General features: G+C 66.7%; 49 protein-coding genes, 2 tRNA genes and 1 pseudogene (2 of these 52 cut by a window edge). 19 read left to right on the plus strand and 33 right to left on the minus strand.

What is annotated here, in order from left to right:
* Window positions 1-620 carry the beginning of a helicase HerA-like domain-containing protein gene (locus V5F84_RS17035; RefSeq protein WP_394041309.1) on the minus strand. 952 nt of this gene lie to the left of the window's left edge, so the window shows 620 of its 1572 coding nt (coding positions 1-620); its start codon is at window positions 618-620; the stop codon falls past the left edge of the window.
* 152 nt (window positions 621-772) lie between these two features.
* Between V5F84_RS17035 and V5F84_RS17040 the strand changes: the two genes are divergently transcribed.
* The 3 genes from V5F84_RS17040 to folK are packed head-to-tail and all read left to right on the plus strand — an operon-like array spanning window position 773 to window position 2513.
* The gene (locus V5F84_RS17040; protein ID WP_394041310.1) at window positions 773-1153 is read left to right on the plus strand and encodes a DUF2267 domain-containing protein; all 381 of its coding nucleotides are present in this window, start codon (window positions 773-775) and stop codon (window positions 1151-1153) included.
* A 38-nt stretch (window positions 1154-1191) separates the two neighbouring features.
* A complete protein-coding gene (gene folP, locus V5F84_RS17045; protein WP_394041311.1) occupies window positions 1192-2031 on the plus strand; it encodes a dihydropteroate synthase in 840 nt (279 codons plus the stop codon).
* Window positions 2028-2513, plus strand: a complete 486-nt coding sequence (gene folK / locus V5F84_RS17050) for a 2-amino-4-hydroxy-6-hydroxymethyldihydropteridine diphosphokinase (RefSeq protein ID WP_394041312.1) — start codon at window positions 2028-2030, stop codon at window positions 2511-2513. The genes folP and folK overlap by 4 nt, the downstream gene beginning before the upstream one ends.
* Window positions 2514-2600: 87 nt before the next feature.
* Here folK and V5F84_RS17055 read toward each other — a convergent pair whose 3' ends face one another.
* Window positions 2601-2807 carry a CsbD family protein gene (locus V5F84_RS17055; protein WP_394041313.1) on the minus strand — a complete coding sequence of 69 codons (207 nt, stop codon included), beginning with the start codon at window positions 2805-2807 and terminating at the stop codon, window positions 2601-2603.
* 133 nt (window positions 2808-2940) lie between these two features.
* Between V5F84_RS17055 and meaB the strand changes: the two genes are divergently transcribed.
* Complete coding sequence (gene meaB / locus V5F84_RS17060; protein ID WP_394041314.1) at window positions 2941-3954, plus strand: methylmalonyl Co-A mutase-associated GTPase MeaB; 1014 nt, start codon at window positions 2941-2943, stop codon at window positions 3952-3954.
* A gap of 3 nt (window positions 3955-3957) precedes the next feature.
* Window positions 3958-4590 (plus strand): pyroglutamyl-peptidase I, encoded by a 633-nt coding sequence (locus V5F84_RS17065; RefSeq protein WP_394041315.1) that lies wholly within the window; start codon window positions 3958-3960, stop codon window positions 4588-4590.
* Here V5F84_RS17065 and V5F84_RS17070 read toward each other — a convergent pair.
* On the minus strand, window positions 4556-4813 hold the full coding sequence (locus V5F84_RS17070; RefSeq protein WP_394041316.1) for a hypothetical protein: 258 nt from the start codon (window positions 4811-4813) through the stop codon (window positions 4556-4558). The genes V5F84_RS17065 and V5F84_RS17070 overlap by 35 nt on opposite strands.
* Before the next feature lie 177 nt (window positions 4814-4990).
* Here V5F84_RS17070 and V5F84_RS17075 point away from each other — a divergent pair, with 177 nt between their 5' ends.
* Window positions 4991-5146, plus strand: coding sequence for a hypothetical protein (locus tag V5F84_RS17075; RefSeq protein ID WP_394041317.1), 156 nt, complete (start codon window positions 4991-4993; stop codon window positions 5144-5146).
* Between the two features lie 138 nt (window positions 5147-5284).
* Here the strand turns inward: V5F84_RS17075 and V5F84_RS17080 are convergent, their stop codons facing one another.
* The 5 genes from V5F84_RS17080 to V5F84_RS17100 all read right to left on the minus strand — a co-directional run bounded on the left by V5F84_RS17080 (window position 5285) and on the right by V5F84_RS17100 (window position 10196).
* Window positions 5285-7144: an ATP-binding protein gene (locus V5F84_RS17080; RefSeq protein WP_394041318.1), complete on the minus strand. Its 1860-nt coding sequence runs from the start codon at window positions 7142-7144 to the stop codon at window positions 5285-5287.
* Window positions 7145-7446: 302 nt separating this feature from the next.
* Window positions 7447-7521 (minus strand) — tRNA-Gln (locus tag V5F84_RS17085).
* Between the two features lie 92 nt (window positions 7522-7613).
* The gene (locus V5F84_RS17090; RefSeq protein ID WP_394041319.1) at window positions 7614-8399 is read right to left on the minus strand and encodes an enoyl-CoA hydratase-related protein; all 786 of its coding nucleotides are present in this window, start codon (window positions 8397-8399) and stop codon (window positions 7614-7616) included.
* Window positions 8400-8505: 106 nt separating this feature from the next.
* Complete coding sequence (locus V5F84_RS17095; RefSeq protein ID WP_394041320.1) at window positions 8506-9273, minus strand: TIGR02186 family protein; 768 nt, start codon at window positions 9271-9273, stop codon at window positions 8506-8508.
* Window positions 9270-10196 carry a sulfite exporter TauE/SafE family protein gene (locus tag V5F84_RS17100; protein WP_394041321.1) on the minus strand — a complete coding sequence of 309 codons (927 nt, stop codon included), beginning with the start codon at window positions 10194-10196 and terminating at the stop codon, window positions 9270-9272. Before V5F84_RS17100 ends, V5F84_RS17095 begins: the two co-directional genes overlap by 4 nt.
* 532 nt (window positions 10197-10728) lie before the next feature.
* Here V5F84_RS17100 and V5F84_RS17105 point away from each other — a divergent pair.
* Window positions 10729-11496: an SDR family NAD(P)-dependent oxidoreductase gene (locus tag V5F84_RS17105; RefSeq protein ID WP_394041322.1), complete on the plus strand. Its 768-nt coding sequence runs from the start codon at window positions 10729-10731 to the stop codon at window positions 11494-11496.
* A 26-nt stretch (window positions 11497-11522) separates the two neighbouring features.
* Complete coding sequence (locus V5F84_RS17110) at window positions 11523-12767, plus strand: D-arabinono-1,4-lactone oxidase (protein ID WP_394041323.1); 1245 nt, start codon at window positions 11523-11525, stop codon at window positions 12765-12767.
* A gap of 3 nt (window positions 12768-12770) precedes the next feature.
* On the opposite strand, the gene V5F84_RS17115 is transcribed toward V5F84_RS17110, so the two are convergent.
* Entirely contained in the window at window positions 12771-13730 is a 960-nt protein-coding gene (locus V5F84_RS17115; RefSeq protein WP_394041324.1) for a helix-turn-helix transcriptional regulator, read from the minus strand.
* Between the two features lie 167 nt (window positions 13731-13897).
* Here V5F84_RS17115 and V5F84_RS17120 point away from each other — a divergent pair, with 167 nt between their 5' ends.
* The 4 genes from V5F84_RS17120 to V5F84_RS17135 all read left to right on the plus strand — a co-directional run bounded on the left by V5F84_RS17120 (window position 13898) and on the right by V5F84_RS17135 (window position 20180).
* Window positions 13898-14836: an ABC transporter substrate-binding protein gene (locus V5F84_RS17120; protein WP_394041325.1), complete on the plus strand. Its 939-nt coding sequence runs from the start codon at window positions 13898-13900 to the stop codon at window positions 14834-14836.
* Between the two features lie 80 nt (window positions 14837-14916).
* A complete protein-coding gene (locus V5F84_RS17125; protein WP_394041326.1) occupies window positions 14917-16005 on the plus strand; it encodes a quaternary amine ABC transporter ATP-binding protein in 1089 nt (362 codons plus the stop codon).
* Window positions 16002-17987, plus strand: a complete 1986-nt coding sequence (locus V5F84_RS17130; RefSeq protein WP_394041327.1) for an ABC transporter permease — start codon at window positions 16002-16004, stop codon at window positions 17985-17987. Before V5F84_RS17125 ends, V5F84_RS17130 begins: the two co-directional genes overlap by 4 nt.
* A gap of 168 nt (window positions 17988-18155) precedes the next feature.
* A complete protein-coding gene (locus V5F84_RS17135) occupies window positions 18156-20180 on the plus strand; it encodes an acyltransferase family protein (RefSeq protein ID WP_394041328.1) in 2025 nt (674 codons plus the stop codon).
* A 138-nt stretch (window positions 20181-20318) separates the two neighbouring features.
* On the opposite strand, the pseudogene V5F84_RS17140 reads toward V5F84_RS17135, so the two are convergent.
* Window positions 20319-20961 (minus strand): annotated as a pseudogene (locus tag V5F84_RS17140) (integrase core domain-containing protein); the annotation flags it as partial.
* A gap of 391 nt (window positions 20962-21352) precedes the next feature.
* On the opposite strand from V5F84_RS17140, the gene V5F84_RS17145 reads away from it, so the two are divergent.
* A complete protein-coding gene (locus V5F84_RS17145; protein ID WP_394041329.1) occupies window positions 21353-22501 on the plus strand; it encodes a polysaccharide pyruvyl transferase family protein in 1149 nt (382 codons plus the stop codon).
* Between the two features lie 51 nt (window positions 22502-22552).
* On the plus strand, window positions 22553-23896 hold the full coding sequence (locus tag V5F84_RS17150) for a glycosyltransferase family 2 protein (RefSeq protein WP_394041330.1): 1344 nt from the start codon (window positions 22553-22555) through the stop codon (window positions 23894-23896).
* Between the two features lie 8 nt (window positions 23897-23904).
* On the opposite strand, the gene V5F84_RS17155 is transcribed toward V5F84_RS17150, so the two are convergent.
* Complete coding sequence (locus V5F84_RS17155) at window positions 23905-25005, minus strand: hypothetical protein (RefSeq protein ID WP_509277121.1); 1101 nt, start codon at window positions 25003-25005, stop codon at window positions 23905-23907.
* Window positions 25006-25369: 364 nt separating this feature from the next.
* Between V5F84_RS17155 and V5F84_RS17160 the strand changes: the two genes are divergently transcribed.
* Complete coding sequence (locus V5F84_RS17160; protein WP_394041332.1) at window positions 25370-25519, plus strand: hypothetical protein; 150 nt, start codon at window positions 25370-25372, stop codon at window positions 25517-25519.
* 399 nt (window positions 25520-25918) lie between these two features.
* Here V5F84_RS17160 and V5F84_RS17165 read toward each other — a convergent pair whose 3' ends face one another.
* From V5F84_RS17165 to V5F84_RS17185, 5 genes are all read right to left on the minus strand, one after another.
* Entirely contained in the window at window positions 25919-26101 is a 183-nt protein-coding gene (locus V5F84_RS17165; RefSeq protein ID WP_394041752.1) for a hypothetical protein, read from the minus strand.
* A gap of 82 nt (window positions 26102-26183) precedes the next feature.
* Window positions 26184-26270, minus strand: a tRNA-Leu gene (locus V5F84_RS17170).
* Window positions 26271-26532: 262 nt separating this feature from the next.
* On the minus strand, window positions 26533-27306 hold the full coding sequence (locus V5F84_RS17175) for an enoyl-CoA hydratase (protein ID WP_394041333.1): 774 nt from the start codon (window positions 27304-27306) through the stop codon (window positions 26533-26535).
* A 132-nt stretch (window positions 27307-27438) separates the two neighbouring features.
* On the minus strand, window positions 27439-28320 hold the full coding sequence (gene mutM, locus V5F84_RS17180; protein WP_394041334.1) for a bifunctional DNA-formamidopyrimidine glycosylase/DNA-(apurinic or apyrimidinic site) lyase: 882 nt from the start codon (window positions 28318-28320) through the stop codon (window positions 27439-27441).
* A gap of 130 nt (window positions 28321-28450) precedes the next feature.
* Window positions 28451-29710 (minus strand): DNA recombination protein RmuC, encoded by a 1260-nt coding sequence (locus V5F84_RS17185; protein ID WP_394041335.1) that lies wholly within the window; start codon window positions 29708-29710, stop codon window positions 28451-28453.
* Window positions 29711-29790: 80 nt separating this feature from the next.
* Here V5F84_RS17185 and def point away from each other — a divergent pair, with 80 nt between their 5' ends.
* From def to V5F84_RS17205, 4 genes are all read left to right on the plus strand, one after another.
* Window positions 29791-30309: a peptide deformylase gene (gene def, locus V5F84_RS17190; protein WP_394041336.1), complete on the plus strand. Its 519-nt coding sequence runs from the start codon at window positions 29791-29793 to the stop codon at window positions 30307-30309.
* Between the two features lie 148 nt (window positions 30310-30457).
* Window positions 30458-31381 carry a methionyl-tRNA formyltransferase gene (gene fmt / locus V5F84_RS17195; protein ID WP_394041337.1) on the plus strand — a complete coding sequence of 308 codons (924 nt, stop codon included), beginning with the start codon at window positions 30458-30460 and terminating at the stop codon, window positions 31379-31381.
* A 5-nt stretch (window positions 31382-31386) separates the two neighbouring features.
* A complete protein-coding gene (truA, locus tag V5F84_RS17200) occupies window positions 31387-32124 on the plus strand; it encodes a tRNA pseudouridine(38-40) synthase TruA (RefSeq protein WP_394041338.1) in 738 nt (245 codons plus the stop codon).
* Window positions 32125-32271: 147 nt separating this feature from the next.
* On the plus strand, window positions 32272-32601 hold the full coding sequence (locus V5F84_RS17205) for a hypothetical protein (RefSeq protein WP_394041339.1): 330 nt from the start codon (window positions 32272-32274) through the stop codon (window positions 32599-32601).
* Window positions 32602-32694: 93 nt separating this feature from the next.
* Here V5F84_RS17205 and V5F84_RS17210 read toward each other — a convergent pair whose 3' ends face one another.
* The 17 genes from V5F84_RS17210 to V5F84_RS17290 form a co-directional block, all read right to left on the minus strand.
* Window positions 32695-33621: a DMT family transporter gene (locus V5F84_RS17210; protein ID WP_394041340.1), complete on the minus strand. Its 927-nt coding sequence runs from the start codon at window positions 33619-33621 to the stop codon at window positions 32695-32697.
* Complete coding sequence (locus V5F84_RS17215) at window positions 33618-34169, minus strand: MarR family winged helix-turn-helix transcriptional regulator (protein ID WP_394041341.1); 552 nt, start codon at window positions 34167-34169, stop codon at window positions 33618-33620. Before V5F84_RS17215 ends, V5F84_RS17210 begins: the two co-directional genes overlap by 4 nt.
* A gap of 103 nt (window positions 34170-34272) precedes the next feature.
* Complete coding sequence (gene trxA, locus V5F84_RS17220; protein ID WP_394041342.1) at window positions 34273-34593, minus strand: thioredoxin; 321 nt, start codon at window positions 34591-34593, stop codon at window positions 34273-34275.
* Window positions 34594-34701: 108 nt separating this feature from the next.
* A complete protein-coding gene (addA, locus tag V5F84_RS17225; RefSeq protein WP_394041343.1) occupies window positions 34702-38259 on the minus strand; it encodes a double-strand break repair helicase AddA in 3558 nt (1185 codons plus the stop codon).
* Window positions 38256-41300: a double-strand break repair protein AddB gene (gene addB, locus V5F84_RS17230; RefSeq protein ID WP_394041344.1), complete on the minus strand. Its 3045-nt coding sequence runs from the start codon at window positions 41298-41300 to the stop codon at window positions 38256-38258. The genes addA and addB overlap by 4 nt, the downstream gene beginning before the upstream one ends.
* 124 nt (window positions 41301-41424) lie before the next feature.
* On the minus strand, window positions 41425-42642 hold the full coding sequence (locus tag V5F84_RS17235) for a lytic murein transglycosylase (RefSeq protein WP_394041736.1): 1218 nt from the start codon (window positions 42640-42642) through the stop codon (window positions 41425-41427).
* 68 nt (window positions 42643-42710) lie between these two features.
* Window positions 42711-43412: a nucleotidyltransferase family protein gene (locus V5F84_RS17240; protein ID WP_394041737.1), complete on the minus strand. Its 702-nt coding sequence runs from the start codon at window positions 43410-43412 to the stop codon at window positions 42711-42713.
* 17 nt (window positions 43413-43429) lie between these two features.
* Window positions 43430-44983, minus strand: coding sequence for a tRNA (adenosine(37)-N6)-threonylcarbamoyltransferase complex ATPase subunit type 1 TsaE (gene tsaE / locus V5F84_RS17245; RefSeq protein ID WP_394041345.1), 1554 nt, complete (start codon window positions 44981-44983; stop codon window positions 43430-43432).
* Entirely contained in the window at window positions 44980-47499 is a 2520-nt protein-coding gene (locus V5F84_RS17250) for a PAS-domain containing protein (protein ID WP_509277122.1), read from the minus strand. Before V5F84_RS17250 ends, tsaE begins: the two co-directional genes overlap by 4 nt.
* Window positions 47500-47898: 399 nt before the next feature.
* A complete protein-coding gene (gene cysK, locus V5F84_RS17255) occupies window positions 47899-48879 on the minus strand; it encodes a cysteine synthase A (RefSeq protein ID WP_394041347.1) in 981 nt (326 codons plus the stop codon).
* A gap of 55 nt (window positions 48880-48934) precedes the next feature.
* Window positions 48935-49375, minus strand: a complete 441-nt coding sequence (locus V5F84_RS17260) for an RrF2 family transcriptional regulator (RefSeq protein WP_394041348.1) — start codon at window positions 49373-49375, stop codon at window positions 48935-48937.
* A 10-nt stretch (window positions 49376-49385) separates the two neighbouring features.
* Window positions 49386-49859 (minus strand): dUTP diphosphatase, encoded by a 474-nt coding sequence (dut, locus tag V5F84_RS17265; protein WP_394041349.1) that lies wholly within the window; start codon window positions 49857-49859, stop codon window positions 49386-49388.
* Between the two features lie 2 nt (window positions 49860-49861).
* On the minus strand, window positions 49862-51076 hold the full coding sequence (gene coaBC / locus V5F84_RS17270; RefSeq protein ID WP_394041350.1) for a bifunctional phosphopantothenoylcysteine decarboxylase/phosphopantothenate--cysteine ligase CoaBC: 1215 nt from the start codon (window positions 51074-51076) through the stop codon (window positions 49862-49864).
* Window positions 51077-51435: 359 nt separating this feature from the next.
* Window positions 51436-53004, minus strand: coding sequence for a 2-polyprenylphenol 6-hydroxylase (ubiB, locus tag V5F84_RS17275; protein ID WP_394041351.1), 1569 nt, complete (start codon window positions 53002-53004; stop codon window positions 51436-51438).
* A 55-nt stretch (window positions 53005-53059) separates the two neighbouring features.
* The gene (ubiE, locus tag V5F84_RS17280; protein ID WP_394041352.1) at window positions 53060-53830 is read right to left on the minus strand and encodes a bifunctional demethylmenaquinone methyltransferase/2-methoxy-6-polyprenyl-1,4-benzoquinol methylase UbiE; all 771 of its coding nucleotides are present in this window, start codon (window positions 53828-53830) and stop codon (window positions 53060-53062) included.
* A 146-nt stretch (window positions 53831-53976) separates the two neighbouring features.
* Window positions 53977-54183 carry a hypothetical protein gene (locus V5F84_RS17285; RefSeq protein ID WP_394041353.1) on the minus strand — a complete coding sequence of 69 codons (207 nt, stop codon included), beginning with the start codon at window positions 54181-54183 and terminating at the stop codon, window positions 53977-53979.
* Window positions 54184-54401: 218 nt separating this feature from the next.
* Window positions 54402-57038, minus strand: the 3' portion of a protein-coding gene (locus V5F84_RS17290) for a hybrid sensor histidine kinase/response regulator (RefSeq protein ID WP_394041354.1). It continues 951 nt past the right edge of the window; 2637 of the gene's 3588 nt are visible here — the last part of the coding sequence; the start codon falls outside the window, past its right edge; its stop codon occupies window positions 54402-54404.

Below are 57038 nucleotides of genomic sequence, written 5' to 3' on the forward strand. Positions count from 1 at the left end.
AAAAAATGGTCCCCGCCCTGGTTCTCAAGCACCAGAAGCTGGCGCTGAATGGCACCGATGCTGGCGGCGGAGACATTGCCATATTGCGCGGAAAGGCTTTTCGCATTCTCCGACACCCACACCAGCATGGCCCGAAGGTCCTTCAGGTCCAGCAGCAACAGGCCCTGCTCGTCGGCGACGCGGAAGGCGATGTTCAGCACCCCTTCCTGGGTCTCGTTCAAGCCCATCAGGCGGGCCAGCAGCAGCGGCCCCATTTCCGAGACCGTGGCGCGGATCGGGTGGCCCTGTTCACCGAACATGTCCCAGAAGATCACCGGGAAGGTATCGGCCTCATAGGCGATGCCCACGTCCTTCGCGCGCTGGAGCAGGAAATCCTTGCCGTCCCCCTTCGCCGCGACGCCGGAGAGGTCGCCCTTGATGTCGGCGGCGAACACCGGCACCCCGGCGCGGGAGAAGCCCTCCGCCATCGCCTGGAGCGTCACCGTCTTGCCGGTGCCCGTGGCGCCGGTGACGAGGCCGTGGCGATTGGCCAGCCGCAAGGAGAGATACTGGGGATGCACGCTCTTTCCGGCCACGCTCGCGCCGAGAAAGATCCTGCCGTCCGAATCGGGGCTCGCCATGCCATCCTCCCAAACTTGCCTGTCCGCTTTGTCGCGCGGGCAACACCGTGCGGGCAAGTGGCGCCGAGCGCTTTTGCGCGCTTGCGCCCATGGTGCGGCGCGGTCAATATCCCGCCGCGCCGTCCCGACGAAACCGCGAGAAGGAGTTGCCCATGGATGAGTTGACCGCTCGGCTCATGGACAAGGTCGGGGTGAGCGAGCAGACCGCGCGCGCCGCCGTCGAACTGGTGCTGGCGTTTCTCTCGCGCGAGGCGCCGCCCGCCGCCATCGCCGAACTCGTCGCCGCCATTCCGGACCTGAAGGGCGAATTGCAGATGCCGCCCGACGAAGCCGCCTTTCCCGCCGCCACCGGCCATTTCGGCGGCATGGCGCGGTTGATGCGGATCGCCGACCAGATGATGGAAAACGGCATGACCATGACCCAGGTGCAGGATGCCACGCGCGAAGTGGTCGCCTTCGCGCGCGAAAAGGCGGGGTCGGACCTGGTGGATCGGATCGTCGCCGCCATTCCGGGCTTGCGACAGGTGGCGTGAGCCGGCCAAGCCGGGCCGGCATCGGAGTTGACGCGCAGATGACCTCACCCCTTGCTCCCCGCTTGCTGCAGGCACGCGGCCGCGCCCTGCCCCTCGGCCCGCGCACTCTCGTCATGGGCATATTGAACGTGACGCCGGACTCCTTCTCCGACGGCGGCCGCAGCCTCGCGGTGGAAGATGCGCTCGCGACCGCCCGGCGCCTCACCAGCGAAGGGGCGGACATTCTCGACATCGGCGGGGAATCCACCCGGCCGGGCCACGTGCCGGTGGCCGCCGATGAGGAATGGGCGCGCGTCGCGCCGGTGCTGGACGCCTTGCAGGCCGAAACCGGCGTGCCGATTTCCATCGATACGTCCAAGGCCGACGTGGCCCGCCGCGCCATCGCCGCCGGAGCGGTGATCGTGAACGACGTCTGGGGCTTCACCCGCGATCCCGAGATGGCGCGCGTGGTGGCGGACAGCGAGGCCGCCGCCGTGCTCATGCACAATCGCGCCGAGGTGGACGCCAGCCTCGATATCATCGACGAGCTGCTGGCCTTCTTCGATGGCGCCCTGGAGCGTGCGCTCCGCGCCGGCGTGCGCAAGGACCGCATCGTGCTCGATCCCGGCATCGGCTTCGGCAAGACCTTCCCGCAGAATCTCGCCGCCATCGCCCGCCTGCCGGAATTGCGCGTGCTCGGCTATCCGCTGCTGCTCGGCACCTCGCGCAAATCGCTCATCGGCAAGGTCATCGACAGCCTGCCGGCGGAACGGGTTCCCGGCACGATCGCCTCCAACGTCATCGGCATCATGGCGGGGGTCGAGATCATCCGCGTGCACGACGTGGCGGCCCATGTGCAGGCCGCACGCGTGACGGAGGCGATCCGCGACGCGAAATGAGCCTCACCCGTGCCTATCTCTGCCTCGGCGCCAATGTCGGAGCGCCGCGCGAAACACTGGCCCTCGCGATTGCCACGCTCGCGCGGGCGGGGCTGACCATCGCCGCGCGCTCGGCGCTTTATCGCACGCCGCCCTGGGGGCCGGTGCCCCAGCCGCCCTATCTCAATCAGGTCGTGGCGGTGGATTGCCCGCTCGATGCGCACGGCCTGCTTTATCTCGCGCTTCTGGTGGAACGCATGCTGGGCCGCGACCGCGCGCGGGAGGTGCGGTTCGGCCCGCGCGCCATCGATATCGATATCCTCGCGTTCGGGGATGCGCGGATCGAGGAGAGCGACCTCCAGCTCCCTCACCCGCGCCTGATGGAACGGGCTTTTGCTCTGGTGCCGCTGGCGGAAATCGCGCCGGATCTGCGGATCGCCGGCGAGCGCGTCACCGACGCCCTGGCGCGGCTCGATGCGAGCGCGATCGTCAAGCTCGCCTGAAACGCAAGCAGGCGCCGCATCCTTGCGACGCGGCGCCTTGCGATGGGACCGGGACGGACGCGGGATCGGACCCGCCGTCCGCGCGGGTCAATTCATGCGGCTGTTGTCGGCCCAGGAATCCACCTGGCGCTTCACCTCGTCCTTGGCGAGCCCATAGCGCTCCTGCAGCTTGCCTTCGAGCACTTCGCGATTGCCCTTGATCTCGGCGATATCGTCGTCCGTGAGCTTGCCCCATTGGGCCTTCACATTGCCGGTGAATTGCTTCCAATTGCCTTCGATGCGGTCCCAGTTCATGAGGGAACTCCTGTGTGGGGGAAGATGCCTTTACAACGCGGACGTGGCCGCGATGTTCCCCAGGGGCCCATTGAGGGCGGGGCGCGAAGCCGGCATGCTCGGCGCCGCAGCATCGCCTATGCGAGGAGTGCAAATGGTCGCGACCGCCGAAGGGGATGTGATGACGCAGGCGAGGGACGACGACGCCAGGCTTGCCGAGGGCGTGGTTCGCGGCGAGCGCGCCGCCTTGGCGCGGGCCATCACCTTGATCGAATCGCGCCGCCCGGATCATCGCCGCCGCGCTGAAATCCTGCTCCAGGGCCTGCTGCCGCGCACCGGAAACGCGTATCGCGTGGGCATCACCGGCGTGCCCGGCGTCGGCAAATCCACCACCATCGATGCGTTGGGCACCTATCTCACACAGCAGGGCCACAAGGTGGCGGTGCTGGCGGTGGACCCCTCCTCCACGCGCACCGGAGGGTCCATCCTCGGCGACAAGACGCGCATGGCCCGCCTCTCCGTTGACCCCAACGCCTTCGTGCGCCCCTCGCCCTCCAGCGGGACGCTCGGCGGCATCGCCGCGAAGACGCGCGAAACCATGCTCCTGTGCGAGGCCGCCGGCTTCGACGTGGTGCTGGTGGAAACGGTGGGCGTCGGCCAATCGGAAACCGCGGTGGCGGATCTCACCGACACCTTCCTGGTGCTGATGCTGCCGGGGGCGGGCGATGAACTCCAGGGCATCAAGAAAGGCGTGCTGGAACTCGCCGACATCGTCGCCGTGAACAAGGCCGACGGCGACAACCTTATCCGCGCGCGCGCAGCGGCCGGCGAATATCGCGCCGCGCTGCATCTGCTGGGCGCGCGCTCGGCCCATTGGTCGCCGCCCGTTCTGACCTATTCCGGGCTCACCGGGGAAGGCATCGAGGCGCTATGGTCGGAAGTGCTCAACCATCGCGTCCGCTCGGAAGCCGCCGGCGCCTTTGCCGCGACACGCCGCGCCCAGCAGGTGCGCTGGATGTGGACCCTGCTGCATGAGAAGGTGGCGGAGTGCGTCGCCAGCGATCCCGCCATCAAGGCCCGCGTGCCGGCGCTGGAAAAGGATGTCGCCGAAGGCACCCTTTCCCCCACCCTCGCCGCGAACGAGATCGCGGCTTTGCTGGGGCTTTAGCGGGTGGACCGGACAAAGCGGCGGATCTTGATCTGCGGCTTCGGGCCGTTTCCCGGCGTGCCGAAAAACCCCTCGGCGCAGGTGGCGCGCCGGCTCGGCCGGCTCGGCCGTCCCGCCCTCGCGGAGACGGAACGGCTGGTGGAAATCCTGCCCACGCGCTGGGCCGCCTTGGACCAGGCGGAGCTGCGCATTCACGCGCTCAAGCCCGATATCATCCTGCTGCTTGGCGTCGCATCCCGGCGGCGCGTGGTGTGCGTGGAAAGCCGCGCCGTCAACGCCGCCGGCTCCTTTCCGGACGCGAGCGGCGTGGCGATGACGGGGCGCAAGCTGGGCGAAGGGCCGGCGGAAATCCGCAGCAGCGCGGATCTGCCCCGCCTGCTCGCGGCCATGCGCGCCGCGGGCCTGCCGGCGGCGCTCTCCCGCGATGCCGGGCGCTACCTCTGCAATGGCCTTTATTATCGCGTGCTCACGTGCGCGGCGGCGCGCGGCGTTCCGGTGGTGTTCGTGCATCTGCCGGGCGGCCCCGGAACCCAAGGTCGCGCCTGGGAAGACCGGCTCGTGGACGGGCTCGGCCAGGGTCTCGCGACCTTGACGGGACGCCTCAGCGGTCCCGGCGGGGCGGTTTGGGCGGGGTGACGTCGATCATCTCGAACTCGCCCGCCCGATAGGTCTGCGTGCGGACCTCGACCACGCCCTTGCCGGTCAGCAGGTAGCGGATGCCGCCGATCACCACCAAGGCCGTGACGAACAAACCGACCGCGATCAACAGGCTTCCGAGCAAGGTGAACAGCAGCACCGCGCCGAGGGCGACGGCCAGGAGAATGCCAACGCTGCGGAAGGTCGAGAGGAAGCGGGTCATGGATCCAATCCTAATAGGCCTTGGATCCTAGTCCAGGGTTTTGGCCGCGGTATGGCGAAGGGGCGACGGAGCGCGCGCCTGCATGAAAGATGGCGCGGCAGACGACTTAAGCCGAGCCGGAGGGAACTCAGGCGTGGCTTTGGCGTTGACCTTGAGCAAGCTCAAGGAGTTCAAAGAATGCCCCGCAGTGCCCTGTACGCCGTGATCATCGCTCTCGTGTTCGTCGTCGGCGCCGGCAGCTTTTACGCTTATCAGGAATATCAGCGGAAACAGCATTCCACCGAAATCACCATCGGTCCCGGCGGCATCAAGATCGATCCGCCGGCCCGGTGAGGGCGGCGGAGCGAGGGGCGAGGAAGCGGCGGCCGGCTCTTCACCTGCACCGCCTCACCTGCACCGCTCGGCGACGAGCTGCATGGCAACGGACCGCTGCGCTCCCTCCCTGGCGAAGCGCAACGGATCCATTGATCTTCAGAGTGCACCCATTTTCTCGAACGCCTCTCGGCTTTCGGCGGCTTCCCGAGTGATCTGCACAATCCGCTGGTTGAAAAACTCCTTGGCCGCTGGCAGGGCGAGATGCAGATCGTCGGCAATGAGGGTCAATACCTCGCTGGAGAGTACCTGCTTCTTCTCGGCATCGCTCCACCCCTCGGACACGTTGCGCTTGGCGAGCCCATAGACCAGAGCCCGGCCCAGACGCAGGACCAAGGCATTCTCCGCCGCTTCCGTCGCCGCTTGCCGCGCAAGTTTCGGCGCGACCTCGGGCGGGTGGGACGCAAACAAAATATCGGCCATTTGTTCTACGCTCGGATAGCGGAGATTTACGTAGAGCTGATGGGATTCCGAATAGTAGCGCGCGGCACGATGCTGGAGGGTGCGTTCCTCCACGTCCTGCGCGCTGCGCAACAGCAGCAGCTCCGGCATCTCCTCGAAATCCTCCACCTTCTCGGGGGAGTCCTTCTTTTCCTGAAGATCCTTGGCTTTGTCTTCCGTCGGCTTCGACGGCGTGGGCTTGTCCTCGCTCTTCGGCTTTGGCGCCGCCTCTGGCTGAGCGGGGGGCGGCACCGGCGGCTTTTCACTTACCGGCACCGGCGGCTTGGGCACCGGCGGGGGACTGCGGAACTTCGGCCGCATCCGCTTTAGCCCAAGCGCCGCGATCAGCTTCTCCAGCTGTTGCTTCACATTGCCGATGAGGGCCTGATCGGGCGATGCGCTGCGCATCAGCTCGCGGAGCCAATCGGGATGATTGGCCCGGACCATGGCGGCGAAATCTATCATCCGCACCTGATCCTGCGCGCCGTTCTTGTAGCGCAGGAATTGCCGATAGCCCTCGGGCTGCACCGGATAATCGTCGGCAAGCTCGACGAGAAGCGACACGTGCCGGGCATGAGAGCTGATGCCGTAATTGGGTGCCTCCCCGGTCCAGCCTCCCCACGCGCGCACTTCGTAGAGTTCGTCGGCATAGAGCAATCCCGCCAAACTGAAGCCGCTGCTGAAACTGTCCTTGAAGGAGGCGTTCACATCAGAACGCTTGGGGTGGATTGGATCATGGCCGAAATGCACTTTCACGCCGTCCGCGACCTGTACCGTGTCCCAGCGCGCGAAGCCCTCGCGGAAGATTTGGGCCATCGGAATGAATGAACGCACACCGGGAAGGTCATGCAGATCCGGCCCGATCAGAACGTCCACATCGCCATGGATCTGGAAGAAACGCAGCTGCAAACCCTGCCGAAGCCACCATTTTGGCACCTTCGGATTCCCATCATAGGGATCGGCAATGGTATCCTGGCTCTCGCGGTTGCCGAGAAGCACCACCTCGGTCCAATCGCTTGCGGTTTCTCCCCCCTCGATCTTCACCTGGTCGGTCACGTCAACCACGGCCGCCGGTTCCCCGGTGACCGGATCGCGGCGCAGGACACGCCCGTAGACGCCATTGCGCTTACCCAGCATCACTTCGCTGACGCGCCCGTCGCGGCAGGAGCGATAGCGCACCCCATGGTGATTGGAGGGCAGCGAGGCCACCTTCGCCCCCATGCCGAAATTTCCGTCCAGCCCCTGCATTTTGCCAATGGAGGAGGCAATGTCGCACATGCGGAACAGCTCTTCCGCATTCATCCCGAGGCCGGTATTCCAGATGCGCAGCTTGCGCACGCCGTTCACGAGGCAAGCATTGATCTCCACCCGCCGCGCGCCGGGGGGCGCAGATGTCGCGGCCTCCAATGCATTCTTGACCAGTTCCCGAAGCATCATGCTCTTCGGGCAGCGCTCTATCGTGCTCGCCACGAAAAAATCTTCGTTGTGAACGCGAATTTTCGTCACCAATTCATTCATGCCCGCCCCTCGGAAAGAAACTCGCTGACCAGGGAAAATACTTAGACTGGCTTATTTATATTATATTGGCAGAACTTATCCTGTCGCATCGGGCGCGCCTGCCGGAGATACTGGCGATATAATTACACCCACCCCCGCCAAACAGGTCCGCGCGACCCGAGTAGACCATGCATAAACCAAGCCAGACGGGCTCCTTGCCGCTTGGTCCCCGACGATCGGCTTCCAGGCTCGCGGCGCATGCCATCTTCGACGCAAAAGGGAGTTCAGGCACGGGAGACAGGGTTGCGCGAGGCACCGGATGCTGGCTGGGGCGCCAGGATTCGAACCTGGGAATGGGGGAATCAAAATCCCCTGCCTTACCACTTGGCGACGCCCCATCGCGATGGGCGCGGACCATATCCGCTAAAGCGGGGCGAATGCAACGCCCCGCGGCGGCTTTTCCAAGTGCGAAAACGTGCGCCCGCGCGGCTCAAGCGCCGCTGAAACGGGGCATGCGCTTTTCGGCGAATGCAAGACGGCCTTCGCGATAATCGGCGCTGGCATTGGCGAGCGTGGTCAGCCGGCGCGCCTCGGCCGCCACGCCGTGGCCCGCCCCTTCAGCCGCTCGAATGGAGGCTTTCGCGGCGCGCAGCGTCAGCGGCGCGTTCTCGCCGATGCGCAGCGCCACTTTCTCGGCGAGCGCGTCCACCTCGGCGGCCGGGGCGATCTGGTCCACCGCGCCGGTCTCATAGGCGCGGGTGGCCTTCAGCCGCTCGGCACCGAAAAACAGCTGGCGCGCCCCCTGGCTGCCGAACACCCGCACGAAGCGCGCAACGCCGCGCGGGTCATATCCAAGCCCGAGCCGGGCGGCGGGGATGGCGAAGAAGGCGTCTTCCGCGACCACCCGCAGATCGCAGCTCGCCGCCAGCGCCGCGCCCGCTCCCACGCAGGCGCCATGGACCAGGGCGATGGTGGGAAAGGCCACCGCCTCGATGGCCGCGCAGGCGCCTTCCACCAGTTCGTCATAGGTCTGCGCGCCCGAGCTGTCCGAACGCGCGGCGTCGAAATCGGAAATATCCGCCCCACCCGAGAAGGCCAGCGTCCCCTCGCCCCGGATGATCGCGACGCGGAGATCGGTCCGCTTGGCGGTGTCCGATGCAAAGGCCGCGAGCGCCCGCCACATGCCGCTGGAAATGGCATTGCGCCGTTCCGGGTTCGACAAGGTCAGCCGCGCGACGCCACCCTCGATGGAAACAGAAACATCACCCGAGGCCATGTATCCCCCCACGCGCGCGAACCGCCGCCGCCCTGCATTGAAACGCAATGATTGCCTAGCGCATCTCACCGGCGCGCGCCAACCTTCTTGCGAGCGGCCCGCGTGTTCAATCGCGCTTGAACAGCAGGTTCGCGACAAGGCCCACCAGCAGGGAGCCGATCGCCACCGCAAGGCCGTAGAACAAGGCGTGCCGTTCGGCGAACCGGGCGAGCTGCTGCTCGAAGCCGCCCTTCTCGACCACCACCGAGGTCGCCGCGGCCTGGATCAGCTGCCCGTCGGCAAACAGCTTCACGCTCACCTCATAGGTGCCCACGGGGGCACGCGCGGGAATGCGGAAGCGGGTGCGAAACGCCGTGGGCGACAGCAGATTGACCCCGTTCGGGGCCTCGCCATAAAGCCCTTCGTCGGTCTTGATGCGCAGAAAGGCGAGGCGGAACGGATCGTCCGGCACGACATCGGCGAAATCCGGCCCCACCCGCTGGAGGAAGATGTTGCGTTTCAGCCCGATCTGCTCGCGGCGCAGCACCTCCGGCGCCGCGATCTCCTCGGCCGGGCGATTGGTCGCCACCGCCAGCACCGCCGGGCAATCCACGAACGTGCGGCTGTCGGTGTTCACATAAAGGCCGAGCACGCGCGACTTGCGCCAGGTGACGAAGGTTTCCTGCGGCCCGCGCACGGTCACCGCGAAATCATAGCGCGGCGGGGCATCCGCCCGCGGCACGCCCTCGACCACGCCGAACAGCACCAGGTCGGCGCCGGTGAAATTGGAATTGATCAGCACATGCGGCTCGGACACCGACAGGATCAGGCGCTCCGCCCGCGCGCCCACGCAGGCCAGCAGGAGCAGACCCCAAGCGAGCAGGAGGCGGATCAATTCCCCCTCCCCTTGGCGGTGACGGCGAACGGGTCCGCCGGCGGGCGGGCGAGATCCACGCCCATGCGCAGCCCCACGGCGAGCACCAGCAGGCCCAGCAGCAGCCGCAGATGCTCCGCCTTGAGGGACTGGCCCGCGCGGGCGCCGAACTGGGCGCCCATGGTGCCGCCCACCATCAGGATCAGGGCCAGCACCGCGTCCACGGTGCCATTGGCCACCGCCTGGAGAACAGTCGCCGCCGTCATGGTGACCAGGGTCAGCACCAGGGACGTGCCGACCGCCGTCTGGGTCGGCACGCGCAGCAGATAGATCAGCGCCGGCACCAGCAGGAACCCGCCGCCCACGCCCAGCAGCGCCCCGAGGAAGCCGATGCCGAAACCGATCACCACCACCGGGATCGCCGACACATAGATGCGCGACCGGCGGAAGCGCATCTTCAGCGGCAGGCGCAGGAGCCAGCCATGGGTGCCGGGCCGGCGGATGCTCACCGCCTCGCCGCGGCGCGAGCGCAGGATCGCCCGCACGCTCTCCACCAGCATCAGACCGCCGACGCTGCCGAGCAGGGTCATGTAGGACAGGCCGATCACCAGATCGACCTGTCCGTACGCGCGCAGCAGCGTGAAGGTCGCGACACCCGCGCCGGTGCCCACCAGGCCGCCCAGCAGCAGCACGCCGGACAGGGGCAGGTCGATCAGCCCCTTGCGCAGATAGGACAGCGCGCCGGAAAAGGAGGAAGCCGCCATATGGGCGGAGACGCTCGCCACGGCCACCGCCGCCGGCACGCCGGTGAAGATCAGCAGCGGCGTCATGAGGAAGCCGCCGCCGACCCCGAACATCCCGGATATGAAGCCGACCGCCAGCCCCATCGCGAAGATCGCGAAAATGGCCACGGGCAGTTCGGCGATGGGGAGATAGATGGTCAAGGCGGGGTCCGCTTCGCAACGCCGCGCGCCGGAGTTGCCCCCGCCCGCGATCCAGGCCGGCCCGCGCGGGTTCGCTCCCATGGGAAGCGTTCCGGCCTCGTTCCGGTTTTTGCGTATAGCAGATTCCCGGCGCGGGGCGGATCGACATTCGGGGGAGGCCTGCGAATGCACGCTTTCTGATAAAATGTTTCACGTGAAACAATGGTTTAGAGAAGACGAACCGTGGTTAGGAGCCCTTCTCCGCGCCTCTTCGGCCGATGACATCGCCGTTTCGGGCGACGTTCGGCAGATGAATTTCGGCCGCGCCCGAATTGTTCGCAAAACCGGCCCGAAAGGCGAGGCCCGTGGCCGGCCCTCGCCGGTCGATGGGCTCCGGCGGCGGGTTCGAGGGCCCCTATCCCTTTGGGGATATGGGCACATGTACCCCATAATCGAACAATGCCCGCCGATACACGCAGATCGGCGGCAGACCGCAAAGCGAGGCACCTATGGGCGAGATCTTCACGGCGACGGACAGGGCGAAAGCGCGGCCATGAGCGGGCGGCTTGAGGGGCGCGTCGCCCTGGTGAGCGGCGGCGCCGGGGGATGCGGGCGCGCGGCCTCTGAACTGTTCGCGCGGGAAGGCGCGAAGGTCGCCATCGTCGATCTGCCGGGCAGCGCGGGCGCGGCGCTGGCGGAGGAGATCAAGGCCGCCGGCGGAGAGGCCATGTTCGCCGCCGCCGACGTCTCCGACAGCGCGGCGGTCAGCGCGGCCGTGGCGGAGGTGGAAGGCGCCTTCGGCCCGGTCACGGCGCTGTTCAACCATGCCGGCACGCTGGTGGTGAAGCCCTTCCTCGACACGACGGAAGAGGAATGGGACCGCCTGATGGGCATCAATGTGCGCAGCATGTTCCTGATGACCAAGGCGGTTCTGCCCGGCATGATCGCCGCCGGCGGCGGCGCGATCGTTTGCACCTCCTCCATTTCCGCGGTGGCGGGCACGCCCATGGAAGTGCTCTACGACACCACCAAGGGCGCCTGCCACATGTTCGCCCGCGCAATCGCGGTGGAATTCCGCGAGCGCAACATCCGCTGCAACGCCGTATGCCCCGGCTTCATCCGCACGCCCCACGGCATCCGGGAAGTGGAAGAGCTGACGCGCTACGGCGTCGACGTCTCGGACGCCGCCCTCGCCGCCCAGCAGGGCCGGCTATGCCGTCCGGACGAGGTGGCGAAAGCCGCCTTGTTCCTCTTGAGCGAGGATGCGAGCTTCGTCAGCGGGACGCATCTTTTTGTCGATAATTGCTTCACCGCCATGTGACGGGGCGAAGCCTAAGGGACGACATCATGGAACTTGGAGCAGGCGGCCACTGGAACAATTGGGTCGGCAACCAGTCCTTCATTTCCCAGCACGCGGCGGTGCCGGAGAGCGAAGAGGAATTGTGCGCGCTGGTGGCCGAAGCGGGCCGGCGCGGGCTGAAGGTGCGCGTGGCGGGCTCGGGCCATTCCTTCACCCCGGTGGTGGCGACGCCCGGTTTGCGCCTGTCGCTGGAAAAGCTGACCGGCATCCGCAAGGTGGACATGGCGCGCAAGCGCGTGTCGCTCGCGGCGGGCACCCGCATCGGCGACGCGGGCCGGGCGTTGAAGGCTCTGGGTCTCTCGCTGACCAACCAGGGCGACATCGACACCCAGGCCTTTGCCGGCGCGCTCTCCACCGGCACCCACGGCACCGGGATCAAGCTCGGCAATCTCGCCTCCCAGGTGGTGGGCATGCGGCTGGTGCAGCCGTCGGGCGAGATCCTGGAAGTGACCGACGCGGATCCCGACCTGCTGAATGCGATGCGGGTCTCCATCGGCCTGTTCGGCGTGATCAGCGAAGTCACCCTGCAAGTCATGGACGCCTATAATCTGCGCGAGCGGCTGTGGCGCGACGATTTCGAGACCTGCCTTGCGAACCACGACGCCTTGGCGGCGGAGCATCGCCATTTCGGCTTCTTCTGGTGCCCCACCCCCGAGAGCCGGCACCTCTATTGCCTGCCCGATACGGCGCCGGTCTCCACCACGTCGAAGCTCTCCGACGTGTGCGAGATGAAGGTGATGGACATCACCGACGAGCCGCCCGAGGCGGCGCAAGGCGAGTTCGAGCGCATCGCCTATTCCTCGGAAATCTACCCCATCGAATATGTGCCGAACTTCCACGAGCTGGAATATGCGGTGCCGCTGGAAAAGGGAAAGGATGCCCTGTGCGAGGTGCGCGCGCTGATGCAGGCCAAGCACCTCGATTGCATTTATCCTCTGGAATACCGTTTTACTGCCAGTGATAAAGGCTGGATCAGCCCATTTTATGAGCAGGACAGCGTGACCGTATCCGTTTCGGGCGGCCCGGGCATCGCCTATTGGCCCTATCTGCGGGAGGTCGACGCCATTTTGCGCCAATATGCCTCGCGCCCCCACTGGGGCAAGCTGCACTTCATGAACCGGGACGACGTGGACGCGCTTTATCCCAAGGCGCACGCCTTCCGCGACCTGCGCCGCAAGCTCGACCCGGACGGCATGTTCCTCAATGATCACTTGGGCTTGCTGTTCGCCTGAACCTCAGAGCCGCGCGGACGCCGCCCGCTGGACCACCATCGGGCGGCGGTTCATGTCCTGGATGAACAGGTTGAACAATTCGGTCTGGCTGGAAATGTTCAGCCGCCGATAGATGTTCTTGCGGTGGATCTTCACCGTGCCCTCCGACAATTCCAGAATCTCTGCGATCGAGGTGCTGGAATGCCCGCGCAGGATGAGCTGCACGATGCGCCGCTGCTGATGCGTCAGGCTGCTCTCGCAAAAACGCTCGAATGCCGCTTCCATAAGGGTTTGCCGCGGCACCGGGAAATCTTCCAGCGAGCGGAAATGGCTCCGCAGGGTCTGCCGCACCACGGGCTCGGTGGCGCGCAGCATTTCCATCTCGGCATCGGAGAAGGCCGCGTGCCCGCGCATGCGCATCAGCGAATAGACCGCCGAGCTGCCGCCCCGCAGCGGTACAATGAAGCCGATTTCCTCCACCAGCGCGCCCGGTTCCATGGACACGCAGGGATGAACCTCGGCCGAATTGAAGAAATCGGATGAAAAGAAATCGTCCGGCGCCAGTTCCGCCATGCGCCAAAGGCCGGAGGTGTGGCCTTGCGCGCACGCGGTATAGAAGGGATCAAGCAGATAAGTGCCACCGAGATAGGCATCGAGCGCCTGTGCGGAGGCATAATGCTGGTATCCGTCGTGCAGAAAGAGCGGACGACGGCCGAACGGATAGGCAAATATTGTCGAAAAATCAAAGCTCACGACTTCGCAAAGCATTTCATCCAGCACCTGGATGAGGCTCTCCTCGCCGATATGCTCGATCAAACGCGCCGTCTTCTCGGGAGTGAACACGTCCTGCCCTCCGTTCACCTGGCCCTTCCGACCTTGCAAGAATGGGGCCTTTTTTGCGTGAGAAGAAAAAAATCTTCGCCATAAAGAGCGGGCGACATACCCCTTTAGGGATATGGCTCGCCTCCGATCGAGCGCGAACAATCCCCTTCAGAAGGCTCGAACCGGGGATCGGCAGGCCGCCTGAGCAGGCCGCCTGCCTCCCCCACACAACGGCCCAGGCATTGCATGGGCCATGTCGGCGAGCCTCGACGACCGTGAGCCGCGATAGCTCGCGTGGCATCCGACGATCTGAACCAAGGGGAAAGCAGATGCTGGGTAAATATATGAAAGCTGCGGTCGTCGCCGGCGGGCTGGTGTCCGCTCTGGCGGGCGCGCCTGCGGCCTATGCGGCCGATTCCAAGGATCCGATCATCATCGCCCTGCATGACTGGACCGGCCAGGCGATCACCTCCCACATCGCGGGCGAGATCGTGAAGTCCAAGGGCGACAAGGTCGAATACGTCACCATCGACTATCTCACCGGCCTCACCGCCATGGAGAATGGCGACATCACCTTCATGTCGGAGCTGTGGGCCACCACCGCGGGCGACGCCATGAAGGCGTCCGACGCCACCGGCAAGACCGAGAATCTCGGCCCCCTCGGCCCCAAGGCCAAGGAGGAGTGGTGGTACCCCATGTACATGAAGGAGAAGTGCCCCGGCCTGCCGGATTGGCACGCGCTGCTGAAGTGCGGCGAAGCCTTCGCCGTGCCCGAGACCGCCCCCAAGGGCCGCTATCTCGGCATGGACGCCACCTGGGGCGGCCACGATCCCGACCGCGTCAAGGCGCTCAACCTGCCGTTCGTGGTGGTGGATGCGGGCACCGAAGCCGCCATGTTCGCCGAGCTGAAGTCCGCGTATGAGCGCAAGGCGCCGATCATGCTGTGGGTGTATTCGCCCCATTGGGTGCCCTCGGTGTTCGAAGGCGAATGGGTGCAGTTCCCCGAATATACCGACGCCTGCTACACCGACCCGAAATGGGGCGTGAACCCGGACCTGCCCTTCGACTGCGGCAAGCCGCATGGCGAGATCTACAAATACATCTCTGCCAAGGCCAAGACCAAGTGGCCCGACGCCTACAAGGCCCTCAAGGACTTCAAGGTCGACGGCCCCGAGCTGAACCTGATGGTGAAGGCCGTGGACGTGGACGGCAAGTCGATCGACGACGTGGTCGCCAAATGGATGACCGACCACAAGGGCCAGTACTGACCGCCGGCTCTCCGGCGCGGTGAACCGCCGGCCCCACGGGGCCGGCGTCTTTTCCCCTATTGATTTTGGAATGAGAGCTTATGGCTGCAGCCTCCCAGGCCGCCACCGTCGCGCCGCCCGTCGCAGCAAAGACCCTGGCCCCCGCCGAGCGCCCGGTGGCGCTCACCTGCCGCAACCTGTGGAAAGTCTATGGCGACGGCGCCGCGGCCTTCATGCAGGCGAACGAGGCCCCGAGCCCCGAGGAAATCCGCCAGGCGAAGCTGTTCGCCGCGGTGCGCGATGTGACGCTGGAAGTCGGCCGCGGCGAGATCTTCATCATCATGGGCCTGTCCGGCTCGGGCAAATCCACCCTCGTGCGGTGCATGTCGCGCCTCGTGGAGCCGACGGCCGGCGGCGTCTTCTTCGAGCATAAGAGCCTGCTGCGCATGACCGCCGAGGAGCTGATCCAGCTGCGCCGGCACAAGATGGGCATGGTGTTCCAGAATTTCGCCTTGCTGCCGCACCGCACCGTGCTGGGCAATGTGGCCTTCCCGCTGGAAGTGCAGGGCATGGGCAAGGCGGAGCGCGAGGCGCGCGCGCTCAAGGTGATCGAGCTGGTGGGCCTCGGCGAGAAATCCGGCCATTATCCGCGCGAGCTCTCCGGCGGCCAGCAGCAGCGGGTGGGCATCGCGCGCAGCCTCGCCGTGGAGCCCGACTTGTGGTTCCTCGACGAACCCTTCTCCGCGCTCGATCCGTTGATCCGGCATGAGATGCAGAATGAATTCCTGCGCCTGCAACGCCTGCTGTCGAAGACCATCGTCTTCATCACCCACGATTTCGACGAGGCGATCCGCCTCGGCGACCGGGTCGCCATCATGAAGGACGGGGCGGTGATCCAGGTGGGCACGCCCGAGCAGCTCGTGGTCTCGCCCGCGTCCGATTACGTGTCCGCGTTCACCAAGCATGTCTCGCGCGCCAAGGTCCTGCGCGTGGGCAGCGTCGCCGTGCCCGCGTTCGAGGGCGAATATCTCGGCGCCGGCGTGAGCGCCAGCGCGCGGATCGCGGAGATCGCGGCCCTGTCCGTCGACAGCGAGGCGCCGCTCGCGGTTCTTGACGAGGCCGGCGCGCTCGTCGGCAAGCTTCAGCGCAGCGACGTGATCGAGGTTCTGGTCAGCGGGGCGCGCGCATGAGCGATGTTGCCGTCGCCCCCGTCCGGCGGGGCCTGCGCGTTTCTGCCGGCTGGCTGATCGCCGTCGCGGTCGCTGTGTTGCTGGTCGCGCCCCTGGCCGCCCCGAATCTGTTCCAATGGGCGCTGGTCTATCCCACCGCCTGGGTGGTGCCGATCTCCGACTGGCTGCGCGCCTTCCTGTTCTGGCTGGTGCGGGATCTCAGCTTCGGCCTGTTCACCTTCAAGGACATGACGCGCTTCGTCTCGTCCCTGTTCGCGGGCGCGCTGGAGATTCCGAAGGCGATCTTCTCCACCGGCTTCACCTTCGGCGAGGACGGCTTCCACATTCCCCGCCTCTCCTGGGCCGGCATCGTCTGTGCCATGGGCATCTGGGGCTACATGCTGGGCGGGGTGCGCCTGGCGGCGCTGGGCGCGCTCGGTTTCGGCTATATCGCCCTGTTCGGGCAATGGGACAGCGCCATGGTCACGCTCTCCCAGGTGGTGCTGGCGGTGGCGTTCGGCGTCGCATCCGGCCTGATGCTGGGCATCTGGGCGTTCCGAACCCCGCGCGCGCAATCCGCCGTCGTGGCGACGCTGGACTTCATGCAGACCGTGCCCACCTTCGCCTATCTGGTGCCGCTGATCTTCCTGGTGGGTGTCGGCCCGGTGTCCGGCCTCATGGCGACCATCCTCTATGCCATGCCGCCCATGGTCCGCGTGACCATGATGGCGCTGAAGGCGGTGCCGCCCGAGCTGGACGAACTCGGCCGCATGACCGGCTGCACCACGCGCCAGGCGCTGTGGAAGGTGCTCGTGCCCTCGGCGCGCGACGACCTGCTGATCGGCGTCAACCAGGTGATCATGCTGACGCTGAACATGATCATCATCGCCGCGATGGTCGGCGCCGGCGGCCTCGGCTTCGACGTGCTCAACGCCCTGCGCCAGCCCAACGGCCTCGGCAAGGGCCTGGAAGCGGGCATGGCCGTGGTGGCGCTCGCGATCGTGCTGGACCGCATGAGCCGCGCGGTCGTGGAATTGCGGCCGGTGCACGGAGAGGCCGCCGTGATCCGCCGGCGCTTCGCGTGGGCCGGCTTGATCGCGCTGCTCGGCTTCACCCTGCTGTCGTTCGCGATCCCCGAACTGGAGGCCCTGCCGCGCGATTGGCGCGTCTCCACCGGCAGCATGTGGTCGCAGCTGGTGAGCTGGGTGAATGCCAACCTCTTCGCCACCGCCGAGGCGTTCCGCACCTTCATCCTGCTGAACCTGCTGCTGCCGGTGAAGAAGGCGCTCATCGGCATGCCCTGGCCGGCGCTGATCGCTCTGGTGGGCGCCGGCGCCTGGCGCCTCGCCGGCTGGCGCTTCGCCCTGGGCATGATGGCGCTGATCGCCTTCATCCCGGTCGCCGGGCTGTGGGAGCGCGGCATGACCACGATCTATCTGTCCGGCATCTCGGCGATCCTCGCCATTCTCATCGGCGTGCCGCTCGGGGTGCTGGGCAGCCGCTCGGACCGGCTGCACAAATTCCTCGGCACCCTGTGCGACACGCTCCAGACCATGCCGGCGTTCGTCTATCTGCTGCCGGTGGTGATGCTGTTCCGCATCGGCGACGTCTCGGCCATGGTGGCGATCGTGCTCTATTCTCTGGTGCCGGCGATCCGCTTCACCGACCACGGCCTGCGCCGCGTGCCGCCCAGCCTTACCGAGGCCGGGACCATGGCCGGTTGCACGCCCATGCAGCGCCTGCTGAAGGTGGAGCTGCCCTACGCCATGCCGGAAATCATGCTGGGGGTGAACCAGGTGATCATGATGGCCCTGAGCATGCTGGTGGTCTCCTCCTTCGTCGGCACCAATGATCTCGGCAAGCAGATCCAGGTGGCGATCTCGCAGGCGGACCCGGGCAAGGGCCTCGCGGCGGGCCTCGCCATCGCCTTTCTCGGGATCCTGGCGGACCGGATGATCGGGCGCTGGGTCGCGGCCCGCAAGGCCCAGATGGGGCTGGTGTGAACCCGGCGGACCTCCCCCCTGGCGCCGGCGTCTCTCGCCGGTGCCGGGCGGCCGAGCCCCCGACGAGAGGTCAAACCACCTCGCCTTTCGGCACGGATGGCGTTGCGGATCAAGGCAGGTTGTGGTTTCTCCTGCCGGGATAAATGTGACAGGATTGTACAGTTCCAGATGGCTTTTTCGGAACCCCGCATAAATTTCATCGACGGCCTGCGGGCCGTCGCCGTGTTCAGCGTGGTCGCCTATCACGTGGGCATCCCCGGCTTTTCCGGGGGCTTTATTGGCGTTGATATATTCTTTGTTATTTCCGGATACTTGATCATAAATCACATTGTCGGCGATATTAAGAACAAGAACTTTTCCCTATACAATTTCTATATGAAGCGTTTTCTGCGCATATTTCCGCCGTTCCTTCTGGTTATTGCGGCTACGATTATTGGCGCGCAGAATATTTTGATCTTTCCAAATCAATGGAATTCATTTCAGAGTGAAATCATTGCATCGGTCGGAATGTGGATTAATTTCCTGTTTCTCAACAAACAGGGCTATTTCGACGCATCCGCCGACAATAAACTGCTCCTGCATATGTGGTCCCTGGCCGTAGAGGAGCAATTCTACCTCTTTGCGCCAATTCTGTTACTCGCTTTTTCAAGCCTTTACGCGCGCTTCCGATCGCGGCGGCTGATGGAAGGGCTGGGTGCGCTGCTATTCCTCGCCTCTTTGGCGGGATGCATCGCCTTCACCGCGCAGGATCGAAACCCGGCCTTCTTCATGATGCCGCTGCGGGCATGGGAATTCATCGCCGGCGGCGCGATCCCATTGTTTCTGGAGACGATCAAGCGTCATCGCGCCGGCGCCCTGCTGGCGTGGCTCGGCCTGCTCGTGACGCTGGGCGGCATCGCGGGGCTGGCGACGCTCGGCCTGTATCCCTCCTATCTCGCGCTGTTGCCGGTGGTCGGCGCAACCTGTCTGATGGCGGGCGGATTGAGCGATGCGCAGTCCTGGCCGGTTCGCCTGCTTGCCACGCGACCGTTCCGGATGGTCGGCCTCGTTTCCTATTCCTGGTACCTGTGGCACTGGCCCGTGCTCACGCTCGAGCGGCTCGGCAATTTCGGCAACCACACGCTCCTGCTCGATCTGCGCTCCGCGGCCATAAGCTTCGGGCTGGCGGTTCTCACCTATCTGCTGCTTGAACGTCCGATCCAGAGACACCGCGATCTGGTCCTGAGGTCGTCGCCGGCGATCGCATTGGCCGGCTCGATCTCCTTGTGCGTTTTGGTGGCTTTCCTGGGCGCTCGGAATGCCGCCACGCATGCGCTCGCCGCTCCAAGCACCTTTGCCGGCACATTCGAAACCGGCGAACAATCTTGGAGCCTGTATGATAAAGAGAATTGTACCGCCAAGCTTACAAAAGGACTTTCACCGGATTGCCTTTCGAGCGCCGATGATTCTTTCGGATTTTTAATAGGCGACTCGCATGCCGAAAATTTATACCGACCTCTTATTGGGCAAATAGGCAAAAACCGGCTGATCGGACTTGCTGAGCGCACCTGCCCCCCAATAGATGATGTAGAGATATTTTGGTTCGATCACGGCGCTTTAGGTGGTGCTTGCCATCTGATGCGCGAATTGTCGCTGAAGCAATTATCCCAGATTCGCTCCAAACCAACGTTCGCAATACTTTCCGCGCGCTGGAATATTTACGTTCCGAATCGCCATCCGCTGAAATTGGATGAATTTCATACGGCCTTGACGGAAGGCCATGATCGGATAACGCCAGCGGAGAACCAGGAACACGTCTTCAAGACGCACTTCCAGGCCATGCTGGCGAAGCTCGAAAACCTGGGCATAAGGCGGATACTCGTTCTCCTGCCAGGGCCGGAATTCTCCGTTGAAATTCCAATCTGCGCCGCAGCGGCGATTCAGAGGGATGCGAGCCCTCTCTTATGTTCGGAACCACGAAAGGCCGTGGAGGCGCGACGCGCCGTTGCGGTGTCTTGGATCACAGCGGTCACGGCGCAGCACACAAGCGTGCGTGTCATCGACCCCCTGGACGCGGTTTGCGACGCGAACCTTTGCAACGGAACCGGCAGCGGCGGGATCTGGTACGTGGATTCTCATCACCTGAGCATGGCAGGCGCGAACCACCTGCTGGATGTCTTCAAGCACGACATCGAATGGGCGAGTCAGAAGTAAACCACCGGGCCTCGGGCCCAGTCCACGCACCTATGGGAGATTGCCGCCCATAGGGCCTACGATAAGATATCCTTTTTCGACCATGCGCAAGCTGAATGAACCGCCCCGGGTTCGTCGAGGTGACGTTGCCCCCAAGTTTTATCCAGCGTTGAGTTCGTTCTGGCGGGTGGATTTGGTCTTGCTTGCCGGGTGAGTGGCGGGATCTGGCGCGGAGCTTTTGACCTGGCGCAGCGGCAGATCCCGTCGCGGATGGAAGGTGGCGGCGAAGGCGGATGGGGTCTGCCAGCCGAGGGCGGAGTAGGCGTGATCCATTGTAGTCGGAACGCCAACCGCCCAGGGTCGCTCTGGCCTGGCTCAGCGCCGAGAACAGCGTCTCGTTGAGAAGCTCGTCGCGCAGGCGACCGTTGAAGCACTCGATGAAGGCATTCTGCATCGGCTTGCCCGGCGCAATGTAATGCCACTCGACCTGTGCCGCGTCCGCCCAGGCGAGGATGGCGTTGGAGGTGAACTCGCTGCCATTGTCGCTGACGATCATCTTCGGCCGGCCGCGCTCGGCCACGAGGCGATCCAGCTCCCGGGCCACCCGCACGCCGGACAGCGATGTGTCCGCCACCAGGGTGAGGCCTTCCCGGGTGCAGTCGTCGACGACGGTGAGGATCTGGAAGCGACGGCCACAGGTGAGCCGGTCCGACACGAAGTCGAGCGACCAGCGCTCGTTCGGCCGCATCGGGATGGTCATGGGGGCCCGCGTCCCGATGTCCCGCTTGCGGCCACCACGGCGCCAGTCTCAGGCCGGCTCCCAGCATTCCTGGCAGATGTATCTGACGCTCTACAACGCCTAGGTGCACAAGAATCGCTGGTTTCGAGATGCGGGCAATTCGGCAGGCTGACCGCGGGCAGGCGTCGAAGCCGCACCCCTGCATCATTGCAATCTGGGGGATGTGGCCTCGAGGAAACTGGCGCGTAAAGATCGACGTGTGCATAATGGAAACACTCAAACCTGCGCCGAGCAAAGCGGCCATTTTCGTGATACACGCTGCTGAGGGCCCTATGCCATGTTGCGCACGCTTCGTAAGGCCGTCATGCTGATTTTCCGGTTTCGATACACGTCATAAAGCTGCGCTAAAATTCGTCGCGTCTACGCGAACTTATGCTGTGTTCTGGAGTCGACAATGCAGGCCCGCAAGCCGAAAATCTTGATCATGATCCCCGCCGGGAAGCGCTACCAGCATGATCGGGTGATGATTTACGACCAGGCTCGTGACGACTACATCCGATCCTATTTCAATACCGGCGACATGATGGTGTACGATTCCATCCTGAAGTTGCTCGACTTCGCCGACATGGATGTTCTGAAGATCGCCAATCCGACGGAAGCGGATATCGAGCGTTACAACTCCAGTTTTGATTATGTCCTGCTTCGCGGCTCGAACTTCATTCACGAGCACATGCAGTGGGAGCGTGCGGCCTGGGTGCTCGAGCAACTCAAGATCCCGATTTATGCGATCGGGGTCGGCGCACAGGCGGAAACCAAGCGGCATATCGCGCTCTCGCCCGAGAACCGCCGCGTCTGGGAACTCATCGCCGAGCGGAGCAAGGCCGTCGGCGTCCGGGGCGCGTATTCGGCCGAGGTTCTGGCCGCCAATGGCGTAAAGAACGTTGAGGTGATCGGCTGTCCATCGCTGTTCCGCCGGCGAAACCGCAACATGCTGCTGAACCTCAAGCCGGCGAGAGCGATCAAGCGCGTCGCTTTCAGCCTGAGGCGCGAGACGAACCACTACTATGCCGCCAACATGAGCACCTTCGTCTCGCGGCAGCGCGAACTGCTCCTGAAAATCGCCGACAGCTACGAGACCACGATCACGATCCATGGCGAGCCGCAGGAAAAGGCCTTTTTCGTAGGACATCGCGAAGGCATCGCCGCGGCGACCGAAGCCTTCAAAAAGTCAGGCTGGTTCGATCCCGAGCACGAGGAGCGGATGTTGCATCTCTACAGGCACGATCTTTTCCTCAACGATCGTGTCGAGGACTATGACCACATGATCACGCAGCATGATTTCGCGATCGGGTATCGGGTGCACGGGATTCTACCGGCGCTCGCGAACGGCATACCTGGCTCTCTGGTGGATTACGACACCCGCTCGGGCGAGTTGGCCGAGACGTTCTCGATCCCGAACGCGCTCGATGCCGATATCCTCAACGCGCCGCTCGACCAAGTCTTCGACCCCTCACAGTTCGGCGATTTCATCAAGAATTTCGGCCGGAACTACGACCGCTTCAAGGGCTATCTCGACCGCTCGGATATTCCGAACCGGATGTGATGTCTTTAATTAGGCCATGGCAAGTCAATATTAAGCGTGTGGTTATATGCTATGACGAAATTTCCTGAATTATTTGAAGGCAAGTTTGACGATGATTTCAGCTGCGCAATAGACGCTATTGTTGCGTCTATTGACAGGGGTGATCCCGTAGAATATGGGACCATTTCTTCAATTGTGAAGAATTTTCAGTCAAAAGGTGAATTTGATAAGGCCGAAATAATATTACTAAAATCATTCGCCAGAAACAATAAAGACATTAGAATTATTATCGACACCGGGTCGAATTTTTCCTTAAAGAAGGATTACGATTCGGCCATTGAGTGGTTTTCCGTTGCTGAGAAGCTGAATCCAAGGAATTCATGGCCTTATTTCCTGAAGTCAAAAATATATAGAAAATCAGGCCGATCTGTTGATGCCTTAAATATTCTTTCTAAGGGATTGAATATTGCAGGAAATAAGATCATTAGATCAGAATTCAACAATATGATCAAAGAGTACTGCGATTTAAAAGCGATAATTGCCGAAGGGCAAGGAATTGTTTCAAGAGAAGCGATTTCAATGCCTGCTGACTGTGGGCGCGAGGTCAAGGGTGCCCTCCAAGTAAGTTTGGTTAAGAATGAGGGAGATATAATCTACGCAAACTTGTCTCACTCCTATTTCGTTGGCATCAGAAATTTTGTAATTGGGAACAACGCCAGCACCGATACAACAATAGATGAGATTAATCGATTTAAAATTGATTACCCCAACGCGGTTGTTTTTGTAGTCGACGATCCTGTCGTCGGCTATCATCAGGCTGCAAAAACAACCGCCTTGGCGCGGTTTGGGAAAACAATATTCGATGGAATTGGAAGGGAGATCGAATGGATTTTTCCACTTGATGGCGACGAATTTCTACGGTTTGTTCCGCAAGCTGGGGATTTACTTAACTTCCTATCGTCCGATGTCGTCACGGGGAAAAAAGTAATAGCATATCATTGGATGCACGCATTTAGCTCGGATATCCACGATACGATCGATCCAAATTGTCCTTTGGAGAATTATTTCTTTCGATTTTCTGGCTTTGGGCCGACCCCCGTTAGAAAGATCGCATTCCGAGCTACGTTTGACGCGTATCTGGAGATTGGAAATCACTATGTCGACGGCGTCATCGATAATCCTTCAGACTTGGTCGTCGCAGCAGAGCATGGCCTAGTCCTTGGCCATTATCCTGTTAGGAGCGTTTCGCAGATTAAGAGCAAAATTATAAACGGAGCAATGGCTTTGATCGCCGGAAATATTTCTACTCAATACGGAGGTCATTGGCGGAAGGAATATGAGCGATACCTGGCGATTGGAGATATGCACTTCCACGATATGGTAAAGAAATACAACGATAACCATGCAAATATCTGAGTCAATTGTTAGAATTTAATGTTCAGTGGAACATATATTATATCTCTATCCATAGTGCCCATGCCATCGATCAATTTTCTGCTTGTGAAAATGAGATAAGGCTTCTCACTGTCTATGCTTTCAAAATTTAGACGTTTTGAATGGGGATCAATTATTGCTGGATAAGACCAGTAGTGGGTCATGTTTTGCTCTCGCGGCCGAGTGGGCGCAGGCATGATCCGGCTCGGTGTTTTCCAATCCATCAAGTCGTCCGAGACTGCGTAGTAGAAGCCCGGAACCGGAACATCGTCCCCCTTGAGTTTCAGGCGAGCAGCAAAGACAGCAACCCACTTTTTTGCGCTCGTTACATAGTTTAACGAGCGCACCTCATTGACTAGCCCTTGAAGGGGAAAGCAACCCTGCGCAGGCGGCCTCCTCATATCAAGATCAAAACCAACCCCGTCCCAAGCTCTCCACAGTTCTGGGCGCATCGGATCCGCAGTTCTAAACAAGCAATTTCCAGTTTGTTGTATTCTTTCGCCCTGAGCAAAGGCAATCATATAGTAAAAACCATCTTTAGAGACAATGTTGCTTGCTGTAAAAACGCCGAATCTATTTTGGTTTTCTTCTGAGTAAGCGTCGGACAACGTGGCGATTACACGATCAGATTTTTCTAGGACACGAAATGTATCGCCCATATTTGTTGACTCTGCCGCCAAGATATTGTTCAGCCAGCAACGCCCCGGACGCCCGCCGGGATCACACCCAGTGCGCTTCATCTCGTCAGCTAGATCCTGACTCAGCAAAGCTGCGATGTGCCGGCCATCGCGCGTGAATACCGCCTCGATCCATAGCGATCCTGTGCCGGCAGGCTCCTTCGCGCTGTCCAAGATCGATGCGCAGACCGGCTTCAACGACGCGATATCGGGGCCAACCATCATCCAATTTTTGCGATGCGTGGCGATGAGCGCAATGTTGCCGTCAGCTCTGCGGAACGCGCGGACGGGGGCATCTGGAATGAATTCGTCATCACAGCGTTGCGCGGACCAATCGTATAGAACGCGTGGTTCGCCAATCGGCACAATCGTCAAGTCGGCGGCTGTTGCTGGATAGATCAAGGCCAGAAACATAAGACACGCCAAACGCATCGATTTCTCCGTTCTAAACGTTAGGGTCTAATCTCAGATTAGCTCATCGATCGGCTTTGAAAAGCTGATTTAACAATCCCACGCTATATTGAGCCGCTGGGTCGAATCGACGATATGCGGCCAGTCTGACGCGTCCGGGGGCGGGACCTTGGCCCTCAGCCCAACCGATGACAGGACTGCCGCTCGGCTCGATAACCAGCCTTTCGCAATCCGCCCCTGACTGGAACGCCATGACCCGCGCCACCGAGACCAAAAAAACCGCCGCGGGCGACGACCTCGCCATCGGCTCGAATGCGCCGACGCGGAGCGGACGCTGGAGCGGGCGATCGGCGTCCAGATCAGGCGCATGCGCCGGAGCAACGACCTTTCGATCGCCGATCTCGCCGGCGCGGCCGCGCTTTCGTCGGGCATGCTCTCTAAGATCGAGGGCGCGGCCGCGCTTTCGTCGGGCATGCTCTCTAAGATCGAGAACGGACAGATCGGGGCGTACTGTTGAGGCTGAACGCGATCCCGGGCGGCGCGCTGCGTGCCGATCTCGACTTTGTTGGCGGTCAAGACTCATGCCGGCGGCGAATTCATTGGCCCACCCTCCACGCGGAGTTAGAGTCCGGCCCTGACGAGTGCGGACTGATGAAGCGAGCAAGGTTCGCAAAGGAACAGATCATCGGGCTGCCGAAGGAGCATGAGGCTGGGGCGAAGAGCGCCGACCTTGCCTGCAAGCATAGTCTCGCGCTTGGCGACCGTCGCCGCGTCGTCGATCTCACTGATTCGCTGCCAGTAGGCGTCGGCCGACAGGGCGACAGCCTAGCGTTTCGAAAGGCGCCCGGGACCCTCTCTGACCGCCTTCCAGTGCCGGAGGAGGGCCTCATGGGCCTCCGCATAGGGCAGGGCCACCTCATCGGGGGCGGAGGTGCAGGCCAACCTCGACATAGCCAGCGCTGATCGCGACCGGCATTCGCCTGCCCCCGATGGGCAGGACGACGTGTCGGCGCACCTGATCGACGATATCAGCGGGGACGCGCACCTTGAGGAGCCAGTTGGATACCCGCTTGATCAGTCTGGCCATCCGGAGGGCCATTGAGTGAGCTTCCTGGGTGAAAGTGGACCTCAAGGATACCCTCTTTTTCACTTAACCCCCGGAGGACAAACAGGAAGAAAAGTGGTGCCCAGGAGAGGACTCGAACCTCCACGACCGTTAAGCCACTGGCACCTGAAGCCAGCGCGTCTACCAATTCCGCCACCTGGGCTCGAAGGCCTTGGCCGTCGAGAGGAGGCGAGACATAAGGGGGGAGGTCCCGCCTTGTCAACGCCTTCCCATGCCGCTTGCGAAGAAAGATTGCCGGATCAGCGTTCGTGCGGTGGATAACTTTTCGCCGGGCCGGTCCGCCCGTCGTTGCCGCGGCCCCGGCGGCTGATTCCCCATTCGCAGGCCTGTTTCCAAGCGGTGGTGCGTCACCGAAACCGCCCGACGCGACGCCGGGCGGCCCGTGACGGCCCCGCGGGCCGGTCTCAGCTGTTGGTGAAGTTGGGCGCGCGCTTCTCGGAGAAGGCAGCCATGCCTTCCTTCTGGTCCGCCAAAGCGAACTGGGCATGGAACACCCGGCGCTCGAAGCGGATGCCTTCCGAAAGCGTGGTCTCGTACGACCGATTGACGCTTTCCTTGGTCATCATGGCCACCGGCAGCGACATGGCGGCGATGGTGGCGGCGACCTTCAGCGCCTCGTCCACCAGCTCGGCCGCCGGCACGATGCGCGAGACGAGGCCCGCGCGCTCGGCCTCCTCCGCCCCCATCATGCGGCCCGTGAGGCACATTTCCATGGCCTTCGCCTTGCCAACGAAACGCGTGAGGCGCTGCGTGCCGCCGGCGCCGGGCATGACGCCGAGCTTGATTTCCGGCTGGCCGAACTTGGCCGTATCCGCCGCCAGGATGAAATCGCAGCTCATGGCCAGTTCGCAGCCCCCGCCGAGCGCGAAGCCGGCCACCGCCGCGATCACCGGCTTGCGGGCGCGCGAGAGACGCTCCCAGGAGGTGATGAAATCATCCAGATAGGTGGCGGGATAGGTGAAGTCCTTCATCTCCTTGATGTCGGCGCCCGCGGCGAACGCGCGCTCCGATCCGGTGAGGACCATGCAGCCGATTTCACGGTCCGCCTCGAAGATATCCACGGCCTCGTTCAGCTCGCGGATGATCTGCGCATTCAGCGCGTTCAAGGCCTGCGGCCGGTTGAGGCGGATCAGGCCCACGCGGCCGTGGGTTTCCACCAAGATGGTCTCATACGCCATTCTTCATCCTCCCTCGCGCGCGGGCTTGAAGCGCACGCGGCGCCCCTGCTGTAGCATCCAAGCGCGAGGCGCCCAATGCCCGGAACGGCCCGCGCGCCTGACGGATTCGGCCAGAAGCTTGGGACGCCGGGACTAGCGCTGGCAGGTGGCGCAGAAGAAGGTAGAGCGGGCGCCTTGCACGATGCGCTGGACTGTGCCCTTGCAATGGCGCGTGGGGCACGGCTCGCCCTCCCGGTCGTAGACCCGGAAGGCATGCTGGAAATAGCCAAGCTCGCCATTCACCTGCCGATGGTCGCGCAGGCTCGATCCGCCGGCCTGAATGGCCTCGCGCAGAACGTCGCGGATCGCCGTCACCAGGCGCTCGCCGCGCACCGTCGGGCCGCCCGCCTTGGTGGCAAGGGTCGTGGCGAGGCGGCGGGGCGACAGGCGGGCGCGGTGCAGCGCCTCGCAGACATAGATGTTGCCCAGCCCGGAGACCACTTTCTGATCCAGCAGCGTCGCCTTCAGGCTGGACCGGCGCCCCGCGCACACCCGCGCCAGATGGGCGGCATGGAAGAAATTGCCCAGCGGCTCCGGCCCGAGGTTGCGCAGCAGCGGATGACTCTCCAGCCGGTCATAGGGCACCAGCAGCATGGCGCCGAAGCGGCGGGGATCATTGAAGGTGACTGTCGCGCCGCTGGAGAGGTGGAGCACCACATGATCGTGCGGCCCCGGTTCCCCGCGCGGATAATGGAAGCCGCCGGGCCGGCGCACATTGGGCCCGCCCTCGATGCGGATCGACCCCGACATGCCGAGATGCACCACCAGCACCTCGCCGCCGTCGAGATCCGCGAGGAGATATTTGGCCCGCCGACCGACGGCCTCCACGCGGCGGCCCGCGAGGCGTTCGGCGAAACTGTCCGGCAAGGGCCAGCGCAGATCCGGCCGGCGCGCTTCCACGGATTCGATTACGGCCCCTTGCAACACCGGCATAAGACCGCGGCGGACGGTCTCCACCTCGGGTAATTCGGGCATTTCTTCCTTTGCACTCCGCGGCGCTGGTGGCCCAGACATCCGCCTCGATTCGTGACGCTCCGATGAAGCTACCTGCGCGGCACGGCGAAGCAAGGTGCAATCTTGGCCGCGCACACCCGCCCGCGCACCCTCATTCGGCGGCGCCGTGGAGACCGAGCCGCAGGGAAGATTGCGCCGGCGCCGGGCCAGCGGCCGGACCCGTCCCGGCGATCCCGCCGGCGCCGTCCCCACCATTTTGCGCGGCGATCGCCTGAGCCGGCATGGGCGGCACCTCGAATTCCAGCTGCTCGAGCCGGCTGCCGCGCTTGGCGATCTTGTCGGCGGAGATCAGCACTTTCGAGACATCCTCGCCCACCTGGCCGAAATGACGGGAGAGTTCGCCCACCCGCTCGCGCAGGCGTCCCACATCGGCCACCAGCGCGCCGACCTCGGCGCGGATGCGGTCGGCCTGCTCGCGCATGCGCGCATCCTTGGAGATCGCCTGAACCAGCTGGATCGCCAGCATCAGCAGCGAGGGCGAGACCAGCACCACGCGCACACGGAAGGCGCGCTGGACGATATCGTCGAAGCTCTCGTTGATCTCGGCATAGACGGATTCGGACGGCACGAAGATCAGCGCGATGTCCTGCGTCTCCCCCGGCACCAGATAGCGTTCGGCCACGTCGTTGATATGCTTCATCATATCCTGGGTGAGGCGGGCCGCGGCCTGCTTGCGCCGCTCGGGGGTCGGCGCCTCGCGGAAGGCGGTGACGGCTTCCAGCGGAAACTTGGAATCCACCAGCAGCGGCCGGGAATCTCCCGGCAGGAATATTGCGCAGTCCGGCCGCCGGCCGTTGGAGAGCGTGTGCTGGAAGGCGAAGCTGCCCTTGGGCAGCCCGTCGGCGACGATCGCCTCCATCCGCGCCTGCCCGAACGCGCCGCGCGCCTGCTTGTTGGACAAGGTCTCGCGCAGCGAAATGACCTGGGACGACAGGTCCGTGAGGCTCTTTTCCGCCTTTTCCACCATCACCAGCCGCTCGGCCAGCTTGGTGAGGCTTTCATGGGTGGCCCGGGCGGAGGTGCTGAAGCTCTCGCCGAGGCGGTGGGAGGTTGAATCGAGCCGCTCGGAAACCGCCCGGGCCAGTTCGCTTTGCCGTTGGGAGAGCACTTCGGCCATGGTCTGGACCCGGCCGGAGGTTTCCGCCTGGATGCGGGCGAGATCGCGCAGCCGCGCTTCCATCTCCAGGGCGCGTTCGGCCGCCTCCTCCGCCTCGTCGGCGCGCTGCCGCGCGGTGCGCCGGGAGGCGAAGAGCATCAGCAACAGCAAGACAAAGACGCCGCCCGCCAGGCCGGCGAGCGCGGCACCGACGGTTATGGGTTGACCTGCGAGGAAAAACAGCACGTCGCTCATCAGCTTCCATACCTCGATTCTTGCACCGAACAAAGCGCGAACATGTTGACGCCGCGCCGGCCTTCGCCTATCTGCGTTTCATGTCCATTCGCCCGATCCTCATCATCCCGGAACCCAAGCTGCGGCTCATCTCCGAACCGGTCGCCAAGATCGATCACGAGGTGAAGACGCTGGTCGCCGACATGTTCGAGACCATGTACGACGCGCCCGGCATCGGGCTCGCGGCGGTGCAGGTGGGCGTGATGCGGCGCGTGGTGACCATCGATGCGACCCGCGAAGGCGAGGAGAAGAAGCCTCTCGCCTTGATCAATCCGGAAATTATCGCCTCTTCGGACGAACTTTCGGTCTACAGCGAAGGCTGTCTCTCGATCCCGGAATATTACGAGGAGGTCGAGCGGCCGGCGCGGGTGACGGTGCGGTTCCAGACCCTCGACGGCGCGACCGTCGAGACCGAGGCGGACGGCCTGTTCGCGACCTGCATCCAGCACGAGATCGACCATCTCAACGGCGTGCTGTTCATCGACCATCTGTCCAAGCTCAAGCGCGACCGCGTGACCAAGAAGTTCGCCAAGGCCGCCCGCCGGGAGGCCGAGGGCTGAGCCGCCGGGGCCGGGCGCCGGCGGCTTCCGCATTGCCGCGTCCCCGCCCCTTGCCCGAGAACGCACGACGCCGCGCTGCCACTTACGCGCGGCCCCAACCACAGCCTGCCGCATCGCCCGGCGCGGGGCGGCGGCGGAGACGAGTGTGATGCGCATCGTGTTCATGGGCACGCCGGACTTCGCGGTGCCGACCCTTTCCGAAATCGTCGCCCGCGGCCACGAGGTCGTCGCCGTCTATAGCCGCGCGCCGGCGCCGGCCGGCCGGCGGGGCCTCGACCTCACGCCCTCCCCGGTCCATGCGGTGGCGGAGAAGTTCGGCCTGCCGGTGTTCACGCCCAAGACCCTGCGCACGCCGGAGGCGGCGGAGGAGATGCGCGCCCTCAAGGCCGACGTGGCGGTGGTGGTGGCCTACGGGCTGATCCTGCCCCAGCCGATCCTGGATGCGCCGGAACTCGGCTGCCTGAACCTGCACGCCTCCCTGCTGCCGCGCTGGCGCGGGGCGGCGCCGATCCAGCGGGCGGTCATGGCGGGGGACGCGGAAACCGGCATCGCCGTCATGAAGATGGAAGCCGGGCTCGATACCGGCCCGGTCGGCCTGCTGGAGCGCGTCGCCATCGGGCCGGACATGACGTCGGGCGAATTGCACGACGCGCTGATGGTGCTCGGCGCCGACCTCATGGGGCGGGCGCTGGCGGCCCTGGAGCGGGGCGGGTTGCACTTCACGCCCCAGAACGAGGATGGCGTCCTCTACGCCGCCAAGATCGCCAAGAGCGAAGCCCGCATCGACTGGAGCCGCCCGGCGCGCGCGGTGCACAACCAGATTCGCGGCCTGTCCCCCTTTCCCGGCGCCTGGTTCCCGCTGGGCGAGGACGAGGCGCGGGTGAAGGTGCTGCGCTCGACCCTTGCCGAGGGGAGCGGCGCGCCCGGCGAGGTGCTGGGCGACGGCCTCACCCTCGCCTGCGGCGAAGGGGCGGTGCGGCTGTTGCAATTGCAGAAGGCCGGCAAGCAGCCCATGAGCGCGGACACGTTCCTGCGCGGCAACGCGTTGCCCGCCGGCACGCGGCTCGGCTGAGCGCCGTGCCCCGCTACAAGCTCACCATCGAATATGACGGCACCGCCTTCGCGGGCTGGCAGATCCAGGCCGATCTGCCGACCGTCCAAGGCGTGCTGGCCGATGCGGTGGAGCGCTTCACGGGGGTGAAGACCCATGTCGCGGGCGCGGGCCGCACCGATGCCGGCGTGCACGCCACCGGGCAGGTGGCGCATCTGGACCTTGCCCGCGACTGGCGCACCGATGTGGTGCGCGACGCGCTCACCGCCCATCTGCGGCCCCATCCGGTGGCGGTGCTCACCGCCGAGCGGGTGGCGGACGATTTCGATGCGCGCTTCTCGGCCACGAAGCGGCATTATCTCTATCGCATCGTGAACCGCCGGCCCGACCTTGCCCTGGAACGCGACCGGGCCTGGCGCGTTGCCCAGAAGCTCGATGCGCAGGCGATGCATGTCGCGGCCCAGCGCCTGCTGGGCAAGCATGATTTCACCACCTTCCGCGCCGCCGAGTGCCAGGCCGCCTCGCCTCTCAAGACCCTCGACCAGCTCGACGTGGTGCGGATCGGCGAGGAAATCCGCATCACCACCGCCGCGCGCTCGTTCCTGCACCATCAGGTGCGCTCCATGGTGGGCTCGCTCCTGCGGGTCGGCGAGGGGCGCTGGAGCGCGGACGATCTCGCCGCCGCGCTCGCCGCCCGCGACCGCACCCGGTGCGGTCCCATGGCTCCCGCCGCCGGATTGTATCTCGCCGCCGTGAGCTATTGAGGCGAGGGCGCGCCGCCCGGGTTGCGAGGCGCGCGGGGCAGGCCTGCAACCGCAGACTGAGCAGACGCGGAACAAGATGGGGGTGCCGGCACTTATGCCATTCAAGAGACGGAAAAGTGCGTTCCGCCTCAGGTGCGTGAGACCATCATGAATTTCGGCCTGCCTCTTCTCGAACGGACCTTGCTGCGTCGCGCCGGCTTCCACGCGCGTGGCACGGTGCGCGACACTGATTACGTCGTTGCCCGTGTGGCCCATGCCGCCCCCTCCAGCTGGTTGTTCTTCGACGGCGAGGAGACGGTGGACCTTTCCATGGGCACGCCCGCGATCATCCCCGGCGCCGCCTTCTTCGTCGACGAGGCCTGGCCGTTCCGCGACATCGCCGCCGCCCAGGCCCAGGCGAACCGGCTGAATACCTTCGCCCCCGGCCATGGCGATCTGTGGCGTGCCGTGGCGGTGCGTACTCTCGCCGAGGTGTAGGCCCGGACGGCCATCGGGCCTCGGGCGCGCAGTTGCCTCTGTCTTGAAACGGCTGCGCCGGCCGCGAACCGGTCGGACATTTGCGCGCGTCGGTCAGCGCGGGTCGCGCCGCGCCGCCATCGCCACCATCGCCGCGACCACCAGGGCGCCGCCGAGCATCTGCATCGGCGCCAGCCGCTCGCCCAGCAGCAGCACCGCCCCGCCCACGCCGAATACCGGGATCAGGGCCAAAAATCCGCCCGCCACCGGCGCCGGCAGGCTGCGCAGGGCGGTGAGATACAGCCACACGGCCATTGCATATTGCACCACCCCGGTGAGGACAGCGACCAGCACTGCCCCGAGCGGCGGCGCCTCCCACCGCTCCCACCCCGTGGCGAGCGCCACCGCCAGCAGCCCCAGCGCGAACAGCAGCCCCACGGTCTGCTGGAGGAGCGCGAGCGTCAGGGTCGGCAGGCCGGCCACCATGCGGCTCGACGCGACCACATAAAGCGCCGCAAAGGCGGTGCCGAGAAACACCAGCGCATCGCCCCGCAGATCGCCCGCGGCCCCCTCTCCGCCCCCGGCATCGCCCGACAGGGTGACGAGCAGAACCCCGACCATGGCGAAAGCGGAACAGCCGAGCACCCAGGCGGAAGTGCGAACGCCCAGCAGCACGAAGGCCAGCAGGCAGATCAGCACCGGCTCGGCGGTGTTCAGCACTGTCGCATTGGTGGCGCTGGTCAGCGCAAGGCCGGGAACGCTCACCCCATAGGCAAGGCCGGGTTCGAGCAGTCCGGGCCACGCCACCGAGAGCGCCCGGCCGCCCCCGGGCAGGCGACCGCCGCGCAGGAGAAATGCCATCGCCAGGAAGCCGACGCTGCCGGCCAGTTGAAGCGCCAGCATCGTGAACGGCGCCATGGTGTGCAGCACGTCCTTGGACAGGACGGTCGCCAGCCCCCAGCAGGCGGCGGACGCCGTGACCGCCGAGATGCCGAACATCGGCGTGCGCGCGCGCGCCGGCGCCGCGTCCACGCCGGTCACGGGTGCGCCGCGCTGGGCGGGGAGGCGATGCCGCTGATGCGCACCGCCTCGCATTCCACCGGGCACAGATGGCCGGGGCAGGATTTTTCATCGCACAGGCGGCAGATATGGTCGGCTTGGCGCCGGCCGGTGGTGAGGCCCGTGAGCAGCCGCGCGAGCGCCGCGCCGAACCGGGCGGTCTCCTGCGCGTCCAGCGGCGCCAGTGCTTGCGCCAGGGCTGCGCGGCGGGCCGCCAATATGGCCGCATGGCGCGCCTGCCCGGCCGCGCTCAGGCGCAGCATCACCTGCCGGCGGTCGGAGGGGGCGCTCGCGCGCTCCACCAGCCCTTCGGCCGTGAGCCCCTCCGCCAGGCGCACCACCACCGAATGCGTGAGGCCCAATATCCCCGCGAGCGTGGCGATGCTGGTGCCGGGATAAAAGCCGATCACCACCAGGGCGGCGGCGGCGCTCGGCCCGAGACCGGCGGCCTCACGCGCGGCCTCCTCCTGCGCCCCCGCCAGCGCCAGCGACAAAGCGCCGAGGAGATTTTCGACCTGAGCTCGCTCCATGCTCAATATGTATTCAGAATGAATATATTCTGTCAAGCGGATCGAGGGCGGACAATAAAAAAGGCGGGCCAAGCCCGCCTCTTTCAGAACCAGACAACCGCGCTCAGATGGCGGCGGTCATCCACTGCACCAGCTTCGCCTTGGGGGCGGCGCCGACCTGGCGGGAGGCGATCTTGCCGTCCTTGAACAGCAGCAAGGTGGGAATGGACATGATGCCGTATTTGGACGCCGTTTCCGGATTCTCGTCCACGTTCAGCTTCACGATCTTCACCTTTCCGGTCAGCTCGCCGGACACCTCATCGAGGATCGGCCCGACCATGCGGCAGGGGCCGCACCACTCGGCCCAGAAATCCACGACGACGGGCTCGCCGGACTTGAGCACGTCCTGTTCGAAACTCTGATCGGATACTTTCTCGACGGTCATGGCACACCTCGAAGGGGGCGAAGGGGGAATCCCAGTGTGAGTGCAACGTAGGTAGCCCCTCCCCCTCCCGTCAAGGCAAGTCGCGCCCTCGTGACATCTTCCGAAAGGTCACAGACGTGCGTTGCGCGCCAGGGCGGCGGCGAGCATTTCGGGCGCAAGGGCATGCACCACCGGCCCGCGCGTATAGACCACCATCGCCTCCACGGTCCGTCCGGGACAGGCGCGCCGCAGCACCTCACCATAGATGGCGAGCTGGGAAACATAGGCGCCGCCAATGTCTTCCCTGCGGGCCGGGGGCGCCGAATCGGTCTTGAAATCCGCCAGCAGGATGCGATCCGGCAAAACCGCCAGCCGGTCGATGCGCCCGGAGACCGACACCAGCCTGTCCCCCGCCGCCATCCAGCGCCCGACAATGGGCACTTCGGCAACGCTTCCCGCGCCGAACAGCTCCGCAAGGCCCGCATGCTCGAGCACGCCCAGCGCCTCCGCCACCAGGGTGTCGTGGGTGTCGCCCGGCAGGCCAGAGGCGACATGCCGCAGAAGCTGGTGCGCCGCATCGCGCCGCATCGCCGGCTCAAGACCCGCCAGCCCGGCCAGCAGGCGGTGGATCAGATCGCCCCGCAGGGTCGGATCGAGCCCGCCGCTCTCCAGGGCCGGGCGCAGTCCCGACGGAGCGGGCTGCGGAGCCGCGTCCTCCGCATGGGAGGGGCGCAGAGGCGCGGCGGGAGCGGTCGGCGCGGGCAAAGGCGCCGTGTGGATGGGCGCCGTATGGACAAGAGCCGCGCTGACCCCCGCCTGCCCCGCTCCCGGCTCGCCCGCAACCGCCGACAGCGGCGGCGCGGCGCGGGCGGGCGCGAACCCCTCGCCCTTGCGCCAGCGCAGCACCGGGCCTTGCGCATACGGCGCCTCCACCTCCACCGCCTCCTCGGCGAGCGCGTCGCGCACGAGGTCGTACCAGCAGCCCTCGGGGCGCGCGTGCGCCTTGTCCTTACCGGGAAGGCGGGTCTCGGCGCCGCAGACGATCACCGCATCCTCCGCCCGCGTCAGCGCCACATAGAGCAGCCGGCGATATTCCTCGCGCTCGCGTTCCAGTGCCGCGCCGCGCGCGAGGCCGAGCACCGCGGGGCCGTCCTCCTTGCGCCCGGCGAGGATGGGAACGATGCCGCCCGCCCCGTCCGGCACCGGCAGCAGGCCGCCGGCGGTGCGCGACTTGGGCACGTCCACCGTATCGGCGAGGATCACGATCGGCGCCTCCAGGCCCTTGGCGCCGTGCACGGTCATGACGCGCACTTCGTCGCGCCCGCTCTCCATGTCGCGCTTGGTCTCCGCCCCGCCGCGCCGCAGGAAGGCGAGGAAACCCGCGAGCGTCGCCGGCTCGGTGCTCTCATAGGTGCGCGCGAGCGCCATGAATTCGTCCAGCACGTCCGCCGCCTCCGGCCCGAGGCGCGCGAGCATGGCGCGGCGCCCGCCGTCGCGGCCGAGCACGCGGGCATAGAAATCGAACGGCCGCAGCAGCGGGGCTTCCCCGCGCCATGTCTCCAGCCGCGCCGCGGCCGCCGCCCAATGGGCATGGCGCCCCGCCGCGCCGGCCAGCGCATCGCCGAGCCGCCCGGCCCGCGGCGGGCACAGCGCGATCAGGTCCTCGTCGGTGAAGCCGAACAGCGGGCTTTTCAGCGCGCTGGCCAAGGCGAGGTCATCGTCGGGCGAAAGCAGCGCATCGCCCAGTGCCATCAGATCGAGGGCGGCGATATGGTCGGCGATCACGAGCCGGTCGGCACCGGCCACGTCCACGCCGGGACCGGCGGTCTTCAACGCGCGGATCACGGCCTCGAACAGCCGTCCGCGCCGGCGCACCAGAACCAGCACGTCGCGCGCCTGCATGGCCCGCCCCCCGCGCGCGGGAATGGCGAGGCGCTCCGCGATGCCCGCCCGCACGAAGGCGGCGATGCGCTGGGCGAGCTGGTTCACCGGGTCGTCGGCGGACACCGCATCGAGCGGACGGCGCCAGTCGTCCACCTTGGGCTTGGGCGCCGGCACGGTGGTGGGCCACACTTCCACGAGCGAGGGCGCATCGGCGCGGATGGCGGCATGGACGGGCGGGGCATTGTCGCCGGTGAGGCCGCGCCGCGCCGCCGCATCGGCGAAGATGCGGTCCACCGCCTCCAGCACGCCGGGCGCCGAGCGGAACGAATGGGGCAGGCGCACGTTGCGGAAATCCTCGGGCCCGGCCGCGCCGGCGAAGCGCGCATGCATGTCGCCGAAGGTGCGCGGATCGGCGCCCTGGAAGGAGAAGATGGACTGCTTCTCGTCCCCCACCACGAACAGGGTGCGCGTCAGCCCCTCGCGCGCGCCCTCACCGGAGAAGAAATCGGCGATCAGGCCCTCGACCACTTTCCATTGCTCGGGGCTCGTATCCTGCGCCTCGTCCACCAGCACATGGTCGATGCCGCGATCCAGCTTGAAATGCACCCAGGAGGCCGGCACCCGGTTCAGCAATTCGGCGGTGCGGCCGATGAGATCGTCGAAATCCAGCAGGCCGCGCTGGGCCTTCTCGCGCGCATAGCGGCGGCAGGCTTCCGCGCCCAGCGTCAAGGCGGCGTCCGTGCGCGCCAGCGTCTCCGCCGCGCGCAGGCGATCCAGCAGCCCGCCGATGCGCTCCTTCTCCAGATCGAGCCGATCGCACAGTTCGGGATAGAGGCCGCGCACGCCTTTCGTGAGAAAGCGCGAGGCGGCGCGCGGCTCGGATTTGTCGGTGAGAAAAACCCCGAGATAAGCCGGCAGCGCCTCGGCCTCGGAGCCCGCGACGGCTGCGAGCGCGAATTGTTCGCCCAATGCCTGGTCGGTCTTTGCGCCCTCGCGCAGGCAGGCGGCGATGCTGGCCCATTCGCTGCGCGGCACATGCGGGCTGGCCAGCATCTCTCGCCGCACCCGCTCGGGCGTGTCGTCCGGCGCGACGCCCAGAACCCGCGCCACCGCCGCGCGCCGCGCGTCCGCGTCCCCGCCCAGCGGCTCGATGAGCGCGCGCGCATCCACCGCCGCTTCCAGCAGCGCATCGACGCCGGAATCCGACAAGGTTTCGATCAGCGCAGACAGCGCGCGGCCGAGGCGGCTCGCGGGCGCCGATGTTGCCTCCACGATCAGCTCGGCGCGGATGCGCGCCATCAGATCGAGCCGGCCGGCATCGTCCAGTTCGGAGAAGCCGGCCGCGACCCCGGCCTCGAAGGGAAAGCGATGCAGGAGCCCGCCGCAGAAGGCGTGGATGGTCTGGATCTTCAGCCCGCCGGGCGTCTCCAGCGCCGCTGCGAACAGCCGCCGCGCCCGCGCGCGCAGATCGCCATTGGGCGGGCGGTCGTCGATGCGGACCAGCTCCGCGTTCAGCTCTCCATCCGAAAGCCCGACCCAGCGGCCGAGAATGTCCAGCACGCGGTTCGCCATATTGGCCGCCGCCGCCTTGGTATAGGTCAGGCACAGGATGCGGCCCGGCGGCGTGCCGGACAGCAGCAGGCGGATCACCCGCTGCGCCAGCACATGGGTCTTGCCCGACCCGGCATTTGCCGAAACCCAGGCCGAGGTCTGCGGATGGGAGGCTTCCCCCTGCCGGCGGGTGGCATCGGCCTTGGCGGCATTGGCGATCTGCCCGGCCGCGCCCGGATCGACGGCGCTCATGCCTCGCCCTCCTCGCCGCCGCCGAGCGCCCATTCGCGCACCCGCGCCAGATGGTCGTAAACCCCGAAGCGCCCTTGCCACTGAGGCGCGGCGAGTGCGCGATAGCCCTGGTTCGGATCCTCGAAGGCGAGCAGGAGCTCCTTCAGCCGCGCCAACGCATCCTCCGCCATCTGAGTGGCGGTGGTGTCCTTGTGCACGCCCGCCTTCTCGCGGCCGGGCTCCGCGCCGCCCTTCAGCTCCACATAGCGGAAATCCTCCACCTCAGCCGGCGGCACGTTTTTGAACGCGCCGCGCGCGGCCATGGCGGCTTCCAACGGCAATTGGGGCGAAAAGCTCGCGCCCTGCCGCGTGCTCGGCGCCGTGCCGGTCTTGTAATCAAGGATCGACAGCCGTCCGTCCTTGCGCAGCTCGATGCGGTCGGCGCGGCCTGTGAGACGGAACGGCCCCCGCGTCAGCGCGATCTCCAGGCGGCCGGAGACTTCCGGCACCACCCGCCGCAGCGCCGCGCGGCGCTCGCGCTCGAAGGCCACCACCCAGCCGGCGACACGCTCGAACCGTGTCCACCACACCGCATGTTCGGCGGGATAAACCGCGAGCGGCGCGAACGCCGCCCGGCCGTGCGCCAGAAGCTGGTCGAGCGCGTCCGGCGGCAAATCCTCGGGAAAGGCGGCGGTGAAGGTGCCGAGCGCCGCATGCAAGGCACTGCCCCGCTCCGCCCCGCCCGGTGCCGCGTCCAGCGGATCGAGCGGCCGCAGGCGCAGCACGTGGCGCGCGAAGATGGAATAGGGATCGCGCAGGAAGGTCTCGATCTCCGTGACGCTGAGCTGGCGCGGCCGCAGCTCCAGCGGCGGCGCGGGCGCCGGCTGTTCGGCGCGCGGCACGCTCGCGCCCCGGTCGAGGCCGGCGGCGGCAACCCGCCAGCCCTCGCCGCGCGCCCGCACCAGCGCCCAGCGGTCCTTGCCCGCCACGGTGGCGAGCCGCTGCAGAAAGCGGGAGGCGACGGTCTGCGTGCCCGCGACCTTGCCGGGATAGGTCAGGATCACCTCGCGCGCGCCGAACCCCTGCACGAAGTCGTGGGCGGACAGGCCGATGCGCCGTTCCGGCAAATCGAGCCCCAGTTCGCTGCGCATGGGCCGGCTCAGCCAGGGATCGGAGCGGGTCTGCGGCGGCCACGCGCCTTCCACCAGTCCGCCGAGAATGACCCGGTCCACATGGATCAACCGCGCTTCCAGCGGGCCGAGAATGCGCACCTGCTCCTGCGCCTGCCGGGGCGGGCGCACCATCTGGTCCGCGAACAGGGCGGCGACGGTCTCGGCATAATCTTCAAGCCGCAGCGCCGGGCCGTCGGCCGCGCCGGCCGCGATCTCCGCGAAGGCGAGGGCAAGCGCGACGTGGGCGGGGTCTTCGTCGGCGGCGTCGAGCGGGCCGGCCATGGCCTCGACGGCCGCGCGATGGGCGGCGACCAGATCCGGCAGCGGCGCCTTTCCGGTGCAGGCGAACAGCGGCGCCAGCGCCGCGCCGAGCCGCGCCACCAGATCGGAGGCCGCCGCGAGGCCCGCATCATCGACCCTACGGCGCGGGTCGCCCTCGCGCAGGGAAGCAGGATCGAACGCGGCGACGGTTGCTGCCAGCCCGGCAGTGCCGGCGCGCGGACGCGGACCGCGCAGGGCGACCAGTTCCAGCGCCGCCACCGCCGCGCGCTTGTCCTCCGCCTCAAGGCCGAACCGTGCCATGGGATGGGTCAGAAGCGCGAACAGCGGCCCCGGCGCGCAGGCCTCCGCCGCCGCCCGCGCGACAAGCCGCGCCAGCCGGCCGGGGGCGGTCTCGGCGAGCGGCACGCCGGCGGAATCATCGATGGAGAGGCCGAAGCGGTTCAATTCCGCGGCGACCCGCCGCGCGAGATCGCGATCCGGCGTCACCAGGGCCGCCGTCTCGCCCGGACGCTCCAGCGTGTCGCGCAGCACCAGGGCGATGGCGAGCGCTTCCTCGCGCGGATCGGCGGCGGCGATCAGCGCCAGCCCCTCCAGCGCGGCATCGCGGGCCGAATCCGGCAGGCGGGTCGCGAGCGAGGTCCAGCGGTCTGTGGTTTCCGATTGCCGCATGGCCTCGCTGAGCAGCCGTTCGCGCCCGTTCTGCCGGCGCGGTCCCAGCTCCACCACATCGCGCCGCGCGACGCCGAGCTGGGGCAGCAGATGGGCAAGGCCGTATTGCGGATGGTCGGGCGCCAGAGTCGCCGGTGCGGTGAGCATGGCGAAGGCGTCGTCTTCCGCGTCGAGATCGAGGCCCGGCAGCACCACGGCGCCCTTCGGCAAGCGGGCGATGGCCGCCAGCAGCCGCGCGGTGGCCGGCAGCGAGCCGGTGGAGCCGGCGGCGATCACCGGCCCCGCCGCAATGCCGAGCCGGGCGAGGCGTGCCGCTTCCGCCCCCACCAGCACGTCGCGCCGCACCGCCGGCTCCACCAGCTCCAGGGCGTCGAGATGGGCAAGCCAGGCGCGGCGGGCGATGCGCAGGAAATCCAGGCTGATCTCGAAATAGCGGTCGTGTTCCTCGGGCGCGAGACCGTCCAGCCGCTCCCATGCGACGCCGGCCGTGCTCATCTGGTCGAACAGGCGGCCGAGCTCGTCGGCGAGCGCGACGGTCGCCGCCGGACCCGCCGCCACCGCCGCCTGCCCCGCCCCTTCGGCCAAGGCATCGCGCCAGCGCTCCACCAAGGCGGCGAGCGCCACCCGCCGGTGCACGCTCGCCACCGCACGCGGCGGCGCGAGCAAAGGCGCCTCCTCGGCGAACGCGAGCGCGTCCTCGTCCACATCGCCGAGCGGCACGATGCGCGGCAGCAGCAGGGCGTCGGCGCCGCTCGCCTCCAGCAGGGCGTCCGCAAACATGCGCCCCGCTCGGCGGGTGGGCAGATAGAGCGTCGCCGACGCGAGCGCCAAAGGATCGCCGCGCGGCGCGAAACCGGGCACCAAGTCCCCATCCAGCAAGGCGCGCGCCAGCGTGGGCAGGAACGGCGCCGAAGTGGGGATGGAGAAAACCTGCGTCATGACCACCCGAGGACCGCGCGCCGCCGAGAGCGCGCGTCTCCACCATTCACGCTGGGCCAGCGAGTCGCAAGCACCGAGGGTCCGGCCGGGGCGACGCACGGCGGTCGCGGGCCCGCCGAAGAGATTATCGCGCCGTGCTCATCGCTTGCAGCACCGCCTCGCTCGGCCAGCAATCCACCTTGAGTCCAGCGGATTTCTGGTAGGCGCCGAGCGCCGCGCGGGTCAGCATGCCCGCCTTGCCGTCGATCTTGTCGCCATAGAGTCCCATGCGCGTCAGATGCTTCTGCATCGCCTCCACGGCGCTGGTGCGCATCTGCGTGGAGGCGGACCAGGGGGTCGCGAACGGTTGCGGGGTCACCATGCGATCGGAGAGATGGCCGACGAACAGCACATAGAGATCGGAGAAATTATACTGCTTGATGACGAAGTAATTCTTCGTGGTGAGGAACGAGGGGCCGTAGATCCCCTCCGGCTGGAGCAGCGAGGCGGGCTGCGCCATTTCTGCGGGCGAGGGCGAAACCCCGCCCACGGGCACGAAGCCCGCGCGCAGCCATTCGCCGATCGGCCGCTGGACCTCGGGCACGCCGAGGGTGCAATCGGCATTGGCCGGCGCGCGCACCTCATAGGCCCAGCGCAGGCCCGGCTGCCAGCCCTTGTCGGCGAGCTGCTTGGCGGCGGAGGCCAGAGCGTCCGGCACCGAATGCCAGATGTCGACCCGCCCGTCGCCGTCGAGATCGACGCCGTGCTGATAATATTCCGACGGCAGGAATTGCGTCAGGCCGGTGGCGCCGGCCCAGGATGACCGAAACTCCTTGCGCGTTACCACGCCCGCGTCGAGGATTTTCAGCGCCAGGATGAAATCGTCGCGATACTGTTCCTTGCGGCGCCCCACATAGGCCTGCGTCGCCACCACGCGCAGCGCGTCATAGGGATCGGTATAGCGGCCGAAATCGCTCTCGCGGCCCCAGATCGCCAGCACCATGGTGGCCGGCACGCCGAACTGCCGCTCGATCTGGTCGAGCGCGGCGCGATGCTTTTGCATCAGCCGCTGCCCCTCGACGGCAAGCCGGGCGATCGTGGCCTCCTTCACATAATCGGCGGGCACCTGGACGAATTCGGGCTGCGCCCGCGCGCCGGTCACCGGGCGTCCCGGCAGGGCGAGGTCGGGCAGCTTGTAGTCCGGTTCGAGCCCCCGCGTTTCACGCTCGAAAGTGGCGCGCGACACGCCGGCCGCCTGCGCTTCCGGCCAGAGGGAGGCGATGAATTGCGCAAACGCGGCATCCGCCGCGCGGGCGGGGGAATGCACGCCCAGCACCGCGAGCAGCAGAGCGAAAAGCACGATGCGGCAGGCTGATCGCAGGGAACCGCTCACGCTTCCAAATCCAGATGAGGCACCCGCAAGGCTAGCATCTAATCGCTCGACCGGTGAATCGCCTCTTCCGCCGCGCCGATGGCGTCCGGGGTGCCGACATGCATCCAGATGCCTTCCAGCCGCAGGCCGAACAGGCGCCCCGCCTCGCCGGCGCGGTCGAAGATGGTGTTGAGCGAGAACGGCCCCTGCGGCGCATCGGCGAACAAGGCGGGGGAAAGAATGCAGGCCCCGGCATAGATGAAGGGCGCCACCATCCGCTCACCGCGCCGGGCGAGCCGGCCCTCGGCATCCATGGTGAAATCCCCGGTGCCGTCGTAGCCGATGGAGAGCGCGCTGGCCGCCACCAGCAGCAGCGCATCCATGCGGGCGGGGTCGAACTGGTTCCGCAGGCGCACCAGGTTCGGCGTCACGCCCTCGATCCAGATGGTATCGGAATTGATCACCAGGAACGGCGCGTCGCCCAGCAAGGGCAGCGCGTTCTTCACCCCGCCGCCGGTATCCAGCAGGAGGCCGCGCTCGTCGCGAATGTGCAGGTGGGGCGGCGCGGTGCGGGTGGCGAGATGGGCTTCCAGCAGGTCCGCGTGGTGGTGCACGTTCACCACCGCCTCGCGCACCTCGGCCGCCTCCAGCCGATCGAGCACATGGTCGATCAGCGGATGGCCGGCGACTTCCACCAGCGGCTTGGGAAGGGTCTCGGTGAGCGGACGCATGCGCGTGCCCATGCCGGCGGCGAGCACCATGGCTTTTTGAACGGTCGTCACGTCTGAAGGTCCTTAGATGGCAGAACGGCCTCGTACCACATGCGCAACGAACCGAGTTCCTGATGCCCGAGACAACGCGCAAGGTAGCGCCTAACCCGAGGAAGATGACGCAGATATTGCGGTTTCCCGTCGCGCTGGTGGAGGCGGGTGAAAATTCCGAGAATCTTGGTGGCCCGCTGCGCGCCCATCAGCGCATAGAGATGGGTGAAGGCGCGCGCATCGAAGGTGGGATCGGCCTCCCGCCGCTGCGCCACATAATGGCCGACGAGGTGCAGTTCCAGGTTTTCCGGGATGTCCACCCGCGCGTCCTGGGCCAGGGAGGCCACGTCATAGGCCGCCGGTCCCAGCACCGCGTCCTGGAAATCGATCAGGCCCATGCGCTGGAGCCCCTCGCGCTGCGGCAGCCAGATCAGGTTCGGGGAATGATAATCGCGCAGCACCCAGGTCTGCGGCTCGTTGAGCACGGGGCTCAAAGCATTGCGCCAGAGCATCAGGAATTCGTCGCGCACCACCGCGTCGGCGCGCACGTTGCGGAACGGCAGGTACCAGTCGAGCATCAGTTCCAGCTCGATCAGGAAGGCTTCCACCCCATAGACCGGCAGCACATAATCGCTCTGCGGGGCAATATGGAGCACATGCGGCAGCGCCCGGGAATGCAGGGCGGCGAGCACCTCCGCCGCGACCTCGTAGCGCGCCTTGATGGGCTCGGGGGGATTGCCCTCCAGCACGCCGTCGTCGCCGAGGTCCTCGATCACCAGCAGCCCCCGGTCGAGGTCGGCGGCATAGATCTGCGGCGCGGAAAAGCCCTGCGCCCGCAGGCCCCGCGCGACCGCGACGAAGGCCCGCACGTCCTCCGCCAGATGGGCGAGGCGGCTATAGGGCAGCCCGCGCCGGATGGGCGGGCCGTCGGGCCGGCGCGGCGCGTTCATCAGCACCGCCGAACGGTCGGGCAGCACGAGGCGGGCATAGGAGCGGCTGGAGGCATCGCCCTGCATGTAGCGGCGCTCCGCCCCGCCGAAGCCGGAGGCATCGATCAGCAGTTCCGACACGTGCAGCCGGTCGAGGCGCTCGATGAATTCCCCGCTGCCGGACAGGATCGCCCGCCGCCCCTCCGGCCCGAGGTCGGGCGCAAGATCGAATTCGATGATGAGACGGTCGGCAGCAAGACGCTCGGCCGCCCGGTCGGGCCATTCGACGATGACGATGGAATCGGCGGAGAGTTCGTCCCAGCCGAGTTCGTCCAGTTCGTCGGGATCCTCGACCCGATAGAGATCGGCATGGGTCACCTTCACCCGCGCAAATTCGTAGCCCACCAGGACCGAGAAGGTGGGACTCGGCACTTCCAGCAGCGGATCGCCCGCCAGCACCCGCACCAGGGCGCGGGCGAAGGCGGTCTTGCCGGCGCCGAGATCGCCGCGCAGCGCCACCAGATCCCCCGGTGCCAGCCAGGGCGCGAGCAGCGCCGCCAGCTGGCCGGTCGCCGCAAGGTCCGGCAGATCCATGCGGAAGGCATTGGGAAGGCCGGGAACACGGGAAATCAGGGGGCTCATTCCGCAGCCTCGTCGCGGCGCGCCGCCGCAAGGGGAAACCGGCACACGGCCAGCGCACCGCCGCCCTCGGCCGTGCCAAGGGTGATCGAGCCGCCGTGCAATTCCATGAACGAGCGCACCAACGAGAGGCCGAGGCCCACCCCGCCGCGCTCGGCGCCCGCGCCGTGGGTTTCAAAGCGCTCGAAGACCTTGCCGGCGATCTCGCCCGCAATGCCCGGCCCCTGGTCGCGCACCTCCACGCGGAGCGCGTCCTCGCTGCGCCGCGCGCTCAGCGTCACGACGCCCTGTGGCGGCGACACGGCGATGGCGTTGGAGAGCAGGTTGAACAGAATCTGCCGCACCCGCCGCCGGTCGGCCGTGAAGGTTCCGATCTCTTGCGGGGCGTCGATGTGCAGGCTCACCTGCCGCTCGGCCAGGAGGTCGCGCACCGCCTCGCCCACCGCGTCCAGGGTGGCGTGTACGTCCACCTCGCCGAGATCGAGCGCCATGGCGCCGGCATCGATGCTCGCGAGGTCGAGAATATCGTCGATCAGGGCGCGCAGCGCGTCCGAGGACTGGCGCACATGGTCGAGGAATTCCAGCTGCTTGCCGTTGAGCGGCCCGACATTGGGCTCGCCGAGCATATGGGCATAGCCGATCAAGGTATTGAGCGGCGTGCGCAGATGGTAGGAGACATGACCGACGAACGCATTCTTCAGCGCGTCGGCGGCTTCCAGCGCCTCGTTGCGCTCGATCAGCGCCCGCTCCACCTTCACGCTGTCGGTGACATCGCGGAACGTCACGAGCGTGCCGCCGTCGGGCAAGGGCTGGGCGGCGCCGTCGAGCACCAGGCCGTCGGCGCGCTCCATGCGCAGATGGGTGCCGCTGCGATGTTCGAGCGCGGTGACGACGGCGCGAATGCGCGCCCAGCTGTCGAGATCGGCATGGAGCGGCCGGCACATGGCGGCGACCGCGTCGATGTGCGGCTTGTCGCTCAGGGCCTGGGCGCTCAGCGACCAGAGCGAGAGAAAGGCATGGTTGTGCAGGCGCAGCTTGCCGTCGCTGCCGAACACGGCGACCGCCTCGGCCAGTTCGTCCAGCGTCTCGCCCTGGATGCGGATCAGGCTGTTGTAGCGGCTCTCCAGCGCCATGTGCTCGGAGACGTCCTCGAACAGATAGGTGATGCCGCCCTCGGCATTGGGGGTCACCACCACGCGCAGCATCTGCCCGCCCGGCAGGTGCCACCAGTCGTGGATCGGCTCCAGCGCGCGATAGGCCTCGCGCAATTGCTCGCGCCAGGCGCGGAAGTCCGCCTGCTCCGGCACCTTGCGCGCGGTGCGCAGGGTTTCGAGGATCTCGCTCTCGGAGGGGCGCGTGTCGAGGAAGGCGGCATCGAGGCCGAACAGACCCTCATAGGCGGAATTGTGGAACGCCAGCCGCTCGTCGGCGCCGAACATCACCACCGCCGTGGCCAATTGGTCGAGCGTGCGGCGATGGGCGGCAATGGTGTGCGCCACCTCGGCGCGCGCCGCCTCCGCCTCCGTGATGTCGATGGCAAGGCCCCCGGCGCCGGCGGGATCGTCGACTTCCAGCACCTCCAGCACGCGGCGGTGCCCGCCCGCAACGAGCCGCGCCCGCTCCCGATAGGGCTTGCCGTCGCGCCGCGTGGCGCGTGCCGCCTCGCGCGCGGACTGGTCGAGCAATTCCATGCCGCGCCCGACCGCCTCCTCCGGAGAGGGCGCGCCCACCGCCTGGGCGAAGGCCGCATTCGCCCGCATCAGCGCGCCCGCCTTGTCGCGCAGCCACATGGGGAACGGAGCGGCCGCGAACAGCGTGGCGAGGATGCCGCGCGCGGCGGCCTCCGCCCGCATACGCTCCCCCTGCGCCGCATCGGCCGCTTGCCCGCCCTCGGCCTGCGACCCGGATGCTGGCGCGGCCCGCACGCTCAGCATGCGGCTGCCGTCGGTGGCGCGCCCCTCGGCGATCCAGGGTGCGCCGTCGGGCCCGGTGATGGGCAGACTGAAGGCCCGCCCCTGCCCGCGCAGAGCTTCCAGCGGCCCGGCGAGCGCGGCGGCGGCGGAGGCACCGAGCCAGGGCGCGAGATCGAGCTTCACCACGTCGCCCGGCGGCGTGTGCCCGGAAGGGATCTGGTGATCGAGCATGGCCGCCGCGCCCAGCAGATGGGGCAGCGGGTCGCCCACCACCCAGAGCACGGTGCCGAGCGCGTCTCCCGCCAGCAGGCTCTTCAGCGCATAAGCATCGGCGCGCGCATGGGCGGCGCTGCGCAGGGCGGCCTTCTCGTTGCGCGAGATCCGGCCGAGCCAGAGGCTGCACGCGATCGCCATCACCACAGCGGCCGCGAGCCCGCCAATGCCAAGCGCGCTCAGCAGCAGGAGGCCGGAATCCGGGGCACCGAAGCCAGCGGCGGAAGCGTCCGCCGCGCCGCAGAGCAAGGCGGTGCCGCTCAGCAGGACCCGCGCCAGGGGGGAAACGCGCGCACGGTGGGGAGGCTGGAGAAAAATCGCAGGCGCAGACATGGATGCAGGCATGGATCCGGCGCTCCGCGCGGCCGATCGCACGCGCGCCGAAGCCGCGCCGGTGGCCTTCGCGGCCCTGTCCGCCACCTCGCCCTCCATGCGCCTCCGCGACCTCCTTCAGCCGGCACCCGAACCGGGCGCCATTCGGCCCCCGCCGAATCACATTCGACTGTAACGAAGCCGCCCGGTGCGGAGAAGAAGGCGCCGCGCACGATGCCGGCGGCTCGGCCTGTTCGGGACATCGGCGGTTGAGGGCGGTCGGCGGATTTTTGCCGATCCGGCAGCAGAGCCGGCGGAAAAAACCGCCGGCGCGATGCCCGGCACCGGGCTGGGATTTGGACAAACCGGACGCCGGAAAGAGCCGGCGGACCGGCCCGTCCGCCCGTTTCAAACCGGCTCTCAGAGCCCTTCGAACAGCGCGGTCGACAGATAGCGCTCGGCGAAGGACGGCACGATGGCGACGATGACCTTGCCGGCATAGTCCGGGCGCGCGCCGAGTTCCAGCGCCGCCGCAATCGCCGCGCCGGAGGAGATGCCGCCGGGAATGCCTTCATAGCGGGCGAGCGCGCGGGCGGTGTCGAAGGCGGTCTGGTTGCCCACCGTCACCACCTCGTCGATGATGCTGCGGTCCAGCACCTCGGGCACGAAGCCGGCGCCAATGCCCTGGATCTTGTGCGGGCCGGGCTGGCCGCCGGACAGAACCGGGCTGTCCTCCGGCTCCACCGCCACCATGCGCAGCGAGGCCTTGCGCGGCTTCAGCACCTGGCCGATGCCGGTGATGGTGCCGCCGGTGCCGACGCCGGAGACGATCACATCCACATTGCCGTGGGTGTCGTTCCAGATTTCCTCGGCCGTGGTCTTGCGGTGGATGGCGGGGTTCGCCTTGTTCTTGAACTGCTGGGGCATCACCGCCTTGGGCAGGTCGCGGAGCAATTCCTCGGCCTTGGCGACGGCGCCCTTCATGCCGAGCTGGGCGGGGGTCAGCACCAGTTCCGCACCGAGCAGGGCGAGCATCTTGCGGCGCTCCACCGACATGGATTCGGGCATCACCAGGATCAGCCGGTAACCGCGCGCGGCCGCGACGAAGGCGAGCGCGATGCCGGTATTGCCGGAGGTCGGCTCCACCATCACCGTGTCGGCGTCCAGCGCGCCAGCCGCTTCCATGGCATCCACCATGGCGACGCCGATACGATCCTTGACGCTGGCGATGGGATTGAAGAATTCCAGCTTGGCGAGGATCTCGGCCTTCACGCCGCGCAATTGCGGCAGGCGCTGAAGGCGCACCAGGGGCGTGTCGCCGATGGTCTGGGTGATGGAATCATAGACCCGTCCACGGCCCGGAGCGACGGCGCCGGCCGGCTTGCTTGCCGATTCTGCCATTGGATTTCTCCCTCGATTGTCTCTTGGCGTCGCGCCCTGCGGGGCGCCGCCGGGTTTAGATGGTAAAATCGATACGGTCGTGTTCCGAACCGTGGCCCTTGTCGTCGGCGGCGCGGCACAGGTCTTCGAGCGTCACGGTGTCGAGCGCCTTGTCGAACGTGTCCTCGGCGGAGGCGACGGCGGGCTGCACCACTTCCAGCACCAGCGGGGGAAGAATGATCTCCTTCTCCTCCTCGGCCCCCTCAACGACGCGGACGATCTCGGCCACCGACACCCGGCGGCGCTCGCGGGCCAGCTCGTAGCCGCCGCGCGGGCCGCGCACCCCCTTCAGCACGCCGGCATGGACCAACGCCTGGAGCACCGGCTCCAGCCGGCGGGGCGGCAGGCCGTGGCGGGCGGCGAGGGCTTTCGCGGCAACGGGGACACCGCGGGCATGGACGGCGACATCCACGACGGCGGCGATGGCGAGCAGGCTTTTGTCGGATAAACGCGGCATGGGACTGTGGCTATCTCGATCCGTGCGCCCCGTCGAGCCCTGTCGACCCAAAACCACCGGAGCCGCGTGCAGTTTCTCCCAATTTGCCGGATTCTTCCAGCAGAATATGCGTCACCGGCGCCACCACCATTTGCGCGATGCGCATGCCCCGGCTGATTTCGACCGGCGCATCCCCATGATTAATCAACAGAACCAGGATTTCGCCGCGATAGTCCGCATCGATGGTTCCGGGCGCGTTGAGCACGGTGACGCCGAATTTCAGGGCAAGTCCCGAGCGCGGACGCACCTGCGCTTCAAAGCCTGGCGGCAGGGCGAGGGCGAGGCCGGTGGGCACGGCGAGCCGCGCGCCGGGCTTGAGCACCAGAGGACCATCGGCCGGCACGGCGGCCATCAGGTCCAGTCCGGCGGAAGCGGCGGTCGCATAAGCGGGCAGCGGCAGGTCCATCCCGTGGGGGAGACGCTGAACGGGAACGCCGAGCGCCATGCTCACACCCCCTCGCCCGCCAGCGCGCCGCCGATGCGGGCGACGAGGCGGCGCGCCACCTCGGTCTTGCTGGCGGAAGGCCAATCCTCCACCCCCTCGGCGCTGACCAGATGCACGGTGTTGAGATCGCCGCCCATGATGCCGGTTTCCGGCGACACGTCGTTGGCGACGATCCAATCGCAGCCCTTGCGGGCCAGCTTGGCCTGGGCGTGGGGCACCACATTCTGCGTCTCGGCGGCAAAGCCCACCACGAGACGCGGGCGCAGCGTGCCGTGCTTCGCGATGGTGGCGAGAATGTCCGGGTTTTCCACCAGATCGAGCTCGGGCGCGCCGGCCTCTCCCTTCTTGATCTTCTGGTCGGAAGCTCCCGCGACCCGCCAGTCGGCGACCGCGGCGGCGAATACGGCGGCGTCCACGGGGAGATTCTCCTCCACCGCCGCCAGCATTTCGCGCGCGCTCTCCACCTTCACCATGCGCACCCCGCGCGGATCGGCGACGGCCACCGGGCCGGAGATCAGCACCACCTCCGCTCCGGCGGCGGCGGCGGCGGCGGCGATGGCGTGGCCCTGCTTGCCGGAGGAGCGATTGGCGATATAGCGCACCGGGTCGATCGGCTCATGGGTGGGGCCGGAGGTAATGAGAATGCGGCGCCCCTTGAGCAGCGCGCCCTGATCCGAGAAACGGGCCTCGATGGCGGCGAGCAGTTCCAGCGGCTCGGCCATGCGCCCTTCGCCGAATTCGCCGCGCTCGGCCATGGCGCCGGAATTGGGGCCGATGAGATAGACCCCGTCCTCCCTCAAGCGCGCCACATTGCGCCGGGTGGCGGGATGCGCCCACATGCGCGGGTTCATGGCGGGCGCCATCAGCACGCTCTTGTCGGTGGCGAGCAAGGCCGTGGTGGCAAGATCGTCGGCAAAGCCATTGGCCGCCTTGGCCATGAGATCGGCGGTGGCGGGCGCCACGACGATCAGATCCGCATCGCGCGACAATTGGATATGGCCGATGTCATGCTCGGCGGTGAGGTCGAACAGATCGGTGAACACCCGTTCGCCGGTCAGCGCGCCGACCGAAAGCGGGGTCACGAAATGCTGGGCCGCCGGGGTCAGGATCGCCCGCACCGTGGCGCCGCGCTCCTTGAGACGCCGGATCAGGTCCAGGCATTTATAAGCGGCGATGCCGCCGCCGATGATGAGGAGAATGCGTCGCTGGTGCAGCATGGAACCGGTCTCCGCGCGCGAGTGGACGCTGGGATAGCAGGAAATGACCGGAAAGGGCACGGGGCATCGCCGACCGACCGCATCCCGGTCCTGGCCCTCCTTCTCCCTCCTTCCCCCTCCCCACCCCTCCCCCGCAAGCGGGAGAGGGAGCATTGCGCCGAACGCGAAAGCCCTCTCCCGCTTCCGAGGGAGAGTTGGGAGGGGGCGCCCGTCCGCCAGAAGATGTCGTGCCCGGGCTCGTCCCGGCCATCCAGATGGACCGGTTGGCAATCGCGCCTCGGGCATTTGCAGGAGCGGCCATGCGTGGCCCCCCAGGACACGCCCGGAGATGACGGCCGATCGGCGCCGGGGAGGACCGGCTATTTCAACGCCAAGACCAGCAGGGAAAGCGCGATCACCCACAAGGCCGCATTGCCCCAGAAGGCGCGCCGTGCTTCCGCCTGGCCGATGCCGTCCAGCGTCTTGGGCGAGAGGCTGAGACCATCGCGGGTGGCTTCGTCCAATTGGGTCACCACCCGCCCCGCCCGGCCCAGCAGATCCGGCACATCGGCGAGGAAACTGCCCACTTCGCCGATCGCCCCGCCCGCTTCCTGGATGCGGCCGATCGGGCCGAGGTTTCGGGCGATCCAATCCTCCACCACGGGGGCGGCGGTGGTCCACATGTTCAATTGCGGATCGAGCGAGCGCGCGACGCCTTCCACGACCACCATGGTCTTTTGCAACAGCAGCAGTTCGGGCCGGGTCTTCATGTCGAACAGGCCGGTCACCTCCAGCAGCAGGGAGAGCAGCTTCGCCATGGAGATCTGCTCGGCGCTGCGCGAATGGATCGGCTCGCCGATGGCGCGGATCGCCTGGGCGAAATCCTCCACCGAATGGTGGCGCGGCACGTATCCGGCATCGAAATGCACCTGGGCGGTGCGGCGCCAATTGCGGGTGATGAAGCCATAGAGAATCTCCGCCAGAAACCGCCGCTCGCGCGCCCCGAGCCGGCCCATGATGCCGCAATCGACGATCACGAGGCGCCCTTGCGCATCCACGAACAGGTTTCCCGGATGCATGTCGGCGTGGAAGAAGCCGTCGCGCATGGCCTGGCGCAGGAAGGATTGCATGACGATGCGCGCCAGCGCCTTCAGATCGTGGCCCGCGGCCTCCAGCGCCGCGCGGTCGGACAATTTGATGCCGTCGATCCATTGGGTGGTCAGCACCTCGCGGCCGGACCGCTCCCAATCCACGGCGGGGACATGGATCTCGGGATCGTCCTGGGTGTTCTCGGCCAGCTCCGCATAAGCGGCGGCTTCCAGGCGCAGGTCCATCTCCATGTTCACGGACCGGGCGAGGGTCTCGACCACAGCTTCCAGGCGCAGGCGACGGGCTTCCGGGGAGGTGCGCTCGGCGAACGCGGCAACGCGGCGGAAGGTCGCCATGTCGGAGCCGAAGCGGCGGCCGATGTCGGGCCGCAGGATCTTCACCGCCACGTCGCGGCGCGTCCCGTCCTCCTCCACCACCTCGGCCTTGTGTACCTCGGCGATGGAGGCGGCGGCGACCGCCGGGCCGAACACCGCGAACGCGGCCGAAACCGGCCGGTCCAGCGCTTCGGCAACCATGGCCTCGGCAACGTCCTGCCCGAACGCCGGCATGCGATCCTGGAGCACTTCCAGGTCGCGGGCGATGGATGTGCCCACCACGTCCGGCCGGGTGGCGAGGAACTGGCCGAGCTTCACATAAGAGGGGCCGAGCCGGCTCAGCGCCGCCGAGAGGCGGGCGGCGCGCGTGCCGGCGTCGGGCCGGGCGATCAGGCGGGCGAGCTTGAGCAAAGGCCGCGCCGGCGGCGGCAGGGCCAGCGGCGGCACGAAGCTCAGCACCCCTTCGCGGGCGAGCACATAGGCGGCCCGCGCCAGGCGCGCGGCATCGGCGAGAAGAAAGATCACACGCATATCCTTTTGTCCTTCGCGCGCCCCGGGGGCGGCGGAAGAACGAACCCGTTCAAATCCGGAAACCCGAATGCAGCGCCACGACGCCGCCGGTCATGAGCGTGAAATCCACGCGGCCGAACCCGGCCTCGCGCATCATCTGCGCGAAAGCGGCGGGCGCAGGAAAGCGGCGGATGGATTCGACGAGATATTGATAGGGCTCCGCCTCCCCCGCCACCCGGCGGCCGAGTTCGGGGATCACGCGGAAGGAATAGAAATCATAGATCTTGTCCAGCAGGGGCACGTCGACGCGGGAGAATTCCAGCACCAGAGCCCGCCCGCCCGGCTTCAGCACCCGCTTCATCTCGGACAAGGCGAGGGGGATGCGCGGCACGTTGCGGATGCCGAAGGCGATGGTGACGGCATCGATACTCGAATCCGCGAACGGGAGCGACTCGGCATTGGCGTCGACGAATTCGACCTTCTCGGAGAGCCCGCGCTTCTCGGCGCGCTCGCGCCCCACGGCCAGCATCTCGCGATTGATGTCGGCGACCACCGCGCGGGTCCCCTCGCCGCCCGCGCCGACCACGCGGAACGAAACATCGCCGGTGCCGCCCGCCAGATCCAGCAGGCGGAACGGCCGCGTGCCCTGGGGCGGCCGCACCTTGGAGACCATGGCGTCCTTCCAGGCCCGGTGCAGCCCGCCGGACATGAAATCGTTCATAATGTCGTAGCGCCGGGCGACCTTGTGGAACACCTCGTCCACCAGGGTCTGCTTCTCACCCAGCGGCACGGTGCGATAACCGAAATGGGTGTCCGGCTGGTCTTCGGAAGAGGCTTGCATCAGGGGATCCGGCGAACATGGGGACGGCGATTGCGCCGAACCTTACCGGATCGCTCCGCCAGACGCCACGCGCCGCGCGTGTGGCGACCCGCCTCAAGCGGCCGGCGGCCGCAGACCCCCGCCAGAGCGCTGCGGGGGCTGGCGCCCTAGCTGCCGCGGCGGCGACGCGCCCGGCGGCCGAGGAGGTCGAGTTCGTCCACGGGCAGCAGTTCCAGTTCCAGGAAGCCGTCCTCGTCGCGCGACCGGGATTTCGGCGCGCCGGAGGGCGAGACCCCCGCCACGCCCCTGCGCTGCTTGCGCAGCATGATTTCCCGCCGCAAGGGAAAGATCGGAACATGAATCGTGAAGGTCATGGCGATCTCCAGGTACGTTAAGGGAACCGAAACGGTCTCAACTCATCCCGGCAAATATTTCCGAATGTTTCACACTTGCGTGCAAACACCCGCTTGCCGGGACGCCCCAAGAACGCCTGCGGATCGGGGCGATTATTTGTCCGAGATGGGGGCGAAGCAAGATCATCCCATGGCGCCATCCACCATTGGGGATATTCATCAAATATTAAGGATGAAATCTATTCTGCGGCGGCGCGTGACAAACGCCATTGCGCGAGGATTGCGCGCAACGCCGCCGGCTTCAACGGCTTGTGAAGCACCGCCATGTCCACCGCAGCGGCAGCATCGCGCACCTTGCGGCTGCGATCGGCGGTGATCAGGATCGCCGGCATCTTGCCGAGCTTCCAGCGCAGGCTCATCACGGCATCGATGCCGTGGCCGCCGTCGAGATGATAATCGACCAAGAACACGTCCGGCCGCGCCTTGGCGGCACGCACCTCGCGCAGGGCGCTCTGCACGTCCGCGGCCTTGATCACCTTGCAGCCCCAGCCGGTGAGCAGCAATTCCATGCCGTCCAGGATCGCCGGCTCGTTGTCGATGGCGAGGATGCACAGCCCGTCGAGCGGCGCGGTGGCGCGGGCGGGCCGCGATTGCTGGACATCCTCCTCCGGCAGCGGCACCGCCACGGGCAGTTCCACCGTGAAGCTCGATCCCCGCCCCGCCGCCGAGCGGATCGCCACGGAATGGCCCAGCACGCGGGCGATCCGCTCGACGATGGAGAGGCCGAGCCCGAGGCCGCGCGCCTCCCGCGCGCCCTGGTCGAGGCGCTGGAATTCCTGGAAAATCAGCTTGTGCTTGGAGCGCGGAATGCCGAGGCCGGTATCGATCACCTCGATCCGCACCTTGCCCTTGCGCCGGCGGCAGCCCACCAGCACCCGCCCCTTGGGGGTATATTTGACGGCATTGGAAATCAGGTTCTGCAACAGCCGCCGCAGCAGCCGCCGGTCCGAGCGCACGGCGAGCGAGGACGGCACGAAGGTGAGCTTCAACTGCTTCTCGGCGGCGAGCGGGGCGAATTCCAGCTCCAGCTGCTTCAGCACGTCGCCGATGCGGAAGGCCGCGATCTCGGGGCGCATGGCGCCGCTGTCGAGGCGCGAGATATCCAGCAGCGCGACCAGGATCTCTTCCACCGCCTCCAGCGAGGAATCGATATTGGCGGCGAGCCGGCCCTCCTCCGGGCCGCGCGCGCGCTCCACCAGGCTGGTCACGTAGAGCCGCGCGGCGTTCAGCGGCTGGAGGATGTCGTGGCTCGCGGCGGCGAGGAACCGGGTTTTGGAAAGGTTGGCGTCGTCGGCATTGGCCTTGGCCTTCTCCAGCGCCTGGTTGAGATCCTCCAATTCCTCGGTGCGCTCGCGCACGCGGCGTTCCAGCGTCTCGTTCGCCCGTTCGAGGGCCATCTCGGCATGCACCGAGGCGGTGATGTCGGTGAAGGTCACGACGATGCCGCCGTCGGGCAGCGGATCGGACCGGGCCTCGATCATCATGGCGCCATGGCGCAGCCGCTCCTGGCACGGGCCGCTCTGGGCGGCGTAGAGCACGAGGCGATGGTCGAGGTCGCTCGGCGCGTCCTCGTCCTCCATCTGGGAATGGGTGAGAATCTCGCGCAGCGGCACGCCGACCGCATAGCATTCCGGCGGCAGGTCCAACATTTCGCCGAACCGCCGGTTCCAGCACACCAGCCGCAATTCGCGATCGAACACGGCGATGCCCTGCCCCACGTGATCGATGGCGGTCTGGAGCAGTTCACGATTGTACTGGATGGCGGCGGAGGCATCGTCCAGCAGGCGCAGCGCGGCCTTGGTGGAGACCGCGCGCTTGCGCAGCAGCAGCGACAGCACGAGGCGCGAGGACGCCGCACCGATGGCGGAAGCGAGCAGGTGCTCGGTCTGGCGCACCAGTTGCGCGTCTGCCTCGCGCTTGGGCTCCAGCGACAAGCCCTGCTCGCGCGCGAACGTGACGAAGGCAGAGCGGGCGCGATCCTCGCCCAGATAGCGCGCGACCGTGGCGATCAGTTCCTCGACCGTGACCGAGGAGCGCCAGCGGCGGAAGGCGGGACGCACCAGTGCCTGGTCGCGCGCCATGAACAGGCCGGCTTGCACCTGCTCGATGGCCGAGGGCTTGGTCAGCAGCGACACGGAGAACAGCAGCAACGTGTTCAGCCCGAGGCTCCAGGCGACGCCGTGGGCGAGCGGCGAGGCGGAAAGGCCCAGCAGGCTGGTGGGCCGCAGCAGGGCCATATCGAACGGCCCGTGGGTGATGAGCGCCGGCGAGAACAGCCCCGCATCCGCCAGGCTCGGCACCAGCAGCGTGTAGATCCATACCACCATGCCTGCGACGATGCCGGCGATCGCGCCCGCTGCCGTCGCCCGGCGCCAGAACAGGGCGGCGGCGAACGCCGGCCCCACCTGGGCGATCGCCGCGAACGACAGCAGGCCGATCTGCGCCAGCTGCACGTCGCCCGTGGTGCGATAATAGAGATAGACCAGCAGCAGCAGCACGAAGATGGCGGCACGGCGCACCAGCAGCAGCACCCCCACCATGTCGTGCGGCGATTGCTGGGCGGCGTGGCCGGATGCCCGGCGCCGCAACAGGAGCGGCATCACGAGATCGTTCGAGATCATGATGGACAGGGCCACCGTCTCGACGATGACCATGGCGGTCGCCGCCGAGAGCCCGCCCACGAAGGCCAGCATGGCGAGCCACTCATATCCCGCCGACAACGGCACCGCGAGCACGAACACATCCCGGTCCACGGTGCCGAGCGGAAACAGCGTCATGCCCGCAAGCGCGATCGGCACCACGAACAGATTGATCAG

The sequence above is a fragment of the Roseixanthobacter liquoris genome (assembly GCF_043195135.2).
GTDB lineage: Bacteria > Pseudomonadota > Alphaproteobacteria > Rhizobiales > Xanthobacteraceae > NCEH01.

What these genes read in the sequence shown, in the direction of transcription:
- V5F84_RS17040 (WP_394041310.1), top strand. Translation starts at nt 773, where the DNA reads ATGGATGAGTTGACCGCTCGGCTCATGGACAAGGTCGGGGTGAGCGAG.
- folP (WP_394041311.1), top strand. Translation starts at nt 1,192, where the DNA reads ATGACCTCACCCCTTGCTCCCCGCTTGCTGCAGGCACGCGGCCGCGCC.
- folK (WP_394041312.1), top strand. Translation starts at nt 2,028, where the DNA reads ATGAGCCTCACCCGTGCCTATCTCTGCCTCGGCGCCAATGTCGGAGCG.
- V5F84_RS17055 (WP_394041313.1), bottom strand. Translation starts at nt 2,807, where the DNA reads ATGAACTGGGACCGCATCGAAGGCAATTGGAAGCAATTCACCGGCAAT.
- meaB (WP_394041314.1), top strand. Translation starts at nt 2,941, where the DNA reads ATGGTCGCGACCGCCGAAGGGGATGTGATGACGCAGGCGAGGGACGAC.
- V5F84_RS17070 (WP_394041316.1), bottom strand. Translation starts at nt 4,813, where the DNA reads ATGACCCGCTTCCTCTCGACCTTCCGCAGCGTTGGCATTCTCCTGGCC.
- V5F84_RS17075 (WP_394041317.1), top strand. Translation starts at nt 4,991, where the DNA reads ATGCCCCGCAGTGCCCTGTACGCCGTGATCATCGCTCTCGTGTTCGTC.
- V5F84_RS17080 (WP_394041318.1), bottom strand. Translation starts at nt 7,144, where the DNA reads ATGAATGAATTGGTGACGAAAATTCGCGTTCACAACGAAGATTTTTTC.
- V5F84_RS17090 (WP_394041319.1), bottom strand. Translation starts at nt 8,399, where the DNA reads ATGGCCTCGGGTGATGTTTCTGTTTCCATCGAGGGTGGCGTCGCGCGG.
- V5F84_RS17105 (WP_394041322.1), top strand. Translation starts at nt 10,729, where the DNA reads ATGAGCGGGCGGCTTGAGGGGCGCGTCGCCCTGGTGAGCGGCGGCGCC.
- V5F84_RS17110 (WP_394041323.1), top strand. Translation starts at nt 11,523, where the DNA reads ATGGAACTTGGAGCAGGCGGCCACTGGAACAATTGGGTCGGCAACCAG.
- V5F84_RS17120 (WP_394041325.1), top strand. Translation starts at nt 13,898, where the DNA reads ATGCTGGGTAAATATATGAAAGCTGCGGTCGTCGCCGGCGGGCTGGTG.
- V5F84_RS17125 (WP_394041326.1), top strand. Translation starts at nt 14,917, where the DNA reads ATGGCTGCAGCCTCCCAGGCCGCCACCGTCGCGCCGCCCGTCGCAGCA.
- V5F84_RS17130 (WP_394041327.1), top strand. Translation starts at nt 16,002, where the DNA reads ATGAGCGATGTTGCCGTCGCCCCCGTCCGGCGGGGCCTGCGCGTTTCT.
- V5F84_RS17135 (WP_394041328.1), top strand. Translation starts at nt 18,156, where the DNA reads ATGGCTTTTTCGGAACCCCGCATAAATTTCATCGACGGCCTGCGGGCC.
- V5F84_RS17145 (WP_394041329.1), top strand. Translation starts at nt 21,353, where the DNA reads ATGCAGGCCCGCAAGCCGAAAATCTTGATCATGATCCCCGCCGGGAAG.
- V5F84_RS17150 (WP_394041330.1), top strand. Translation starts at nt 22,553, where the DNA reads ATGACGAAATTTCCTGAATTATTTGAAGGCAAGTTTGACGATGATTTC.
- V5F84_RS17155 (WP_509277121.1), bottom strand. Translation starts at nt 25,005, where the DNA reads ATGTTTCTGGCCTTGATCTATCCAGCAACAGCCGCCGACTTGACGATT.
- V5F84_RS17160 (WP_394041332.1), top strand. Translation starts at nt 25,370, where the DNA reads ATGCGCCGGAGCAACGACCTTTCGATCGCCGATCTCGCCGGCGCGGCC.
- V5F84_RS17165 (WP_394041752.1), bottom strand. Translation starts at nt 26,101, where the DNA reads ATGGCCCTCCGGATGGCCAGACTGATCAAGCGGGTATCCAACTGGCTC.
- V5F84_RS17175 (WP_394041333.1), bottom strand. Translation starts at nt 27,306, where the DNA reads ATGGCGTATGAGACCATCTTGGTGGAAACCCACGGCCGCGTGGGCCTG.
- mutM (WP_394041334.1), bottom strand. Translation starts at nt 28,320, where the DNA reads ATGCCCGAATTACCCGAGGTGGAGACCGTCCGCCGCGGTCTTATGCCG.
- V5F84_RS17185 (WP_394041335.1), bottom strand. Translation starts at nt 29,710, where the DNA reads ATGAGCGACGTGCTGTTTTTCCTCGCAGGTCAACCCATAACCGTCGGT.
- def (WP_394041336.1), top strand. Translation starts at nt 29,791, where the DNA reads ATGTCCATTCGCCCGATCCTCATCATCCCGGAACCCAAGCTGCGGCTC.
- fmt (WP_394041337.1), top strand. Translation starts at nt 30,458, where the DNA reads ATGCGCATCGTGTTCATGGGCACGCCGGACTTCGCGGTGCCGACCCTT.
- V5F84_RS17205 (WP_394041339.1), top strand. Translation starts at nt 32,272, where the DNA reads ATGAATTTCGGCCTGCCTCTTCTCGAACGGACCTTGCTGCGTCGCGCC.
- V5F84_RS17215 (WP_394041341.1), bottom strand. Translation starts at nt 34,169, where the DNA reads ATGGAGCGAGCTCAGGTCGAAAATCTCCTCGGCGCTTTGTCGCTGGCG.
- trxA (WP_394041342.1), bottom strand. Translation starts at nt 34,593, where the DNA reads ATGACCGTCGAGAAAGTATCCGATCAGAGTTTCGAACAGGACGTGCTC.
- addA (WP_394041343.1), bottom strand. Translation starts at nt 38,259, where the DNA reads ATGAGCGCCGTCGATCCGGGCGCGGCCGGGCAGATCGCCAATGCCGCC.
- addB (WP_394041344.1), bottom strand. Translation starts at nt 41,300, where the DNA reads ATGACGCAGGTTTTCTCCATCCCCACTTCGGCGCCGTTCCTGCCCACG.
- V5F84_RS17240 (WP_394041737.1), bottom strand. Translation starts at nt 43,412, where the DNA reads ATGGTGCTCGCCGCCGGCATGGGCACGCGCATGCGTCCGCTCACCGAG.
- tsaE (WP_394041345.1), bottom strand. Translation starts at nt 44,983, where the DNA reads ATGAGCCCCCTGATTTCCCGTGTTCCCGGCCTTCCCAATGCCTTCCGC.
- V5F84_RS17250 (WP_509277122.1), bottom strand. Translation starts at nt 47,499, where the DNA reads ATGTCTGCGCCTGCGATTTTTCTCCAGCCTCCCCACCGTGCGCGCGTT.
- cysK (WP_394041347.1), bottom strand. Translation starts at nt 48,879, where the DNA reads ATGGCAGAATCGGCAAGCAAGCCGGCCGGCGCCGTCGCTCCGGGCCGT.
- V5F84_RS17260 (WP_394041348.1), bottom strand. Translation starts at nt 49,375, where the DNA reads ATGCCGCGTTTATCCGACAAAAGCCTGCTCGCCATCGCCGCCGTCGTG.
- dut (WP_394041349.1), bottom strand. Translation starts at nt 49,859, where the DNA reads ATGGCGCTCGGCGTTCCCGTTCAGCGTCTCCCCCACGGGATGGACCTG.
- coaBC (WP_394041350.1), bottom strand. Translation starts at nt 51,076, where the DNA reads ATGCTGCACCAGCGACGCATTCTCCTCATCATCGGCGGCGGCATCGCC.
- ubiE (WP_394041352.1), bottom strand. Translation starts at nt 53,830, where the DNA reads ATGCAAGCCTCTTCCGAAGACCAGCCGGACACCCATTTCGGTTATCGC.
- V5F84_RS17285 (WP_394041353.1), bottom strand. Translation starts at nt 54,183, where the DNA reads ATGACCTTCACGATTCATGTTCCGATCTTTCCCTTGCGGCGGGAAATC.